Source organism: Amycolatopsis saalfeldensis (genome assembly GCF_900110575.1).
Taxonomy (GTDB): domain Bacteria; phylum Actinomycetota; class Actinomycetes; order Mycobacteriales; family Pseudonocardiaceae; genus Amycolatopsis; species Amycolatopsis saalfeldensis.
This window is the reverse complement of the sequence record NZ_FOEF01000009.1, coordinates 170,194-227,039: the sequence shown is the minus strand read 5'-3', so window position 1 is coordinate 227,039 and position 56,846 is coordinate 170,194. Positions and strand designations below refer to the sequence as shown.

51 protein-coding genes and 1 riboswitch (2 of these 52 only partly in view) are annotated in these 56,846 nt (G+C 71.3%); of the genes, 17 read left to right on the top strand and 34 right to left on the bottom strand.

Features of this window, described 5'->3' with window-relative positions; all coding sequences use genetic code 11:
- The 6 genes from BMY97_RS21930 to BMY97_RS21905 all read right to left on the bottom strand — a co-directional run.
- A protein-coding gene (locus BMY97_RS21930; protein ID WP_177231478.1) for an acyl-CoA carboxylase subunit beta crosses the window boundary here: on the bottom strand, nt 1-566 show its start. 1,036 nt of this gene lie to the left of the window's left edge; only the first 566 of its 1,602 coding nucleotides appear in the window; its start codon is at nt 564-566; the stop codon falls past the left edge of the window.
- Nucleotides 563-1,711, bottom strand: coding sequence for an acyl-CoA dehydrogenase family protein (locus BMY97_RS21925; protein ID WP_091619180.1), 1,149 nt, complete (start codon nt 1,709-1,711; stop codon nt 563-565). The genes BMY97_RS21930 and BMY97_RS21925 overlap by 4 nt, the downstream gene beginning before the upstream one ends.
- A complete protein-coding gene (locus tag BMY97_RS21920; protein ID WP_091618974.1) occupies nt 1,711-3,408 on the bottom strand; it encodes an acyclic terpene utilization AtuA family protein in 1,698 nt (565 codons plus the stop codon). Before BMY97_RS21920 ends, BMY97_RS21925 begins: the two co-directional genes overlap by 1 nt.
- Entirely contained in the window at nt 3,405-4,196 is a 792-nt protein-coding gene (locus tag BMY97_RS21915) for a TIGR03084 family metal-binding protein (RefSeq protein WP_091618972.1), read from the bottom strand. Before BMY97_RS21915 ends, BMY97_RS21920 begins: the two co-directional genes overlap by 4 nt.
- Nucleotides 4,197-4,280: 84 nt before the next feature.
- The gene (locus BMY97_RS21910) at nt 4,281-4,721 is read right to left on the bottom strand and encodes an SRPBCC family protein (protein ID WP_177231477.1); all 441 of its coding nucleotides are present in this window, start codon (nt 4,719-4,721) and stop codon (nt 4,281-4,283) included.
- 66 nt (nt 4,722-4,787) lie between these two features.
- Entirely contained in the window at nt 4,788-5,159 is a 372-nt protein-coding gene (locus tag BMY97_RS21905) for a VOC family protein (RefSeq protein WP_091618968.1), read from the bottom strand.
- Nucleotides 5,160-5,231: 72 nt separating this feature from the next.
- Between BMY97_RS21905 and BMY97_RS21900 the strand changes: the two genes are divergently transcribed.
- From BMY97_RS21900 to BMY97_RS21865, 8 genes are all read left to right on the top strand, one after another.
- Entirely contained in the window at nt 5,232-6,065 is an 834-nt protein-coding gene (locus BMY97_RS21900; protein ID WP_091618966.1) for an enoyl-CoA hydratase-related protein, read from the top strand.
- Nucleotides 6,062-6,664 (top strand): acetoacetate decarboxylase family protein, encoded by a 603-nt coding sequence (locus BMY97_RS21895; protein WP_091618964.1) that lies wholly within the window; start codon nt 6,062-6,064, stop codon nt 6,662-6,664. The genes BMY97_RS21900 and BMY97_RS21895 overlap by 4 nt, the downstream gene beginning before the upstream one ends.
- A gap of 242 nt (nt 6,665-6,906) precedes the next feature.
- Nucleotides 6,907-9,867 (top strand): ribonucleoside-diphosphate reductase subunit alpha, encoded by a 2,961-nt coding sequence (locus tag BMY97_RS21890; protein ID WP_091618962.1) that lies wholly within the window; start codon nt 6,907-6,909, stop codon nt 9,865-9,867.
- Between the two features lie 13 nt (nt 9,868-9,880).
- Nucleotides 9,881-10,954: a ribonucleotide-diphosphate reductase subunit beta gene (locus tag BMY97_RS21885; RefSeq protein ID WP_091618960.1), complete on the top strand. Its 1,074-nt coding sequence runs from the start codon at nt 9,881-9,883 to the stop codon at nt 10,952-10,954.
- 58 nt (nt 10,955-11,012) lie between these two features.
- A riboswitch (cobalamin riboswitch) is annotated at nt 11,013-11,224 on the top strand.
- Nucleotides 11,225-11,338: 114 nt separating this feature from the next.
- Nucleotides 11,339-13,603, top strand: a complete 2,265-nt coding sequence (gene metE / locus BMY97_RS21880; protein WP_091618958.1) for a 5-methyltetrahydropteroyltriglutamate--homocysteine S-methyltransferase — start codon at nt 11,339-11,341, stop codon at nt 13,601-13,603.
- Nucleotides 13,604-13,710: 107 nt separating this feature from the next.
- Entirely contained in the window at nt 13,711-15,162 is a 1,452-nt protein-coding gene (locus tag BMY97_RS21875) for a cytochrome P450 (RefSeq protein WP_091618956.1), read from the top strand.
- Nucleotides 15,163-15,473: 311 nt separating this feature from the next.
- On the top strand, nt 15,474-17,276 hold the full coding sequence (locus BMY97_RS21870) for a diguanylate cyclase domain-containing protein (protein ID WP_245787437.1): 1,803 nt from the start codon (nt 15,474-15,476) through the stop codon (nt 17,274-17,276).
- Between the two features lie 77 nt (nt 17,277-17,353).
- On the top strand, nt 17,354-17,815 hold the full coding sequence (locus BMY97_RS21865) for a peroxiredoxin (protein WP_091618953.1): 462 nt from the start codon (nt 17,354-17,356) through the stop codon (nt 17,813-17,815).
- Nucleotides 17,816-17,838: 23 nt separating this feature from the next.
- Here the strand turns inward: BMY97_RS21865 and BMY97_RS21860 are convergent, their stop codons facing one another.
- From BMY97_RS21860 to BMY97_RS21845, 4 genes are all read right to left on the bottom strand, one after another.
- Entirely contained in the window at nt 17,839-18,378 is a 540-nt protein-coding gene (locus BMY97_RS21860; RefSeq protein ID WP_091618950.1) for a GNAT family N-acetyltransferase, read from the bottom strand.
- Nucleotides 18,379-18,444: 66 nt separating this feature from the next.
- Nucleotides 18,445-19,641 (bottom strand): LCP family protein, encoded by a 1,197-nt coding sequence (locus tag BMY97_RS21855; RefSeq protein ID WP_091618948.1) that lies wholly within the window; start codon nt 19,639-19,641, stop codon nt 18,445-18,447.
- Between the two features lie 214 nt (nt 19,642-19,855).
- Nucleotides 19,856-21,139 carry an SAM-dependent methyltransferase gene (locus BMY97_RS21850; RefSeq protein WP_091618946.1) on the bottom strand — a complete coding sequence of 428 codons (1,284 nt, stop codon included), beginning with the start codon at nt 21,137-21,139 and terminating at the stop codon, nt 19,856-19,858.
- 90 nt (nt 21,140-21,229) lie between these two features.
- Nucleotides 21,230-21,925 (bottom strand): alpha/beta hydrolase, encoded by a 696-nt coding sequence (locus tag BMY97_RS21845; protein WP_091618944.1) that lies wholly within the window; start codon nt 21,923-21,925, stop codon nt 21,230-21,232.
- Between the two features lie 125 nt (nt 21,926-22,050).
- Here BMY97_RS21845 and BMY97_RS21840 point away from each other — a divergent pair, with 125 nt between their 5' ends.
- Complete coding sequence (locus BMY97_RS21840; RefSeq protein ID WP_091618942.1) at nt 22,051-22,779, top strand: SIS domain-containing protein; 729 nt, start codon at nt 22,051-22,053, stop codon at nt 22,777-22,779.
- Between the two features lie 42 nt (nt 22,780-22,821).
- Here the strand turns inward: BMY97_RS21840 and BMY97_RS21835 are convergent, their stop codons facing one another.
- Entirely contained in the window at nt 22,822-24,690 is a 1,869-nt protein-coding gene (locus BMY97_RS21835; RefSeq protein ID WP_091618940.1) for an ABC transporter ATP-binding protein, read from the bottom strand.
- 204 nt (nt 24,691-24,894) lie between these two features.
- Between BMY97_RS21835 and BMY97_RS21830 the strand changes: the two genes are divergently transcribed.
- Complete coding sequence (locus tag BMY97_RS21830) at nt 24,895-26,211, top strand: glycosyltransferase 87 family protein (protein ID WP_143086247.1); 1,317 nt, start codon at nt 24,895-24,897, stop codon at nt 26,209-26,211.
- Here BMY97_RS21830 and BMY97_RS21825 read toward each other — a convergent pair.
- The 5 genes from BMY97_RS21825 to BMY97_RS21805 all read right to left on the bottom strand — a co-directional run bounded on the left by BMY97_RS21825 (nt 26,198) and on the right by BMY97_RS21805 (nt 33,838).
- Nucleotides 26,198-26,407 (bottom strand): helix-turn-helix domain-containing protein, encoded by a 210-nt coding sequence (locus BMY97_RS21825; RefSeq protein WP_003071237.1) that lies wholly within the window; start codon nt 26,405-26,407, stop codon nt 26,198-26,200. The two genes, BMY97_RS21830 and BMY97_RS21825, sit on opposite strands and share 14 nt — an antisense overlap.
- Nucleotides 26,408-26,586: 179 nt before the next feature.
- On the bottom strand, nt 26,587-28,215 hold the full coding sequence (locus tag BMY97_RS21820) for an ABC-F family ATP-binding cassette domain-containing protein (protein WP_091618936.1): 1,629 nt from the start codon (nt 28,213-28,215) through the stop codon (nt 26,587-26,589).
- Nucleotides 28,216-28,395: 180 nt separating this feature from the next.
- Complete coding sequence (locus BMY97_RS21815) at nt 28,396-29,064, bottom strand: acVLRF1 family peptidyl-tRNA hydrolase (protein ID WP_091618934.1); 669 nt, start codon at nt 29,062-29,064, stop codon at nt 28,396-28,398.
- 52 nt (nt 29,065-29,116) lie between these two features.
- Nucleotides 29,117-31,978 carry a S8 family serine peptidase gene (locus BMY97_RS21810; RefSeq protein ID WP_091618931.1) on the bottom strand — a complete coding sequence of 954 codons (2,862 nt, stop codon included), beginning with the start codon at nt 31,976-31,978 and terminating at the stop codon, nt 29,117-29,119.
- A 297-nt stretch (nt 31,979-32,275) separates the two neighbouring features.
- Nucleotides 32,276-33,838, bottom strand: a complete 1,563-nt coding sequence (locus BMY97_RS21805; protein WP_091618930.1) for a deoxyguanosinetriphosphate triphosphohydrolase family protein — start codon at nt 33,836-33,838, stop codon at nt 32,276-32,278.
- Between the two features lie 50 nt (nt 33,839-33,888).
- Between BMY97_RS21805 and BMY97_RS21800 the strand changes: the two genes are divergently transcribed.
- Nucleotides 33,889-35,052 carry a lycopene cyclase family protein gene (locus tag BMY97_RS21800; protein WP_091618929.1) on the top strand — a complete coding sequence of 388 codons (1,164 nt, stop codon included), beginning with the start codon at nt 33,889-33,891 and terminating at the stop codon, nt 35,050-35,052.
- A gap of 110 nt (nt 35,053-35,162) precedes the next feature.
- Entirely contained in the window at nt 35,163-36,842 is a 1,680-nt protein-coding gene (locus BMY97_RS21795) for a GGDEF domain-containing protein (protein WP_091618924.1), read from the top strand.
- Nucleotides 36,843-36,938: 96 nt separating this feature from the next.
- Here the strand turns inward: BMY97_RS21795 and BMY97_RS21790 are convergent, their stop codons facing one another.
- The 5 genes from BMY97_RS21790 to BMY97_RS21770 form a co-directional block, all read right to left on the bottom strand.
- Complete coding sequence (locus BMY97_RS21790) at nt 36,939-37,484, bottom strand: snapalysin family zinc-dependent metalloprotease (RefSeq protein WP_091618922.1); 546 nt, start codon at nt 37,482-37,484, stop codon at nt 36,939-36,941.
- Between the two features lie 187 nt (nt 37,485-37,671).
- The gene (gene lepB, locus BMY97_RS21785) at nt 37,672-38,427 is read right to left on the bottom strand and encodes a signal peptidase I (RefSeq protein ID WP_091618920.1); all 756 of its coding nucleotides are present in this window, start codon (nt 38,425-38,427) and stop codon (nt 37,672-37,674) included.
- A gap of 29 nt (nt 38,428-38,456) precedes the next feature.
- The gene (locus tag BMY97_RS21780; protein WP_091618918.1) at nt 38,457-38,792 is read right to left on the bottom strand and encodes a YnfA family protein; all 336 of its coding nucleotides are present in this window, start codon (nt 38,790-38,792) and stop codon (nt 38,457-38,459) included.
- Nucleotides 38,789-39,226 carry a hypothetical protein gene (locus BMY97_RS21775; RefSeq protein ID WP_177231476.1) on the bottom strand — a complete coding sequence of 146 codons (438 nt, stop codon included), beginning with the start codon at nt 39,224-39,226 and terminating at the stop codon, nt 38,789-38,791. Before BMY97_RS21775 ends, BMY97_RS21780 begins: the two co-directional genes overlap by 4 nt.
- 4 nt (nt 39,227-39,230) lie before the next feature.
- Nucleotides 39,231-39,818, bottom strand: a complete 588-nt coding sequence (locus tag BMY97_RS21770; protein WP_245787427.1) for a TetR/AcrR family transcriptional regulator — start codon at nt 39,816-39,818, stop codon at nt 39,231-39,233.
- A 102-nt stretch (nt 39,819-39,920) separates the two neighbouring features.
- Between BMY97_RS21770 and BMY97_RS21765 the strand changes: the two genes are divergently transcribed.
- On the top strand, nt 39,921-40,865 hold the full coding sequence (locus BMY97_RS21765) for an NADP-dependent oxidoreductase (RefSeq protein WP_091618913.1): 945 nt from the start codon (nt 39,921-39,923) through the stop codon (nt 40,863-40,865).
- Nucleotides 40,866-41,189: 324 nt separating this feature from the next.
- Here BMY97_RS21765 and BMY97_RS21760 read toward each other — a convergent pair whose 3' ends face one another.
- The gene (locus BMY97_RS21760; RefSeq protein WP_218156827.1) at nt 41,190-41,801 is read right to left on the bottom strand and encodes a glycosyltransferase family 39 protein; all 612 of its coding nucleotides are present in this window, start codon (nt 41,799-41,801) and stop codon (nt 41,190-41,192) included.
- A 136-nt stretch (nt 41,802-41,937) separates the two neighbouring features.
- Between BMY97_RS21760 and BMY97_RS47795 the strand changes: the two genes are divergently transcribed.
- Nucleotides 41,938-42,282 carry a hypothetical protein gene (locus tag BMY97_RS47795; RefSeq protein WP_218156826.1) on the top strand — a complete coding sequence of 115 codons (345 nt, stop codon included), beginning with the start codon at nt 41,938-41,940 and terminating at the stop codon, nt 42,280-42,282.
- A 274-nt stretch (nt 42,283-42,556) separates the two neighbouring features.
- Here BMY97_RS47795 and BMY97_RS21750 read toward each other — a convergent pair whose 3' ends face one another.
- A complete protein-coding gene (locus BMY97_RS21750; RefSeq protein ID WP_425425309.1) occupies nt 42,557-43,012 on the bottom strand; it encodes a MarR family winged helix-turn-helix transcriptional regulator in 456 nt (151 codons plus the stop codon).
- Between the two features lie 96 nt (nt 43,013-43,108).
- Here BMY97_RS21750 and BMY97_RS21745 point away from each other — a divergent pair, with 96 nt between their 5' ends.
- Nucleotides 43,109-43,981 (top strand): alpha/beta fold hydrolase, encoded by an 873-nt coding sequence (locus BMY97_RS21745; protein WP_091618906.1) that lies wholly within the window; start codon nt 43,109-43,111, stop codon nt 43,979-43,981.
- 16 nt (nt 43,982-43,997) lie between these two features.
- Here the strand turns inward: BMY97_RS21745 and BMY97_RS21740 are convergent, their stop codons facing one another.
- The 3 genes from BMY97_RS21740 to BMY97_RS21725 all read right to left on the bottom strand — a co-directional run bounded on the left by BMY97_RS21740 (nt 43,998) and on the right by BMY97_RS21725 (nt 46,198).
- On the bottom strand, nt 43,998-44,588 hold the full coding sequence (locus tag BMY97_RS21740) for a hypothetical protein (protein WP_143086246.1): 591 nt from the start codon (nt 44,586-44,588) through the stop codon (nt 43,998-44,000).
- A gap of 169 nt (nt 44,589-44,757) precedes the next feature.
- Nucleotides 44,758-45,336 (bottom strand): dihydrofolate reductase family protein, encoded by a 579-nt coding sequence (locus tag BMY97_RS21735; RefSeq protein WP_091619178.1) that lies wholly within the window; start codon nt 45,334-45,336, stop codon nt 44,758-44,760.
- A 205-nt stretch (nt 45,337-45,541) separates the two neighbouring features.
- On the bottom strand, nt 45,542-46,198 hold the full coding sequence (locus tag BMY97_RS21725; RefSeq protein WP_091618902.1) for an MFS transporter: 657 nt from the start codon (nt 46,196-46,198) through the stop codon (nt 45,542-45,544).
- A 208-nt stretch (nt 46,199-46,406) separates the two neighbouring features.
- Between BMY97_RS21725 and BMY97_RS21720 the strand changes: the two genes are divergently transcribed.
- The gene (locus tag BMY97_RS21720) at nt 46,407-47,357 is read left to right on the top strand and encodes an NADP-dependent oxidoreductase (protein WP_245787426.1); all 951 of its coding nucleotides are present in this window, start codon (nt 46,407-46,409) and stop codon (nt 47,355-47,357) included.
- 11 nt (nt 47,358-47,368) lie between these two features.
- Here the strand turns inward: BMY97_RS21720 and BMY97_RS21715 are convergent, their stop codons facing one another.
- The 8 genes from BMY97_RS21715 to BMY97_RS21680 form a co-directional block, all read right to left on the bottom strand.
- Entirely contained in the window at nt 47,369-48,928 is a 1,560-nt protein-coding gene (locus BMY97_RS21715; protein ID WP_143086245.1) for an outer membrane protein assembly factor BamB family protein, read from the bottom strand.
- A gap of 125 nt (nt 48,929-49,053) precedes the next feature.
- The gene (locus BMY97_RS21710) at nt 49,054-49,476 is read right to left on the bottom strand and encodes a metal-sulfur cluster assembly factor (RefSeq protein ID WP_091618898.1); all 423 of its coding nucleotides are present in this window, start codon (nt 49,474-49,476) and stop codon (nt 49,054-49,056) included.
- On the bottom strand, nt 49,473-49,922 hold the full coding sequence (gene sufU, locus BMY97_RS21705; protein ID WP_091618896.1) for a Fe-S cluster assembly sulfur transfer protein SufU: 450 nt from the start codon (nt 49,920-49,922) through the stop codon (nt 49,473-49,475). Before sufU ends, BMY97_RS21710 begins: the two co-directional genes overlap by 4 nt.
- Nucleotides 49,922-51,238, bottom strand: a complete 1,317-nt coding sequence (locus BMY97_RS21700; RefSeq protein ID WP_091618894.1) for a cysteine desulfurase — start codon at nt 51,236-51,238, stop codon at nt 49,922-49,924. Before BMY97_RS21700 ends, sufU begins: the two co-directional genes overlap by 1 nt.
- A 58-nt stretch (nt 51,239-51,296) precedes the next feature.
- Complete coding sequence (gene sufC, locus BMY97_RS21695) at nt 51,297-52,067, bottom strand: Fe-S cluster assembly ATPase SufC (RefSeq protein WP_091618893.1); 771 nt, start codon at nt 52,065-52,067, stop codon at nt 51,297-51,299.
- A gap of 27 nt (nt 52,068-52,094) precedes the next feature.
- On the bottom strand, nt 52,095-53,267 hold the full coding sequence (gene sufD / locus BMY97_RS21690; protein WP_091618891.1) for a Fe-S cluster assembly protein SufD: 1,173 nt from the start codon (nt 53,265-53,267) through the stop codon (nt 52,095-52,097).
- Nucleotides 53,268-53,269: 2 nt separating this feature from the next.
- A complete protein-coding gene (sufB, locus tag BMY97_RS21685) occupies nt 53,270-54,718 on the bottom strand; it encodes a Fe-S cluster assembly protein SufB (protein WP_091618889.1) in 1,449 nt (482 codons plus the stop codon).
- Nucleotides 54,715-55,578 carry a helix-turn-helix transcriptional regulator gene (locus BMY97_RS21680; RefSeq protein WP_245787425.1) on the bottom strand — a complete coding sequence of 288 codons (864 nt, stop codon included), beginning with the start codon at nt 55,576-55,578 and terminating at the stop codon, nt 54,715-54,717. The genes sufB and BMY97_RS21680 overlap by 4 nt, the downstream gene beginning before the upstream one ends.
- A gap of 135 nt (nt 55,579-55,713) precedes the next feature.
- Here BMY97_RS21680 and mptB point away from each other — a divergent pair, with 135 nt between their 5' ends.
- Nucleotides 55,714-56,846, top strand: the 5' portion of a protein-coding gene (gene mptB, locus BMY97_RS21675; protein ID WP_091618887.1) for a polyprenol phosphomannose-dependent alpha 1,6 mannosyltransferase MptB. Its footprint extends 499 nt past the window's final position; only the first 1,133 of its 1,632 coding nucleotides appear in the window; it begins with the start codon at nt 55,714-55,716; its stop codon lies off the right edge, out of view.

The following is a 56,846-nucleotide window of genomic DNA, read 5'->3' as shown; positions in this document are numbered from 1 at the left end:
TACGCGCCGCCGGCCGTCGAGTTGCCGAAGACCAGCGCGACGGTGGGCACCTTCGCGGCCGAGGAACGCGTGAGGTCGCGGAAGACCCGGCCGCCGGGGATGAAGATCTCCTTCTGCGTCGGCAGGTCCGCGCCGCCGGACTCGACGAGGTTGATCACCGGCAGCCGGTTCTGCGCGGCGATGTCGGCCGCGCGGAAGCTCTTCTTCGTGGTCCACGGGTTGCTCGCGCCGCCCTTGACGGTCGGGTCGCTCGCCGAGATCAGGCACTCGACGCCCTCGACCACCCCGATGCCGGTGATCACGCTGGCGCCCACGCGGTAGTCCGAACCCCACGCGGCGAGCGGCGAGAGCTCCAGGAACGGCGAATCCTCGTCCAGCAGCAGTTCGATGCGCTCGCGGGCGAGCAGCTTGCCCCGTTTGCGGTGGCGCTCCACGTACTTTTCGCCGCCGCCGGCGACGGCCTTCGCGTGCTCGGCGTCGATCTCGGCTAGCTTTTCCAGCATGGACTCCCGGTTGGCGGCGAACTCGCCCGCCCTTGTGTCCACAGTAGACCTCAGTGCGGTCATGCGGTGTATCCCAATCGCTTCGCGGCCAGGCCGGTGAGGATCTCGGTGGTGCCGCCGCCGATGCCGAGGATCCGGACGTCGCGGTAGTGCCGCTCCACTTCGGACTCGCGCATGTAGCCGAGCCCGCCGTGCAGCTGCACCGCCTCGTTCACCACCCATTCGGCGGCCTCGACGGCGGTGTTCTTGGCGAAACAGGCCTCGGCGATCACCTCTTCGCCGGAGACGTGGCGGACGGCGGTCTGCCGCGCGTAAGTGCGCGCGACGTCGGTCTTGCGCGCCATCTCGGTCAGCTTGTGCTGCACCAGTTGCCGCGAGATCAGCGGGCGGCCGAACGTCTCGCGCAGCCGGCACCAGTCCAGGGTCAGGTCCAGCGCGCGCTGGGCGTGCGCGTACGCCTGCACCGCGAGCGAAAGCCGCTCGGTGACGAACTGGGTGGCCACCTGCGCGAAGCCGCTGTTCTCGGCGCCGATCAGGTTCTCGGCCGGCACCCGAACGTCCACGTAGGACAGTTCCGCGGTGTCCGAGGCGGCCCAGCCCATTTTCTCCAGCTTGCGGGAGACGGTGAACCCGGGCGTCCCGCGTTCGACCACGAGCAGCGAGATGCCGTGCGCGCCCTCGCCACCGGTGCGGACCACGGTGGTGACGAAGTCCGCGCGGCAGCCGGAGGTGATGAACGTCTTGGCCCCGTTGACCACGTACTCGTCGCCCTCGCGCACGGCGGTGGTGCGGATGCCCGCGACGTCCGAGCCGCCGTCCGGCTCGGTCACGGCGAGCGAGCCGATCTTGTCCCCGGCCAGCGTCGGGCGCACCCAGCGCTCGATCTGCACCGGGTCGCCTGCCTCGGCGATGTGCGGCACGGCGATGCCGCAGGTGAACAGCGACGCGAAGAGCCCACCCGAGCCGCCCGCGTAGTGCATCTCCTCGGCGACCACCAGAGCGTCCAGGTAATTGCCGTCGCCGCCGCCCACGGCTTCGGGGAACGCCACGCCGAGCAGGCCGAGCTCACCGGCCTTGTGGTGCAGCTCACGCGGCAGCTCGCCCGCGCGTTCCCAATCGTCGAGGTGTGGCAGCACTTCCTTCTCGACGAAGCGGCGGACGGTCGCGCGCAGCTCGGTGCGCTCCGGCGTGCGGAACGGGTCGACGATCACAGCAGCCCCTCCGGCACGTCGATTTCGCGCGACCGCAGCCATTCGCCGAGCGCCTTGGCCTGCGGGTCGAACCGGGCCTGCGAGGCGACGCCCTCGCCGAGGATGTCCTCGACGACGAAGTTCATCGCCCACAGGTTGGGCAGCAGGTGCCGCGTCACGGTGAGGTCGTGCGTTTCGGGCAGCAGCAACCGGAACTCGGCGACGGTGAGCCGGTGCACGAGCCAGCGCCACGCCTGCTCCGAGCGCACCCACACGCCCAGGTTCGCGTTGCCGCCCTTGTCCCCGCTGCGCGCGCCGATCACCCGGCCGAGCGGGACGCGGCGGACCGGCCCGTCCGGCAGCGGCTCGGGCAGCGCGGGTTCGTCCACTTCGGACAGTAGGCTGGTTTCAGCCGCTCGCGGGATGTCGATCCTTTGCCCGTCGGGAAGCACCGCGAGGTGCGGGACCTCCCCGGCGTCTACATAGGACGCGGTGTAGACGCCGTACGGCGAGGCGTCGGAAGGCGGTGCGGTGACGTGGAAACCGGGGTAGCTCGCCAGCGCCAGCTCGATCGCGGCCCCGCTGAACGCACGACCGGCGACCTTCGGGTCGCTGTCCTTCACCGCGACGTGCAGCAGCGCGCTGGCCCGCTCCTCGGTGTCGGCGTCGGCGTGGTCGGTGCGGGCGAGCGTCCACCGGATGTCGGCGGGCGGGTGCGGTTTGAGCGCCGTCTCGAGCTGATCCCTTACCAGCGCGGCTTTTTCCTCGATGTCGAGTCCGGTGAGGACAAACGTCGTCTCGTTGCGGAAGCCGCCGAGCCGGTTGAGGCACACCTTCAACGTCGGCGGCGGGGCCTCGCCGCGGACGCCGCTGATCCGGACGCGGTCCGGGCCCTCTTGTGTCAGGGTCAGGGTGTCGAACCGGCTGGTCACGTCCGGGTTGGCGTAACGGGCGCCGGTGATTTCGTAGAGCAGCTGCGCGGTGACGGTGCCGGTGTTCACCACTCCCCCGGTGCCCGGGTGCTTCGTGATCACGCTGGACCCGTCGGCGTGGATCTCCGCGATCGGGAAGCCGGGCACGCCGATCGGCTGCTCGCGGAAGAACGCGTAGTTGCCACCGGTCGCCTGGGTGCCGCACTCGATCACGTGCCCGGCCACGACGGCGCCCGCCAGCGCGTCGTAGTCGTCGCGCGCCCAGCCGAAGTGCGCGGCGGCCGGGCCGACGATGACCGAGGCGTCGGTGACGCGCCCGGTGACCACCACGTCGGCCCCGGCGTTCAGGCACTCCGCGATGCCCCAGGCGCCGAGGTAAGCGTTGGCCGTCAAGGGATTCTCGAAACCGAGTTCATCAGCCCGCGCGATCAGGTCGTCCCCCTCGACGTGCGCGATCTTCACGTCCAGGTTGAGCTCGCGCAGGGCGGCGGCGAGCCCGGCGGGGTTGAGCCCACCGGCGTTGGCGACGATCTTGACGCCCTTTTCCTTGGCCAGCGCCAGGTTCTCCGCCATCTGCCGGAGGAAGGTCTTGGCGTAACCGCGGTTCGGGTCCTTCATCCGGTCGCGGCCGAGGATGAGCATGGTCAGCTCGGCGAGGTAGTCGCCGGTGAGCACGTCCAGCGGGCCGCCGGTGAGCATCTCGCGGACGGCGGAGAACCGGTCGCCGTAGAACCCGGAGGCGTTGCCGATCCTGAGCGGCCCTGAGCTTTGGACCGCGGTCATGCGAACTGCCCCGGCTCGCGGCCCGCCCCGGGAGGCCCGGCGAACGCCTGCGCGATGCCCAGCCATTCCTCGACGTCGGCGCCGGTGGCCACCAGATCCGTGTCGGCCGGGTGCCGCCGCTGCGTGATCACCAGGCAGAAGCCGAGGGCGCTGCCGGTCAGCCGCTGTTCGGCGCCCTCGGGCCCGAACGCCCAGGTGCCGCCGTCGGGCGAGGTCAGCTCGAGGCGGAACTCCTCGGCCGGCGGGGCGAGCGAGTGGAGTTTGAAGGCGAAATCGCGGGTGCGGGTGCCGAAGCGGGCGATGTGCCACAGCCGCGCGGTCGGCTCGCGGGTGAGCCCGAGTGCGTCGAAGACGTCCTGGCCGTGGGCCCAGGTCTCCATCATCCGCGCGGTCGCCATGGACGCGGCGCTCATCGGCGGGCCGTACCAGGGCAGCTTCTGCCCGTCGGGCACCGCGGCGAGCGCCTCGGCCAGCGCGGCCCGCCCCTCGCGCCACTGCGCGAGCAGCTCCCGCGGCGGCGTTTGCGCCAGCTCCCGCGCCCCGGCGTCGACGTAGTCCTCACCGAAGCTGAGCAGCTGCTCGACCTCGGCCGCCCAGTCCCCCGGCCGGCTCGCCGAGATCAGCGACTTGGCATCGGTCCAGGCCAGATGCGCGATCTGATGCGCGACGCTCCAGCCCGGCGCGGGCGTCGGCCGCGCCCAGTCCGAGGCCGGCAAGCCCGCCACCACGTCGTCGATCGCCTGCGATTCGGCCGCCAGATCCCCGAGGATCACGCCGAGATCAGCCATGCCACGCCTCCTTGCGTCCCGCCGCCAGCCTGGCACCCCGGCCGGGAAAAAAGCAAGCACGCCTGATTGTTTTTCTCCCGGCGTTCACCCGAGGCGGTCCCCGAAGTGGCGCGCCAGCTTGTCCAGCGACGCCTGAAGCTGATCTTCGTTCACCACCGGCAGGTGAGCGAGCATGTCGGCGTGTGTGAACGCCGACCAGTCGTGGGTCTGGGTGACCGCGGTGCGGTGTTCACCGGCGGGCAGGAGAGTCCAGGTGTAGGTGTGCCCCGCGGGCGGGCGGCCGGGCTCGGCGGGCGCCCAGCCGAGGACGCGGCCGGGCTCGAACGCGATGACGTGGTTCTCGACCTGATGGTCGCCCTTGATCGGGTTGCGCATGTTCATCACGAACACCTGGCCGGCCGCCGTGATCGGCCGGGGTTCGGCGGCGCCCCGGATCATGCCGCTGGTGTCGAGATCCCGATGGTTGGCCGGGTCGGCGAGATAGGCGAACACCGCCACGGCCGGGGCATCCACGATGCGGGTCACGGTGATCATTCGAGACGCACTGCCCATGCCCGGATTGTGTCAGGTTCCGCCGTGGAGAGCGGCCCTTCAGCCATGGGCAGTGTCGATCACGCAGAACCGGTTCCCCTCGGTGTCGGCGAGCACCACGAAGTCCGGCGACTCCGGGTAGCGCGGCCAGTCCACCCGCCGGGCGCCGAGCGACACCAGGCGCTCCACCTCCGCGGCCTGGTCCTCCGCGCTGCCGGCGTACAGATCGACGTGCACGCGCGGCAGCTCCTGCACCGGAGAACCGCTCAGCTGCAACGACAGCCCAGGACCAGCACCTCCAGGCGGAACCAGCACAACGAACTCCTCCCCCGGCTCACCATCCCGCGGGACGTAACCCAGCGCCCGCCGCCAGAAAGCCAGCGCCCGACGCATGTCGTCGACGCCCAATACCACCGTGCCGAATCGGAGCATGGGCCCACCATGACAGCCCAGGGGTTATTGACGCATTGTCAGCAACCCTCCGCATGGCCTACCGTCGACCCCATGACGCCCTATGCCGAGATCACCTACGAGGTCACCGGCCGGATCGCGACGGTCACGGTGAACCGGCCGCAGGCGCGGGGCGGCTACACCGTGCGGATGGCCGACGAGCTGAACCACGCCATGGACACCGCCGACCGCGACGAGGACGTGCGCGTGGTCGTGCTCACCGGCAGTGGCAAGGACTTCTCCGTCGGCGCCGATCTGTCCGCCGGCGGCTTCGACTTCGGCGGAGAACCGCCCGAGGACTGGCAGGAGCCCGCGGGACGGTGCTCGAAGCGGATCTTCACGATGAACAAGCCGGTGATCGCCGCGTTGCGGGGCGCGTCGGTCGGCGGCGGGCTGACGATCACGCTGTCCTGCGACTACCGGCTGGCGTCCGAGGACTCGAAGTTCGGCTTCGTGTTCACGCGCCGCGGCATGTACCCCGAGGGCGCGTCGGCCTGGTTCCTGCCCCGGCTCGTCGGGATGGGCACGGCCATGGACTGGATGATCAGCGGCCGCGTGTTCGGGCCGGAAGAGGCGCTGCGCGCGGGGCTCGTGCACAGCGTCCACGCGCCGGAAGCCGTGCTGGACAAGGCTTACGAGCTGGCGCGCGACCTCGCCGCGAACACTGCGCCGGTCTCGGTCGCCGTCACCCGGCAGCTGCTCTACCGGATGGCGAGCGCGCCGTCGCCGTTCGAGGTGCACGAGCTGGACTCGAAGCTGACCGCCGGACTGCCCACCACACCCGACACCGCCGAGGGCGTGCTGTCGTTCCTCCAGAAGCGCCCGCCGGAGTTCACCATGCGCGTCGACACGGACCTGCCGCCCTACCTGCCGTGGCTCGGCCGATGACCGCGTACCCGCCGGAGCCGTGGCGGCTCGCGGGCGAGGCGTGCCTCTCGATGTGGCGGCTGCCCGTCGCGGAACTGCCCGCCCTGCCCGAGGGCGCCGAGCCCGTGGTCGTGGCCGGCCGCGCAGCGGTGTTCGCCGCCTGGGTCGGCTACCGGCCGCCCGGGCAGCTGAGCTATCACGAGCTGCTGACCGCGGTCGCCGTGCGCGGGCGCCGGCTCACCGCGTCGATCACCGGGATCTGGGTCGACAGCGAGGTCTCGCTCGCCGGCGGCCGGGCGTTGTGGGGCATCCCGAAGGACCTCGCCACGTTCGATTTCCACCGCGGCCGCACGTTCACCGCGGCCACGGCCGACGACTGGATCGCCACCGCCGCCTTCTCGCGCCGAGTCGGCCTGCCCGTCGCCACGCCCGCCGCGTTCGAGATCGCGCAGACGCTCGACGGGCGGCCGAAGCGCAGCCCCGTCAAGGCGCGGTTCAAGGCCGCCGCGGCGGCGGCCGACTGGTCCGTGAACCCCCGCGGGCCGCTCGGCTTCCTGGCCGGCCGTCGCCCGATCGTGAGCGCCGCGCTGAGCGGTTTCGACCTCCGTTTCGGTGGGTGAGACAGCCCTGAGCAGCCGCTCTCAGTGATCAGCTAACCCGCGAGGGTGAGCCGACGACACGCCACCCCTTGGGGCGCGTGCGAGCCGACACCCCTAGATGTAGTCTCTGGGAACCGGCAGCCCCCAGCGACGGGGAGACCGCTCAGGAAGGGCAGCCGGGCCGATTTGTGAAACCGCAGCGCACGGCCTCACGTGGCCGTGTGGCGGTGAAACGCGCCCATTTTCGACTGTTGGAGACACGCATGTCAGTGGATACCGGTCAGCGGCCGGCCTCGCCGGCGGACACCACCCCGAGCGCGGTCCGCGTCATCCGGCGGGACGGCACCGTCTCGCCGTTCGACGCCGGCAAGATCACGGTGGCGCTGACCAAGGCGTTCCTCGCGGTCGAGGGCGGCGACGCGGCCGCTTCCTCGCGCGTGCACCACGTGGTCGCCGAGCTGACCGAGCAGGTCGAGGCCTCCCTGCTGCGCCACGCCGGGCCGGAGACCGCCCTGCACATCGAGCAGATCCAGGACCTCGTCGAGCTGGCCCTGATGCGCGGCGGGCACCACAAGGTCGCCCGCGCGTACGTGCTCTACCGCGAGGAGCGCACGAAGGCCCGCGAAGCCGCCACCCCGGTGCCGGCCGAGGTCGCGCTCAGCGTCAAGGGCGTCGACGGGGTGCTGCGCCCGCTCGACTGGGCCCGCGTGTCCCACGTCGTGGGCGAGGCCGTGGCCGGGCTCGAGGACGTGTCCGCCGAGCCGGTGCTGACCGAGGCCAAGCGCAACCTCTACGACGGCATCAGCGCCGACGAGCTGGCGCTGGCCCAGATCATGGCCGCCCGGGTGCTGGTCGAGCAGGAGCCGAACTACTCCTACGTCAGCGCCCGGCTGCTGCTGGACAAGCTGCGCGGCGAGGCGCTGAGCTACCTGGCCGGCGCGCCGCGCCTGGCCAGCCAGGACGAGATGGCCGCCGAGTACCCCGCCTACTTCCGCGCCTACCTGCGCCGCGCGGTCGAGCTGGAACTAGTCGACGGCGAGCTGCTGCGCTTCGACCTCGACAAGATCACCGCCGCGATCCGGCCCGAGCGCGACCTCGACTTCGGCTTCCTCGGCCTGCAGACGCTGTACGACCGGTACTTCCAGCACCACAACGGCACCCGGTTCGAGCTGCCGCAGGCGTTTTTCCTGCGCGTCGCCATGGGCCTGGCGATCCGCGAGGACGACCGCGAAGCCCGCGCCATCGAATTCTACGAGCTGCTCTCGAGCTTCCACTTCATGGCGTCCACCCCGACGCTGTTCAACTCGGGCACCACGCGCGCGCAGCTTTCGTCCTGCTTCCTGACCACTGTGGACGACGACCTGGACTCGATCTTCCAGGCGTACAAGAACAACGCGCTGCTGGCCAAGTACTCCGGCGGCCTCGGCAACGACTGGACCCCGGTCCGCGGGCTCGGCGCGCACATCAAGGGCACCAACGGCCAGTCCCAGGGCGTGGTGCCGTTCCTGAAGATCGCCAACGACACCGCCGTCGCGGTGAACCAGGGCGGCAAGCGCAAGGGCGCGGCCTGCGCGTACCTCGAGACCTGGCACGTGGACATCGAGGAATTCCTCGACCTGCGCAAGAACACCGGTGACGACCGCCGCCGCACGCACGACATGAACACGGCCAACTGGGTGCCGGACGAGTTCCTGCGCCGCGTCGAGGCCGACGCGCAGTGGACCCTGTTCTCCCCCAACGAGACGCCGGACCTGCACGACCTCTACGGCAACGCGTTCGCCGAGCGCTACCGCGAGTACGAGGCCGCCGCCGAGCGCGGTGAGATCAAGGTGTTCCGCAAGCTCCGCGCGGTCGAGCTGTGGCGCCGCATGCTGACCATGCTGTTCGAGACCGGCCACCCGTGGATCACCTTCAAGGACCCGTGCAACCTGCGCTCGCCGCAGCAGCACGTCGGCGTGGTGCACTCGTCCAACCTGTGCACCGAGATCACACTGAACACCAACGTCGAAGAGGTCGCGGTCTGCAACCTCGGCTCGGTGAACCTGCTCAAGCACGTCACCCCCGAAGGCCTCGACACCGAGCGCCTCGAGAAGACCGTGCGCACGGCCGTCCGCATGCTGGACAACGTGATCGACATCAACTTCTACACGATCCCGGAGGCGCGCCGCTCCAACCTGCGCCACCGCCCGATCGGCCTGGGCATCATGGGCTTCCAGGACGCGCTGTTCGAGATCGGCGTGCCGTTCGCCTCGGCCGACGCGGTGAAGTTCGCCGACGTCAGCATGGAGCACGTTTCCCACTACGCGATCTCCGCCTCGACCGACCTGGCCGAGGAGCGGGGCCAGTACCAGTCGTTCGAGGGCTCGCTGTGGAGCCGCGGCATCCTGCCGATCGACTCGATGCAGCTGCTGATCGACGCGCGCCAGGGCGACGGCCTCGACGTCGACACCTCCACGACGCTGGACTGGGCGCCGCTGCGCGAGCGGGTCAAGACCGTCGGCATGCGCAACTCCAACGTGATGGCGATCGCGCCGACCGCGACGATCTCCAACATCTCCGGCGTCGGCCAGTCGATCGAGCCGCTGTTCCAGAACCTGTTCGTCAAGTCGAACATGTCCGGCGACTTCACCGTGGTCAACCCGCACCTGGTCAAGAGCCTCAAGGCCCGCGGCCTGTGGGACGAGGTGATGGTCAGCGACCTGAAGTACTTCGACGGCAGCCTCGGCCAGATCGACCGCGTGCCGGACGACCTGAAGGCGCTCTACGCCACCGCGTTCGAGATCGAGTCGAAGTGGATCGTGGACGCCGGCTCGGTCCGGCAGAAGTGGATCGACCAGGCGCAGTCGCTGAACCTCTACATCGCGGCGCCCAGCGGCCGCAAGCTCGACGAGCTGTACCGCTACGCCTGGCACAAGGGCCTCAAGACCACGTACTACCTGCGGGCGCAGTCCGCGACGCACGTGGAGAAGAGCACCCTGCGCGGCACCGACGGCAAGCTGAACGCGGTCTCCGCCGCCCCGGCCGCCCCGGCGCCTTCGCCGTCGGTCGCGGTCTCGCCGTCGCCGTCCGCGGTCACGGAAGCCGCGGTCCCGGCCGTGCCCGCCACGCCGCCCGCCGCCAAGCCGGAGCCGAAGGAGCTGCCGAAGGTCGACGACGTCGACTTCGTCGCCACCGAAGGCGCCGCCTGCCGCATCGACGACCCCGACTGCGAAGCCTGCCAGTAAGGAACCCGAGAACATGACCAACGTGGAGAGCACCGGCGTCACCGGCCTCGGTGAGATCGAGGTCGGCGCCGCCCGGATCAACGTCGACGACAAGCGGATGATCAACGCCCGCGCCGACGTCAACCAGCTGCTGCCGATGAAGTACCGCTGGGCGTGGGAGAAGTACCTCGCCGGCTGCAACAACCACTGGATGCCGACCGAGGTCGCCATGCAGGCCGACATCGCGCTGTGGAAGTCGCCCGACGGCCTCACCGAGGACGAGCGGCAGATGCTCAAGCGCAACCTCGGCTTCTTCGCCACGGCGGAGTCGCTGGTGGCCAACAACATCGTGCTCGCGGTCTACCGGCAGATCACCAACCCGGAGTGCCGCCAGTACCTGCTGCGCCAGGCGTTCGAGGAGGCCGTGCACACGCACACCTTCCAGTACATCTGCGAGAGCCTCGGCCTGGTCGAGGGCGAGCTGTTCAACATGTACCGCGAGGTCCCGTCCATTTCGGACAAGGACGCGTGGGCGCTGAAGTACACGCAGCACCTGGAGGACCCGGACTTCGAGACCGGCACGCCGGAGGCCGACACGGCGTTCCTGCGCGACCTGGTGGCGTTCTACGTGATCTTCGAGGGCATGTGGTTCTACACCGGCTTCGCGCAGATCCTCTCGCTCGGCCGGCGGAACAAGATGGTCGGCATCGCCGAGCAGTACCAGTACATCCTGCGCGACGAGTCGATCCACCTGAACTTCGGCATCGACTGCATCAACCAGATCAAGATCGAGAACCCGCACCTGTGGACCGAAGAGTTCCAGGCCGAGGTGCGCGGGATGCTGAAGGAGGCGTGTGAGCTGGAGGTCTCCTACGCCCGCGACACCATGCCGCGCGGCATGCTCGGCCTTTCGGCGCAGTTGTGCGAGCAGTACATGCACTTCATCACCGACCGGCGCGCGCAGCAGATCGGCCTCCAGCCCATCTTCGGCGAGACGGAGAACCCGTTCCCGTGGATGTCCGAGGCGATGGACCTGAAGAAGGAGAAGAACTTCTTCGAGACCCGCGTGATCGAGTACCAGTCGGGCGGGGCCCTGGACTGGGACTGATCCCGCCATCCGGGAACCGGGCGGGAGTTGTGCCACGCCCGCTAGGCTCGGCCACGCCACTGGTTCGCCCAGGGCGTGGCCGGGCTTTTTTCACGGCCGCACCCCGGGCGAGGCAACAGGGAACCCGGTGTGAATCCGGGACTGCCCCCGCAGCGGTGAGTGGGAACGAAAGCCGTCACCACGAGAAGTGGTAGAGCACTGGACGCGAGTCCGGGAAGCGACGGCGAGTAGGCGCGAGCACGGCGCCCACCAGTCCGAAGACCTGCCGGTGGCACGCGCGCCGACGGCGTGCGTGAGTCCGGGCCTCGTGGGAGCAGGCACGACCGAAGAACGCGGCCCCTTCGCGCGTCCGGACTCGTTCGGCGAGCTCGCGAGGAGAGAGCTGTGAACACCATCGGCACCACCATTCTGGGCAGCCCGCGCATCGGGCCCGACCGGGAGCTCAAGCGCGCCATGGAGCGGTACTGGGCGGGCCGGATCGACGCGGCGGAGCTGCTGGCCGCCGGCCGCTCGCTGCGCACCCGCGCTTGGACCGGGCAGCGTGACGCCGGGCTGGACTCCATCCCGTCCGGCACCTTCTCCCATTACGACCACGTGCTCGACACCGCAGAGCTGTTCGGCGCGCTGCCCGAGCGCTTCACGAGTCTGGGGCTGTCACCGCTGGACACCTACTTCGCGGCGGCGCGCGGCGTGCAGGACGCGCCCGCGCTCGAGATGACGAAGTGGTTCGACACCAACTATCACTACCTGGTCCCGGAACTGGGCCCGGACACGAAGTTCACGCTCACCGGCAGCAAGCCGCTCGACGAGTACCGCGAGGCCCGCGCACTCGGCATCGAAACGCGGCCGGTGCTCGTCGGCCCGGTCACGTTCCTGTTGCTGGCCAAGTCGACCGCGCCGGGCTTCGCGCCGCTGGAGCTGCTCGACGAACTGCTGCCCGCGTACGCCGAGCTGTTGCGCCGGCTGCGGGACGAAGGCGTGGAGTGGGTCCAGCTCGACGAGCCGGCCTTCGCCGGCGACCGCACCAACGCCGAGCTGAACGCGCTGACCCGCGCGTACCACGTGCTGGCCAAGGCACAGGACCGGCCGAAGATCCTCGTCGCCGGGTACTTCGGCGGGCTCGGGCGCGGGCTCGGTGTGCTGGCCCGCTCCCCCATCGAGGCGGTGGCCGTCGACCTGGTCACCGACCAGTCCTTTGTGGACGCCGTCGCGGCCGAAGGCGCGTTGCGGGACAAGGAGGTGCTCGCCGGTGTGGTCGACGGCCGCAACGTCTGGCGCACCGACCCGGACCGCGCGCTGGAGAAGGCCCGCAAGCTGCTCGGCACCGCCGCGGCCGTGAGCGTCTCGACGTCCTGTTCGCTGCTGCACGTGCCCTACGACGTCGAACGCGAGACGAGCCTCGACGCCCGGGTGAAGGGCTGGCTGGCGTTCGCACGCCAGAAGGTCGACGAGGTGGTGCTGCTCGGCCGCGCGCTGCGTGAAGAGGACGCGGACCTCGCCGCGGCCCGAGGCGCCGTCGCGGACCGCGCCACGGCCACCGAGGTGACCGATCCGCGCGTACGGGAACGCCTCGCCGCCCTGCGTCCCGAAGACGCCGCCCGCCCGCCGTACGAGCAGCGCGCGGCGGCACAGCAGGCCGAGCTGGGCCTGCCGCCGTTGCCGACCACCACGATCGGCTCCTTCCCGCAGACCACCGACGTCCGCAAGGCCCGCGCGGCGCTGCGCTCGGGCGAGCTGGACGAGGCCGGTTACGTCGCGACGATGCACACCGAGATCGAGCGCGTGGTGCGGCTGCAGGAAGAGCTGGGCCTCGACGTGCTGGTGCACGGCGAGCCCGAGCGCAACGACATGGTGCAGTACTTCGCCGAGCAGCTCGACGGTTTCGCCGCCACCGAGTCCGGCTGGGTGCAGTCCTACGGCTCCCGCTGCGTCCGCCCGCCGATCCTGTTCGGCGACGTCTCGCGGCCGGCGCCGATGACCGTCCCGTGGGCGCGGTATGCCCAGCAGCTCAGCGAAAAGCCGGTCAAGGGCATGCTGACCGGCCCGGTGACGATCCTGGCGTGGTCGTTCGTCCGCGACGACCAGCCGCCGGCCGAAACCGCGTTGCAGGTCGCGCTGGCGATCCGCGACGAGGTGGCCGATCTGGAGGCCGCGGGCGTGCGGGTGGTCCAGGTCGACGAGCCCGCGCTGCGGGAGCTGCTGCCGCTGCGCGCGGCCGGGCACGAGGCGTACTTCGCGTGGGCCGTCCGCGCGTTCCGCGTCGCGACTTCCGGGGCGGCCGACACCACTCAGGTCCACACGCACATGTGCTACTCGGAATTCGGCGAGGTGCTGCCGGCCATCGACGCGCTCGACGCCGACGTCACCAGCATCGAGGCGGCGCGGTCGAAGATGGAGGTGCTGGACGACCTCTCCGGCGCCGGCTTCGCCCGCGGGGTCGGCCCTGGCGTCTACGACATCCACTCGCCGCGCGTGCCCGGCGTCGAGGAGATGGCGGACCTGCTGCGCACGGCCGTCGCCGCCGTGCCGGCCGGCCGCCTGTGGGTGAACCCGGACTGCGGCCTCAAGACCCGTGGCTACGCCGAGGTGAGCCCCGCGCTCGAGAACCTCGTGGCCGCCGCCCGCCAGGTCCGCGCCGAGCAGGCCTGACCAAGCAGGCGAGACCACCCGAAAAGAGGCGCGCGGAGGTATTGCCACTGCGTCAATAAGGGTGCACGCTGGAACTCGTCCCAGAGTCAGGCGGGAGATGATCCTCCATGACGAGCGCAGTCGGCAGAGTCGCCGAGGCCCTGCGTGAACGGGTGCCGCCGCTGACGGCGATCCCGTTGCCCCGCAAGGTCGACGAGCGCTGGCTCGGCGCTTCGTGGCCGGTGCGCGAGCTGGCGGCGCCGCCCGCGGGCAGCGGCCTGAAACCGGTGCTGGGCGACGACGGCCCGCCGGTGGTCGGGCACGCGCTGGAGATGATGCGCTTCGGCCTCGACTTCAGCCTGCGCCGTTACGAGCAGTACGGCCCGGTGTCGTGGCTGGGCGGCTTCGGCCGCCGGATCGTGTCGCTGTCCGGGCCCGAGGCGACGCAGATCGCCTTGGTGAACAAGGACAAGGCCTTCTCGCAGGAGGGCTGGAAGTTCTTCATCGAGAACTTCTTCGAGCGCGGCCTGATGCTGCTCGACTTCGGCGAGCACCACCTGCACCGGCGCATCATGCAGCAGGCGTTCACCCGCGAGCGCCTCACCGGCTACGTCGGGCAGATGGGCCCGGCGCTGCGCGAGGGCGTCCGGTCGTGGCCGGCCGGCACCAGCCCGCGGCTGTACCCGGCGCTCAAGCAGCTGACCCTCGACGTCGCCACCCGCGTGTTCATGGACATGGACGCCGACGCGGACGCGGCGAAGATCAACCGCGCGTTCGTCAGCTCGGTGCGGGCCGGCACCGCGATCGTCCGCGCGCCGGTGCCGGGCGGGCGCTGGGCCGCCGGGCTGCGCGGCCGGCGGGTGCTGGAGCGCTACTTCGGCGAGAACCTGCCCGCGAAACGGCGCGCCGACGGCGACGACCTGTTCGCCGCGCTCTGCCACGCCACCACCGAGGACGGCGACCGGTTCAGCGACGTCGACATCGTGAACCACATGATCTTCCTGATGATGGCCGCGCACGACACCACGACCATCACCAGCAGCGCCATGGCCTACTACCTGGCCAAGCACCCGGAGTGGCAGGAGCGCGCCCGGGCGGAGTCGCTGGCGCTCGGCGACGACGTGCCCGACATCGCGGCGCTGGACGGGCTCGAGACGCTCGACCTCGTCATGAAGGAGGCGCTGCGGCTGGTGGCGCCGGTGCCCTCGATGGCCCGCAAGACCACAAAGGACACCGAGGTGCTCGGCCACTACCTCCCGGCGGGCACGCTGGTCGGGGTTTCCCCGACGTTGAACCACTTCAGCCCCGAGCACTGGACCGACCCGCACGCCTTCGACCCCGAGCGGTTCGCGGAGCCGCGCCGCGAGGACAAGTCGCACCGCTTCGCCTGGATGCCCTTCGGCGGCGGCGCGCACAAGTGCATCGGCCTCCAGTTCGGCGGGCTGGAGGTGAAGGCGCTGATGCACGAGATGCTGCGGGTCTACCGGTGGTCGGTGCCCGAGGCTTATACCGCGCGCTGGGACTACGTCTCGCTGCCGGTGCCCGCCGACGGGCTGCCGATGCGCCTCGAATATCGTTGACGGCTTCCGCTCGACGCCAAGGGGCGCTGAGGGGCGCGGGCCGGGGGTCCGTCGGCATCGGGAGACACGTTCGCGCACTCAAGGTGACATGCCGTCACCTTTTGTGCAGTCTCCATCACTCGTTCAGCCGGTAGACACCCCGGATCGCGCGTGATGCCGTGGCATCACTCACGAGCAACTCATACCTAGTGTGGGTCCATGATTCCTCGCACCACGTCTGAGCTGGCTTTAGTCCGCGCATGAAGGGGTTGAGTGTGCCTGAGCCTGGTGACCAACCAGGGGTGTCCGATGTCGCGCGCCGGTACGCGGCGATGCTGGGTGACACCAAAGGAGTAACGCTCGCCCCGGAGGACCGGGAGCGCCTCCTGCTCGAGTTCGCCCGTGACGTCATCCGGACCGCGAACCCGGTGCAGGAAGGCGCCCTGCTGCGCTTCACCACCCTGTTCACCGTCGCGCCGATCGCGATTGCGCTCGCCGACGCCGCCGGTGACATCGTCGAGGCCAACCCCGCGCTGGGGAAGCTGGTGGGGTCGCCGCCGGAGCGGCTGCGCGGGCGGCACCTGTCCGACCTGGCGGCCACCACCCACGACGCCGACCGGATCCGGGGCGGGCTGGAACGGCTGAGCGCGCACGGCACCGACCGGATCACCGAGCGCGGCGTGCACCTGGCGCACAGCCAGGACGGCCGGCTCACCACGAACGTCACCCTCGCCTGGCTGCCCGGCGACGGGCCCGAGGCGCGCTTCCCGGTGCTGATGGCCGCCGACACCGACGACCTGCACCTGCTGGGCGAGCGGCTGCTGCACCAGAACCTGCACGACCCGCTCACCGGGCTGCCGAACGGGCAGGCGTTCACCACGCGGCTGGAGGCGGCGCTCGGCACGCCCAACCGCGGTCAGCTCGGGCTGATCTACCTCGACATCGACGGCTTCAAGGTGATCAACGACGGCCTCGGCGCCGGAGTCGGCGACGAGGTGCTGAAGGAGGTCGCGAGCAAGCTGTCGCGGACCTTCACCGGCCGGCACGACGGATACGTCGCGCGGCTCTCCGGTGACGGCTTCGGGGTGCTGCTGCGCGGCGAAGACCTGACCCAGGCGCAGGCGGTCACCCTGGTCGACCAGGCGCTGGAAGACCTCAACGAGCCGATTTACCTTGGCGGGCACGGGATCGGGGTCAGCGCGAGCGCCGGGGTCGTCGTGCGTTCGGTCACCGAGGGCAGCAGCCACGTCGAGCTGCTGCGCGCGGCCGAGCTGGCGCTGCACCGGGCCAAAGAGGCGGGCAAGGCGCAGTGGATGCTGTACGACCCGCAGCTCGACGCCCGGGATCGCGGCCGCTACCAGCTGGGCGCGGTGATCGCCGGCGCGCTGGAGAACGGCGAGTTCTCGCTGGTCTACCAGCCGACCGTGATGCTCCGGAACCCGGACAGGATCGCCGCGGTGAACGCCGGGCTGCGCTGGAACCACCCGGACCGGGGTGAGCTGGACTCCGACGAGTTCTACCCGCTGGCGCAGATCACCGGCATGACGATCCCGCTGGGCAAGTGGCTGCTCGCCGAGTCGCTGGCCGCGACCGCGCGCTGGCGGCAGCGGTTCGGCGACGCGGCGCCGGACGTCTGCATCCGGCTGCCGAAGCGGCTCGCCGCCGACCCGGACCTGGTGCTGCTGGTCAAGGAGCAGCTCGACCGGCACGAGCTGCCCGCGCGGGCGCTGCGGCTGTGCGCCGACCGCCAGTCGATGTTCGACGACGGCGGCGAGGTGCTCGACTCGTTCACCGTCCTCGCCGACCTCGGCGCCCAGCTGGTGCTGACCATCTCGGGCTCCGACGACCTGGAGCTGATCGCGCGCCACGAGCTGCCGGTGCGGCACGTGATCCTCGCCGGCGCGGTGGTCGACGTGCTCGCCGACGACCCGTCCGAGACCGACACGCGGCACCTGGCCCAGCTCGTCGCGCGGGCGAAGGAGCTGAACCTGCGGATCGGCGCCGAGGGCGTGCGCACGGAAGAACACGCGCGGCGGCTGCGTGAACTGGGTGTGCTGGGCGCACGCGGTTCGTTCGTGGCCGATTCCGCCACCGGTGACGAAGTGGACGAGATGATCGGCCGGCACGCGGGCTGAACCATCCGGGCGGGCCGCGGCTCCGAACCTCCTGAGAGGATCTTCTTCCGCGGCACCGACCGAAAGGACCACACCCGATGGAGACCGGCGACCTCGCCCCCGACTTCACGCTGGCCGATGACCAGGGGGTGGCGCGCACCCTGTCGGACTTCCTGGTCTCCGGCCCGGTGGTGCTGTTCTTCTACCCGGCCGCGATGACCGGCGGCTGCACCGCGGAGAGCTGCCACTTCCGCGACCTGGCGGCCGAGTTCGCCGCGGTGGGCGCCCAGCGCGTGGGCATCAGCCCGGACGCCGTCGAAAAGCAGCGCGCCTTCTCCGCGGCGAACAGCTTCGACTACCCCTTGCTGTCCGATGTGGACGGCGGCGTGGCCAAGCAGTTCGGCGTGTGGCGCAAGCTGATCCCGTTGCACACCAAGCGCCAGACGTTTGTCATCGACACCGACCGTCGGGTGCTGGACGTGATCAAGAGCGAGCTGAACTTCACCGCCCACGCGGACCGCGCGCTGAAGCTCCTGCGCGACCGCGAGGCGGCTGCCTGACCACGCTGCCTTGACCGCGCCGTTCAGGGGCGGTCCAGGCGCCACACCCGATCGGTCCCGCCGCAGGACGGGGCCGGCGGCTGGGTAGCGGCCTCCTCGCGGTCGAGCGTGAAGCCCAGCCGGGCGGGAATGGCGCCGCTGCGGGTGTTCAGCTCGTCGTGCTTGATCTCGACGTACTCGGCGCCCGAGCGGAACGCCTCGGCGATCACCAGCGAGGTGGCCGCCGTCATCAGGCCGCGGCCGGTGTACGGGAGCCCGAGCCAGTAGCCGATCTCGACGCCCCCGTCGCCCGCGCAGCGCATCAGCCCGCAGCTGCCCATGACGGCGCCGTCCTCGGCCAGCATGGCGTACTCGTAGGACTCCCCCGATTCCCAGTGCGCCACCGTGCCGCTCAGGAACTCGGCGCCCTCCGCCGGTCCGTAGCCGTTCGTTGCCCAGGGCAGCCAGGCGCCGATGTGCGCCAAGGATCCCTGAACGGCCCCCACGAGGTCGTCGAGCTGGTCCGCGCGCCAGCGGGCCAGGGTGATCCCGGTTTCGGTCAGGGTTTCCCGTGGGGTGTCCATCGCCCCATCGTGACAGCAGACGGCGCGCGGGCGCCTGCCGTTTTCCGGCGGGCGCCCGCGCGGGCGTCAGCTGATCAGGATGCCGTCCGGCACCGCGGTGTCGTTCTTCAGCGCGTCGAACAGCTGCGTCGACTTGGCCTTGTCCCAGTGCGTGGCCGAGCCGTCGGTGACCGGCACCGTGCCGGTGAGCACGCCGCCCGAGGAGATGCCGCGCATCGCGATCGCCAGCCCGGCCAGGTTGTGCACGTGGTCGCCCGAGTCCATGGTCAGCGCGGCCGGCGCCGAGGACAGCAGCGGGAAGAAGTGGAACGGGTTGAGCAGCGTCCCCGGGCTCGCGATCTGGCTGACCAGCGCGCCGATGAACTTGCGCTGGTTGGCCACCCGGTCGAGGTCCGAGCGCGGGGTCGCGACGCTGTGCCGCATCCGGACGAAGCCGAGCGAGTCGCGCCCGTCGAGTGTCTGGCAGCCGGCCTTGATGTTGATGCCGGTCATCGTGTCGTTCATGTCCTTGTCGACACACATGTCGACGCCGCCGATCGCGTCGACGATGGTCGCGAAGCCGCCGAAGCCGATCTCCGCGTAGTGGTCGATGCGCAGGCCGGTGACGCCTTCGACGGTCTTCACCAGCAGCGCCGGGCCGCCGAGCGCGTACGCCGCGTTGATCTTGCTGGTGCCGTGGCCGGGGATCTTCACCTCGGAGTCCCGCGGCAGGGACAGCAGCGTCGGCTTCGTGGAGTTGTCCGGGATGTGCGCGACCATGATCGTGTCGGTGCGCTGCCCGCTCGCGTCGGAGGTGTCGCCGGTGGCCAGGTTCTCCTCTTCCGCGGCCGAGAGCCCGGCGCGGCTGTCGGAGCCGACCACCAGCCAGTTGGTGCCGGACGCGGCCGCGGGCCTGCCGTCGTAGTCGGCCAGCGCGTCCACGCGCGTGATCGAGAACTCCAGGTACGCCCAGATGCCGCCGATGAACAGCACGAAGATCAGCACCAGCGTCATCAGGATCTTGCCGATGCTCCACCGGCGGCGACGGCGCGGCCGCGGGGCGGGGCCGCCCTCGTGCGGGCCCGGCGGATCCTGGCGGGGCGGCGGACCGGGCGGCGGCGCCTCGCCCCGGTTGCCCATCGGCCGCGTCCGCTGGTCGTACGCGCTGGGGGCGGAACCCGGCAACGGCATCATCTGCGCCCGCTGGTGCTGCCGCGGGCTCCCCGGTGGCTGGGGCCTCCGGGGCGGCTCCTGCCGCCTGCCGCCGTCGCCGCCGTACGTCATCGGTACATCACCCGTTCCCCGATCCGGCAAAACTGTTCAGTTACTGATCCGACTACAGCCACGGCGGATAGGGTTTCCGCAAGCCGATCGGCTGCAGCCCGTGTCCGCCTACTTCCGGTCGGATCAGTAACTGGCGCGGCCCAGTGAACCGCATGCCCTCAGTATGAGGACGTGCGGCACCCTGGGCCGGTTGTGCCGGAGGGAACCCCCCTGCTCAGCGAGGGTCGGCGAAGCCGAACTGGTGGACCTTGAGGTGCCCGGAGCGGAACCCGGCCTCGGAGTAGGCCAGGTAGAACTCCCACATCCGGCCGAACACCTCGTCGAAGCCGAAGTCCTTGATGTCGGTCCAGCGGGCCAGGAACCGCTCCCGCCACAGCTTCAGCGTGCGGGCGTAGTCCTGGCCGAACTCCCGCATGCCGGCCAGCTTGAGCCGGGTGTTCTCGGCCATGCCCTGCTCGATCGCCTCGACCGAGGGGATGATGCCGCCCGGGAAGACGTACTTGTGGATCCAGGTGTACGAGCGCGCCGCGGCCATCATGCGGTCGTGGTCCATGGTGATCGCCTGCAGGCCGAACCGGCCGCCGGGGCGCAGCCGCTTGCCGATCGTGGAGAAGAAGGTCGGCCAGTAGGACGCGCCGACAGCCTCGATCATCTCGACGCTGACCACGGAGTCGTACTCGCCTTCGGCCTGGCGGTAGTCGCACAGCCGCACGTCGACGCGGTCGCTGTAGCCGGCCTCGGCGATGCGCGCGTCGGCGAGCGTCTTCTGCTCCTGCGAGATGGTCAGCGAGGTGACCTTCGCGCCCCGGGACGCGGCCCGGATGGACAGCTCGCCCCAGCCGGTGCCGATCTCCAGCACGGTGCTGCCCGCGCGCACGCCCGCGTAGTCGAGCACGCTGTCGAGCTTGCGGTGCTGGGCCTGCGTGAAGCTGTCACCGGGGCCGAACAGCGCCGAGGAGTACATCATCGACTCGTCGAGGAACGTGCTGAACAGGTCGTTGGACAGGTCGTAGTGCCGGTGGATGTTCTCCCGCGAACCCTCGATCGTGTTCTCCTCGGCCGCGGGCTGGGCGCGCTCGACGAACCGGCGGAACCGCTGCAGGAACGGCGGGATGACCGTGGCCAGCTTCTCCGCGAACGGGGTCAGCACGCCGGGCAGGTCGTCGGCGGTCCAGTCCCCCACCATGTACGCCTCGCCGAAGCCGATCTTCGCGTCCGCGCCGAGGCGGTGGAAGAACGCGGCGGGGCGGCGGATGCGCATCTCCGGCGCCTCCGGGCCGCCCGCGCCGAGCGTGGTCCCGTCGGGGAAGGTCACCCGCAGCTCGAGCGACTTCACGGCGCGGCGGAAGAGCGCCTCCGCGGCCCGCGCGCGCAAGGGCGAATGCGGCGGGGTGGCCAGGCCCGGCCACCGGGATTCGTCGGCTATCTGCTGCGGGATCGGCTGCTGGATCGGCTGCGGGGACGGTCCCGCCGCGCGGTCGACACTCGAGGTGGACAAGACACTCCCTCCGGACGGGCTGTGCGGCCCATGCTGAATGATATTCCCGGGTCACGAAGCGTGCGCTTTGTGCCGGTCGCCCGACTCGTCTCACACGGGGATTCGCAACCGCTCGTCCGCGGGACGGGTCCAGGCCCTGATCAGAGTTTCGTCCCTCTCCCCGGCCCCGATCACGTCCAGTGTGAAAGCACACACCAGCCTGGTCCAGACCGCCGAACGGCGGAGCATCGCGTGGCCTTCGCCGCCGATCTCGAACCGGGCGACGCGGGCCGCGACCGCGCGGGCACGCTCGGCGAAGGAGTGGGACAGGCGCGCCGAAGTCATCCGGTCACGGGTGCCGTGCACGATGAGCACCGAACGCCCGGCGACGGCGTCCACCGGCTCGCCGGCCGGGGTCCACGGCGCGAGCGCGCAGATGCCCGTCACGGCCGGGTCGTCGGCCACGCGGAGCGCGACGCGCCCGCCCATCGAGTGCCCGACCAGCACCACCGGCAGACCGGGGTGCTCGGCGCGGATCCGCTCCAGGGCCCAGCGCGCGTCCGGCACCGGGTCCTCGGTGGCCCCGTTCCAGCCGTACCGCCGGTTTCGCAGCAGCCGCACCTCGAGGCCGTGCGGTTCGCCCGCGCGGTGCAGGGCGCGGGCCAGCGGCACCATGCGCAGGTACGCCAGCTTCCACGGGGGCACCGAGCCGGTGCCGACCTCGGCCCCGCCGTGCAGCACCAACGCGACCGCGCGCGTGCGGCCACGCGCGCGCCGCACCGAAACGACGGGTTCCGCCTCGTCCACCTGCCGCCTCCCAGTCACCGGGGTCCGCCTACCGCCCGGGTATCACGCTAATCCACCACGCAGATCCACCACAAAGAGTGGCCACGCGCTAGATTCGGCGCCCGGACCCGCGACGAAGGGCAGGTGTGGTGAGCGCCACGGAGAACTGGAAGAGCACGGCGGACAAGCTCGCGGCCGCCGAGGAGGCCAACGCCGGCCAGGTGGCCGCGGCGGCCGGCCTGGTGCTGGAGGTGATCCGCAGCGACGCGCTGGTGTTCACCGCGGGCGCCGGGCACTCGCTGGCCGCCGTCGCCGAGACGTTCTACCGCGCGGGCGGCCTCGCCTGCGTGTACCCGCTGTACCACCCGGAGCTGCTGCCGCTGCACGGCGCGCAGCACAGCACCAAGACCGAGCGCCGCACCGGGCTGGCCGAAGAGGTGCTCGCCGAGCGCGCGCCCGGCCCGGACGACGTGCTGGTGGTGTTCTCGACCTCGGGCGTGAACCCGTACCCGGTGGAGCTGGCCGCCGGCGCCCGCCGCCGCGGCGCCTCGGTCATCGCGGTGACCTCGCGGGAATGCGTGGCCGCGGCCCCGCGCCGGTCGCCGACCACCCTGGTCGAGGAGGGCACCGTGGTCCTCGACTCCCTGGTCATCCCCGGCGACGCCAGCCACCCGGCCGCGGCGCCGCGCACCGCACCACTGTCCACTGTGGTCAACGCGTTCCTGTGGAACCTCGTGCTGGCCCAGGTCTTCGACCGCGGCACGGCCGAGGGCCTGGACGTTCCACTGTGGCGCAGTTCCAATGTGGAGGGTGGCGACGAGGCCAACAAGGCGCTGCTGGCCAAGTACGGCCCGCGCGTCCCGGCCCTGCGCTGACCCCGCCCGCAGCCCTGGCCCGGACGCCAGGGCGGCGGCGGCCTAAGCGACCGCGGGCTCCTCGTCGAACTGCGTGTGGTGCAGTTCGGCGTAACGGCCCTCCCGCGCCAGCAGCTCCTCGTGCGTGCCCTGCTCGACGACCGTGCCGTGCTCGATCACCAGGATCAGGTCGGCGGCGCGCACGGTGGACAGCCGGTGCGCGATCACCAGTGAGGTCCGGCCTTTCAGCGCGCCGGTGAGCGCCTCGCCGACCGCGGCCTCGGACTCGGAGTCGAGGTGGGCGGTCGCCTCGTCCAGGACCACGACCTTGGGCTGGGCCAGCAGCAGCCGCGCGATGGTGAGCCGCTGCCGTTCGCCGCCGGAGAGACGGTAGCCGCGCTCGCCGACGGTGGTGTCCAGGCCGTCCGGCAGCGAGTGCACCAGCTCGCCGAGCCGCGCCTGCTCCAGCGCCGCCCAGATCTCCTCGTCGGTCACGCCCGGCCGCGCGTACGCCAGGTTGGCGCGGATCGTGTCGTGGAACAGGTGCCCGTCCTGGGTCACCACGCCGACCGTCTCGCGCAGGGTGGCGAAACCGAGGTCGCGCACGTCGGTCCCGGACAGCCGCACCGCGCCCCCGTCCACGTCGTAGAGCCGCGGCAGCAGGGACGCGATCGTCGACTTCCCGGCGCCGGACGAGCCGACCAGCGCGACCATCTGACCCGGCTCGGCGCGGAAGCTGATGCCGTGCAGCACTTCCTCGCCACCACGATTGTCCAAAGTGGCCACGTCCTCCAGTGACGCGAGGGAGAACCGGTCCGCCGCCGGGTAGCCGAACCGCACGTCGTCGAATTCCACGGAAACACCGGTGCCGGCGGGCAGCTCCTTCGGCTCGGCCGGCTCCTTGATCATCGGGTCCAGGTCGAGCACCTCGAAGACGCGCTCGAACGAGACCATCGCGGTCATCACGTCCACGCGCACGTTCGCGAGCGCGGTCAGCGGGGCGTAGAGCCGGGTCAGCAGCAGCGCCAGCGCGACCACGGTGCCGGGCGCGAGCTGCCCGGTCAGCGCGAGGTAGCCGCCGAGGCCGTAGACGAGGGCCTGGGCCAGCGCGGAGACGAGCGTCAGGCTGGTCATGAACCAGCGGGTCAGCATCGCGGTGCGCACGCCGATGTCGCGCACGCGCCCGGCCCGGCCGGCGAAGTCCGCGACCTCCTGGCGCGGGTGGCCGAACAGCTTCACCAGCGTCGCGCCGGGCGCGGAGAACCGCTCGGTCATCTGGGTGGTCATGCCGGCGTTGAGCTGGGCGGACTCGCGCTGCAGCCCGGCCATCCGGCGGCCGAGCCGGCGCGCCGGCAGCACGAACACCGGCAGCAGCACCAGCGCGACCACCGTGACCTGCCACGACAGCGTCACCATCACGGCCAGCGAGAGCACCAGCTGGATCACGTTGGTGACCAGCCCGGACAGCGTGGCGGTGAAGGTCCGCTGCGCGCCGATCACGTCGTTGTTGAGCCGGCTGACCAGCGCGCCGGTGCGGGTCCGGGTGAAGAACGCGATCGGCAGCTTCTGCACGTGCTCGAAGACGGCCACGCGCAGGTCGAGGATGATGCCCTCGCCGATGCGCGCGGACTGCCACCGCTCAGCCAGGCCCAGCCCCGCGTCGGCGATGGCCAGCAGGGCGATCACCGCGGCCAGCCAGAGCACCACCGGCAGGTCGTGGCCGCCGACGATCGAGTCGACCACCTTGCCCGCCAGCACCGGCGTGGTCACCGCGAGCACCGCCGAGACGACTGTCAGCACCAGGAAGACCAGCAGCCGGACCCAGTGCGGCCGGGCGAAGCGGGCGACGCGCTTGACCGTGCCCTTGGCCAGCGCCCTCGGCGTGTCCGCGGAGCGCATCGCCGAACTCATCAGCGCCCAGGTGTTGTCCATGAAGGTCCCCCGTCTAAAACTTCTACATTACTTGAGCTTTTTCGCGGATATGAAGCGCACAACACCGGCACACCCGAAGTTCTTCCCGATCCGGGGCGGACCGCGGCAAACGGGCGGCCGCTCACCCACCTGGACCCCCTCGGTAACCTGACGCGACGGGGGCACGATACGCCGAGGCGAGGGGGACGCAGGGTGCAGCTGCTCATGGCACCGGGTCGCGCGCCCGAAGCCCGCGCGACCCGCCTGCTCGGCTGGGACCTGCTGTTCTACTTCGGCTGCTTCGTGTTCGCGTTCGCCAGCGCGTTCGCCTCGGAGTTCTACGGCTACCGGATCTGGGGCGCGTTCGCGAGCGTGGGCTACGGGCTCGCCGCCGCGCACAGCGCCTGGCTACTGCTTTCCGCCCGCGCCGGCCGCGAGCCGCGCGGACGGCTCGGCTCGCGCTGGTTCGGCCTGGCGTCGGTCGGGCTGTTGGCCATGATCATCCCGCTGGCGGTACTGGTGATTCGCCGGCTGACCGGAGTGGACTGGCTGGTCACCCCCGGCTCCTGGGCCGCCCAGCCCGAGGTGTGGGTGATCGAGCGCAGCGCGCGCCTGCTGTTGCAGCACGGCACCCCGTACGTCGACGTGACCGCCCTCGGCCGTCCGCCGGAGGTCAACGACTACACGCCCTACGGCCCGGTGATGACGGTCTTCGGCCTGCCGCGGGCGCTGTTCGGCGGCAACCCGGTGACGAACGCGCTGACCGACGCCCGCTGGTACTTCGCGCTCACCGCGTGCCTGTGCGTGATCGCCTCGCTACGAATGCTGAAATGGCCCCGGATTCCGGTTTTCGCCGCGCAGCTGGCGATCGCCTGCCCGCTGACCGCGCTGACGTGGTCGGTCGCCGGGCCGGATCTGGCCATCGTGGGACTGCTGGTGCTCGCGTGCGCACTCGCCGCGACCGGCCGGGCCGGCTGGTCGGGCCTGGTGCTGGCCCTGGTGATCAGCGCGAAACTCATCGTGGCGCCGGCCGCGGCCGTGCTCGCCGTCTACTGCTACTGCCGCGGGCGCGGCGAAAACGGCCTGGGGCGCGCGAAACTCCTGCGCTTCGTGACCACTTTGGTCACTACGACGGTGGTGCTGCACCTGCCGGTCTACCTGGCCGGCCCGAAGGCGTTCATGGAACACGTGATCCGGTTCCCGCTCGGGATGGGCGTGGTGCGCTCCCCCGCGGCGAGCCCGCTGCCGGGCCACCTGATCGCGGAAACCGGCCCCGTGGGCAACGTGGTTTCGCTGGTGCTGGTCGGTGCGGCAGCGGTGGCCGTGCTGGTGTGGCTGGGGCGCCGGCCCCCCGCGACCGGATCCGCCGTGCTGGTGCGGATCGCCGTCGGTCTCGGCGCCTTGATCCTGCTCACTCCGGCAACCCGCTACGGCTACCTGGTCTATCCCTTGGTGCTGCTCGGAGCCGCGCTCGCGTTCCGAGCCGCCGAACCGGGACTGCGCCCCCCGCGCAGCAGCCCTGGTACCACTACTTCTTCTTGACCCGAGTCGCCCCGCCGCGCCCCCGCAGCTGGACTCCGGACTCCGAGAGGACCCGGTGGACGAACCCGTAGGACCGTCCCGTGGACTCCGCCAGCGCCCGGATGCTCGAGCCCTTCTCGTATTTCTTCTTCAGGTCAGCGGCCAGCTTGTCGCGCGTGTTGCCGGTGATCCGCGCGCCTTTCTTGAGATCAGCCACGTCGATCGCCTTCCCGCCGAGTGGTGTTCTGGGCCACATAAGGCCCCTGCCGGGGCAATGATCGAACACTGAGCGCCGGAATGCCAGACGACAGCCGTAAAACAGTCGAAACTGCGATCACATTGGGCCATTTCAGTGCTTCGCCCCGGTTGGCAAGCACCCGAATGGCCGCATCTGGGTCACGCTAGCTGGACAAGTTCCAGATAATCCGGGGACCAATGGTCCTCGGTGCCGTCCGGCAGCAGGATCACGCGCTCGGGCTCCAGCGCCTCGACCGCGCCCGGGTCGTGGGTGACCAGCACGACGGCGCCGGCGAAGCTGCGCAGCGCGTCCAGCACCTGCGCCCGGCTGGCCGGGTCCAGGTTGTTCGTGGGCTCGTCGAGCAGCAGCACGTTGGCGGCGCTGGATACCAGCCCGGCCAGCGCGAGGCGGGTCTTCTCACCACCGGAAAGGGTGCCGGCCGGCTGGTCGAGTTGTTCGCCGGTGAACAGGAACGAGCCGAGCAGGTTACGCAACTCCTGGGCGCCGGTGTCCGGGGCCAGGTGTCGGATGTTTTCCCACACGCTCGCTTCATGGTCGAGCGTTTCGTGTTCCTGTGCGTAATAGCCCAAACGCATTCCGTGACCCGGCACCAACGATCCGGTGTCCGGGGTTTCCATTCCGCCGAGCAACCGCAGCAATGTCGTCTTTCCGGCACCGTTCAATCCGAGTACGACGACCTTCGAACCCCGGTCGACGGCGAGGTCGACCCCGGTGAAGATCTCGAGCGAGCCGTAGGACTTCGACAGCCCCTCGGCCATCAGCGGCGTGCGGCCGCAGGGCGCCGGCTCCGGGAACTTGATCCGCGCGACCTTGTCGGCGTGCCGGGTCTCGTCCAGCGCGGACAGCATCTGCTCCGCGCGGCGCGCCATGTTCTTGGCCGCCACCGCCTTCGTCGCCTTCGCGCCGAGCTTCGCGGCCTGCTGCTGCAACGCGGACGCCTTCTTCTCGGCGTTCGCGCGCTCGCGGCGACGGCGCTTCTCGTCCGTGGCGCGCGCGTCGAGGTAGCGCTGCCAGCTCATGTTGTACAGGTCGAGCTCACCGCGCGTGGCGTCGAGGAACCAGACCTTGTTGACGACGTCGCCGAGCAGCTCCACGTCGTGGCTGATCACCACGAGCCCGCCGTCGTGCTGCTTGAGGAAGCCGCGCAGCCAGGTGATCGAGTCGGCGTCGAGGTGGTTGGTGGGCTCGTCGAGCAGCAGGATCGTCTCGGACTTGCCGCCCGCGCCCGCCTCGGCGGCGGCGAACAGGATGCGCGCCAGCTCGACGCGGCGGCGCTGGCCGCCGGACAAAGTGCTCAGCGTCTGCGCCAGCACGCGGTCGGCCAGGCCGAGGTTCGAGCAGATGCGCGCGGCCTCGCTCTCCGCGGCGTACCCGCCCAGCGACGCGAAGCGCTCCTCGAGCCGGCTGTAGCGGTTGATGGCCTTGTCGCGCTGGCGCTCGTCGACCAGCTCGGACATCGCCGTCTGCGCCTTCTCCATGTCGCGCAGCAGCGTGTCGAGCCCGCGCGCGGACAGCACGCGGTCCTTCGCCGTGACGGACAGGTCGCCCTCGCGCGGGTCCTGCGGCAGATAGCCCAGCTCGCCGCTGCGGCGGACGTCGCCGGCGTGCGGCTCGCCCTCGCCGGCGAGCACCTTCAGCGAGGTGGTCTTGCCGGCGCCGTTGCGGCCGACCAGGCCGATGCGGTCGCCGGGCTGGATGCGGACGGTGGCGCCGTTGAGCAGGATGCGCGAGCCGGCGCGCAGCTCTAGGCCGGTGGCCGTGATCAAGGGAAACTCCCGGATTCGGGGGTGGGCGTGGGCAGCTTCGGGCACCGGCACCACCCGGTTTCGGCACGGGTGTCCGGTGCGGCCGCTACTCCAGCAGGATTTCCACGAGATCGAGTGTACGGGTCGTGGTCCACGGGTTTTCCGCCCCGTGGCCGGTCTCACTCCGGCTTCACCGGGAGTTCACGTCTCGCGCAGCACGAGTTCCACGGAGATCGCCTGCTCCGCCGCGTCTTCGAGCACGGTCCGCCGCGGCTCGGCGATTTCCAGCACCCTGGGCTCCGCGCGGGCGAACAACGGCGCGAGGCGGCGGTCATCACGCAATCGGTCCAGCGCGTGCCGGTCGCCGCCGAGCACCACAGCGTCCACTTCGGACAATCGGGCCACGAGGACCTCGAAGGCGTCCTGGGCGGCCGTGGCCAGCGCCGTCCTCGCCTGTCCCTCGCGGCGGCGCGCGAACCGCTGCTGCGACCAGCCGCCGGCCGCGGACCGGCCGTGCACCAGGTGCCGGTCGGTGCGCGAGAGCACCACCACCCCGCCGCGGGCGAGGCCGAGGCTGTGCCCGCCGAGGCGCACCAGCAGCAGCGCGATCAGCCGCGGCACGAGCACGTGGGCCACGAACGGCTCAACGGCCAGGCCTTCACGCTCCCCCGTGACCGCCAGCGGTCCGAACGGGACAGTGGCGGTCGCCGTGACGCCGTTGCCCGCCGTCACGCACACCTCACGGGCCCCGAGCACGGTCGTCCGGACGCCGTCGTTGCGCTCCGCGAAGCGCGTGAACCAGCCGGCCAGCCGGTCCGGCGCCACCTCGACCGCCCGCCCGCCGCCGGAGACCTGACGTGCCTTCGCCATGGGAACGACGGTACGGGGCCGCCGTGGAAACGACGGCCCCGTACTCGCTCGATCAGGCGAGGGCGTTGACCGGGTGGACCGGTCCCGTGGTCACCGATGGGTGCACCGCGGCGGCCTGGCCCGGCGCCGGGCCCGCCCCGACGAACCCGTTGACGTGCAGGGAAACGCTGCGGATCGAGCCGGTGTCACCGGCCGCGCTGTCGGTCGCCTTGAACGTCCACGTGCCGTCGGCCGGGCCGAGGCCGTTCAGCCCGGTCTGCGCGTTCACCGGCTTGTAGGTGCCGGTGAACGGCGCGTCCAGCGAGGTGACGGAGCTGAACGGCTTCGCCGCCGAATCGTCGAACACGACCTGGCACAGGTTGTTGGCGCTGCTGCCGGAGCGCTGGAGCAGCGTCGCCGTCGCGCCCGAGGGCGAGACCAGCGTGCTGGTCAGGTCGGCCACGTACGTGTGGTCGAGGCCGACCGTCGTCGCGCCCTCGGTGGTGGTGCAGGTGGTGCCGTCGATCGACACCGACACCTTCGACGCGGGCCCGACCCCGCTCACCACGAGCGGCACCGAGGCGCCGAGCGGCGAGTTGTCCGGGATCGCCACCGCCGGGCCGGTGTAGGCGAAGGTCTGCGCCACCGGCGACGGGGTGCCGACCCCGAGCGGGAACGTGCTGGTGATCGGCGACAGCGAGCCCACGAAACTGACCTTGGCCGAAAGCACCACCGGGACGCCGAGCTGCTGGCTCGCCGGCACCGTGACGGTGAAGTCGTTCACGCCGGTCTGGCCCGGGCTGATCGTGCCGTACGCCTTGACGCGCGGCGTGATCGTGACGCCCGGGGTCGGGCTGGTCAGCACGACGCTGGTGGACGAGGCGGTGCCGTCCCCGATATTGGTCACCGGCAGCGTCACCTTGGCCGTGTCACCCGGGTTCAGCGAGGAGCCGCCGCCGGCCGCCTTGACCGTCGGCGGCTGGGCCTGGGCGTAGGGCTGCGGGGTGGCGCCGGTGTAGGCGAGCACCTTGTCGGCGAGGATGACGCCCGCGCCGGTCAGGTTGTCCGTGCCGGGCGCCTCGATGTCGACGGCGGTGTTCAGGAACGCGTCGCGAACGTCCGAAGAGGACAGTCCGGGGTTGCCGGACAGCACCAGCGCCGCGATCCCGGCGGCGTGCGGGGCGGCCGCGGAGGTGCCGAAGAACGGGTCGAACCCGCTCACGGACGTGCGGACGCCGTCGGCCGCGGTGATCTCGGGCTTGCCCCGCACCTCACCACCGGTCGAGGAGACGTTGCCCGGGGTGATGGGCGTGCCGTCGGCCTCGTAGAACATCCGCCGCGGGCCGTCGGAGCTGAACCGCTCGGCCTTGCTGGCACCGGAGAACGCGGCCGGGAACGGCCCGGCCGGGTTGGCCGGGTCACCCGGCTCCAGCGGGCGGCCGAACGCGGCCCCGGCGGGTGCCGCGGCGACGGCGAACGCGGTGCGCGCGGACGAGTGACCGACCACGGCGCCCGGGGTGCTGTAGGCCTTCAGGCCGTCGGCCGAGTCGCGGAACCGGCCGTTGAACGCCGTGATCGAGAGGTAGCGCCCCGCACCGGAGAACTTGACCACGGCGAGCCGCAGCCCGGTGCCGCCGAACAGCGGCGTGGACAGGATCTCGAACGGGTCCTGGGTGCCGTTCTGCACGTTCTGGCTGAAGCTGACCACGTTGCCGGCGGCGTCGAGCAGGTAGAGGTCGTAGTCGTCGGACGCCGCGCCGAGCGGGTCCGACCAGTGCAGCGTCACCGGGACACCGGCGGACGAGGCGTCGGAGAGCGGCTCGAAGACCTGGTCTCCCCCGGCGCCCGCGAAGTTGTGCGCGGTGCCGGCGAACTTGCCGACCGTCTTGCCGGAGTCGGCGAAGTCGCCTTCCCAGTGCGCGGAGGTGCCGTCCGCGACGTTGCCCTCGTTGCCCGCGGAGGAGAAGTAGAGCGCGCCGTCGGCCGTCACGTCGTTCACGGCCTGGGCGATCATCCCGTCCTGGAACGGGGATTCCGCGAAGTAGATGACGTCGTCGACGATCACGTCGCAGTGCGACTGGAAGCGGAGCGTGCGGATGTTGTCGGCGAAGCCGGCGTCCGACTGGAAGGCCGAGGCGAAGCCGAGCGCGGCGTTGGGCGCGAGGTCGTGGAGGATTTCGAGCATCGCGGTGCCCTCGTCCCCCGAGCCGGCCTGGCCCGCGGGGACGTCGACGTTCGGGGGCAGCTCGCCCTTCGCCTGCGAGACGGCGAGGGAGTCGACGCCGTCGGAAAGGGCACAGGCCTTCACGCCGGTGCCGGTGACGCCGAACTGCTGACGGGCGATGTCCGCGTTGTGCGCACGGTCGCCCTCGCTGGTGATGGTGGTCGCGGCGGCCGAGCGCTGGCCCTTCGCCGCGAGCGCCTGCTTCAGCGCGCCCTCGATGCGGGCGCTCTTCTGCTGTTTGGTCTCGGCCGGGGCGGCCTTGCCCGGCGCGGCCGGGTGCTCCACCTCGCGGGCGGTGATCGCCTGGTCGGCGGTCTCGACCCGCTTCACGTCGGTGCGCGCGGCGATGGCGGGCAACGCCGAGAGCGGCACCTCGGCGCGGATGCTCGCCTCCCGGTCCGACCGCGACCGGATGCCCGCGCCCGCCTTGCGCAGGTCGCTGACCAGCCCGTCGGTGACCTTGGTGGCGCGGATGTCCACGAGGGCGGTGCCGGCGGCGGAGACGTCACCGGCTTTCAGCGCGGGCACGGCCGACGCGCTGAGCCGCTTTGACTGCAGCTTCTGCTCGACCAGCAGTCGGCTGTCCATTTTGGACTCGACGGCGGTCTGCCCGGTCTTGACCGCTTGCAGCGCGGCAATCTGGCTGGAGGCGTTGGCGGAGAATGTGTCCGAAGTGGATGGCGTGGCCGCGCCCGCGGGTGGGGCGGCCACGCCCAGCGCGGCGAGCAGGGCAGCGGCGCCGGCGGCCAGTACGGCGGCCCGGCTCCGCGTGTCTCTTCTGGGTCTTTCGGTGCTGGCGGCTTGGGTAGAACGGCTTCGACGCACGTGCGCCTCCGAATCTCGCACCGCGTGCCCCGACTCACGCTGGCCAAATGCCGGTGATCACCGGCTGGCCTTAGCTAAGTACTGTGCGTCGAGGTAAAAATCAGCCGTTAGGGTGACATAGGGCAGGTAATCACCCGCCACCCGACGGTCGTCGTAGGCCGTTCGGCAGCGCCGCCGGACAGATCAGAGGACAAACGAGTCCGACCAGGGCTGGTCGGCCCGCCCGGACAGCGCGTCGAGCACCGAAACGGCCTGCTTGTCGGTCAGCGAAGCCACGAAGTCGACCACCGCCCGCCCGCGCGCGAGGCCGCGGATGGCGTCGGCGCCCTGCACGCGCTCGCCGGTCGCGCCGACCAGCAGCCCGGGCGCCGTGCGCGCGACGAGGCTGTACTCCCCGTGCGCCAGCTCGACCAGGTCGTGCAGGCGCCGCGGCAGGCGGGACTCCTCGTCGCGGTCCTGCAGCCACGCGTCGAGCGCGTCGACCAGGCTGGTCACCAGCGCGGCCTGGCCCCGCTGGTGCAGCGCGAGGTCCGCGCGCAGCAGCACGAACCGGCGGTGCACGAACTTCAGCACCTGCACCTCGTGCCACTGCGCGGGCCGCAGCGAGACGTGCCCGGAGCGGATCGACGGCGAGGACGCCACGATCACCCCGTCGACCAGCCGCGAGGTCCAGCTGGCCGAGAACGCCGCGGTCGCCTGCTCGGCCTCGATCGAACCGTCGAAGCTGTCCGCCAGCAGGCCGTCGACCAGCTCGCGGCGCACCCGCCCGACGGCCTGGGCGAACGCGTCGTCGTCCACGATCCACGCGTCCTTGTGGTGCATCCGCCGCCGCATCCGCTCCAGCGAGCGCCCGGGGCGGCGGATCTCGGCGGAGAGCTGGCCGTCGTCCAGCGCCGCCAGCTCGAGCGCGTGGTCGAGCCACTCCCCCAGCTCCGCGGCGACGGGCGCGTGCTGGAGCACCCCGATGCGGTGGAAGTCCTGGAGGTCGTGGATGGCGTAGGCGATGTCGTCGGCGGTGTCCATCACGGACGCTTCCACGGTCTGCTGCCACGGCTCGATGCGGCCGGTGAACGGCAGGCGCGCCTGGGCGAAGTCGTCCAGCTCGGTCACGTAGGCGGAGAACTTGCTCGCGCCGGTGCCGGGCGCGTCTTCGGGCTCGGCCGCGCCGCGCGGCGGGTTCGGCAGCGACGTCGGGTGCGGGTCCGGCCGGTGCAGCCGCGCCCACGGGTACTTGAGCACCGCGGCGCGCACGGCCGTGGTCAGGTCGAGGCCGCTGGCCGACGGGCCGCGCACATCGGTGGTGGTGATGATGCGGAACGACTGGGCGTTGCCCTCGAAGCCGTCGGCGAGGCCGAACCGGTGCCGGGCGATGCGGTCGAGCGTCTGCTCGCCGAGGTGCCCGAACGGCGGGTGGCCGAGGTCGTGCGCCAGCGCCGCGGCCTCGGCCACGTCCGGGTCGCAGCCGCCGAGCTTCGCGGCCAGCTCGGCCGATTCGCCGGCGCCGCTGATCCGCTCGGCGATGGCGCGGGCGACCTGCGCGACCTTGAGGCTGTGCGTGAGCCGGTTGTGCAGCAGCCCGGCGCCCGCGGCGCTGACCACCTGCGTCACCCCGCCCAGCCGGGCGAAGAACGGCGACGCGATGATCCGGTCCCGGTCGATGCGGAACGGGCTGGTGGCCAGGTCGGTGAACCCGCCGGCCGAGCTCGCCGGGTCGCGCCGCGCGGCCCTCGGGTCGGTCTCGTCCATGCGGCCCACCGTACTGATCCGGATCCGAGCGATGCGGCAGGATCTCCGACGTGGCGGACGTGCTGATCGCGGGCGGCGGGCCCGCCGGGTGGGCGCTGGCCCGTGCCTGCGCCCGGCGCGGCCTGGCGACGACCGTCGTCGACCCGGCGCCGCACCGCCCGTGGCGCAATACCTACGGGGTGTGGTCGGACGAGCTGCCCGGGCTGCCCGCCGGGGTGATCGCGGCGGCGCCTTCGGCGACCGTCGCGTTCGGCACGCGGGAGCACCGGCTCGATCGCGGTTACCTCGTGCTGGACAACGAGGGCCTGCGTTCCTGGCTGACCGGCGAACGCGTCCACGTCGTCACCGGGCAGGCGGCTGCCGTCGAGTCCGGCCGGCACGGGGCGACGGTGGTGCTCACCGACGACCGCAGGCTCGCCGCCGCCGTGGTCGTCGACGCTTCCGGTGCGAGCCGCGTCCTCTTCGGCGGCAAGGCTCGCGGCGCTCGCGCGGAGCAGACGGCGTACGGGCTCGTGCTGCCCGCCGCCGAGGCCGAGCGGCTGGGGCCCGGCGCGGCGGGCACCGCGGTGTTCATGGACTGGCGCGGCGGCGGGCCGAGCTTCCGTTACCAGCTGCCCCTCGGCGACGGCTCGGTGCTGGTCGAGGAGACCTCGCTCGCGCGCCGGCCCGGGCTTCCGGTCGACGAGCTGGCCCGGCGCCTGCGGGCCCGGCTGGCCGCCGCGGGCGTGCGCGGACGTTACGCGGTCGCCGAAGAGCGGGTCCGGATCGTGCTGGACGTGCCGCTGCCGGGCCGGGGCGCGGTCGTCCCGTTCGGCGTCGCGGCGGGCCTGGTCCACCCGGCCACCGGCTACAGCCTGGCGACGTCGCTGCGGCTGGCCCCACCCGTCGCCGCCGCGATCGCCGCCGCCTTCGACGCCGGCCCGCCGGCCGCGGCCCGCGCGGCGAAAAGGACGTTGTGGACCCCCGAAGCCCGGACCGTGCACTCCTTGCGACGCCACGGCTTGCACGCGCTGTGCGGGATGCCACCGGGCGAGCCGGCCGAGTTCTTCGACCTGTTCTTCACCCTCCCGCCCACGGCCCAGCGCGCCTTCACCTCCGGCCGCGACGACCTGCCCGGCACGGCCGCGGCGATGACGAGGCTGTTCCGCGCCGCACCACCGGGGCTGCGGGCCCGGCTCGCCGGTCTACCCCCGGTACGAGAAGCACCCGGATGACCACGCCGTGCGACAGCCGATTACTCCGTTCCAGGTAACCCTGGTTCCCGTGCGGTGAACATCTGTCGACAACGGTTTCCTGGTCCGCGGGCCGCTGCGACGATCGGACGGTGACTACGCCCCGTGCGGTCAGCTTCGCCTTCCAGCCGATGTACAGCCTCCACACCGGCGGCGTCGTGGCGTACGAAGCGCTGGCCAGGCCGGGTAAGGGCACCGCCCACGAGCTGCTCGCCGAGGCGCGCCGCGCCGGCCGGCTCGCCGAGGTGGACCTGGGCCTCGCGGCCACCGCCGTGCGCCAGGAGGCCCAGCGGCCCAGCGCGCTGCCGCTGCACCTGAACCTCTCCGCCCGCACGCTGGCCGCCGGCCCGGGCGCGTTCGACGAGCTGATCGCCGAGCTGGGCGCGGCCGGGCGCCGGACCCGCGACGTGGTCCTCGAGGTCGGGCCGCCGTTCTCGCACCTGCCCGCCGACCAGCTGGTGGGCGCCATGCGCGCGCTGACCGAGCTGGGCTTCCGGCTGGCCCTCGACGGCCTCGGCCGGGGCGACCTGCCGCTCGCGCTGCTCGTGCGGGCGCCGGTGGACCTGGTCAAGCTCGACCGCAGCGTGCTGCGCGGCCTGCCGGAAGAGCCGGCGTCGGTCGCCGTCGTCGAATCGCTGCTGCACTACACCACTCGCACGGGCATCCGGCTCGTCGCCACCGGCATCGAGACCGGGCCTCAACTGGACGCCGTGCAGAGCCTCGGCGTGCGGATCGCGCAGGGCAACCTGCTGGCGCCGCCCGCCGCGCACCGGTCCGCGCCGGCCGCGGGCGCCGTCCTGCCGGACGACCGCCGCGCCCCGGCGTCGCCGCAGGCACCGCGGGTCGGCGACTTCCTCCGCCCGGCCACCACGCTGCCCGAAGACGCGACCTGCGACGCCGTCCGCGAGGTCCTCGCGGCGGCCGACGCGCCGAGCGGGGTGGTCGGCGTCGACGCCCATGAACGTCCACAGTGGTCAGTGGACCGGACGCGTTTCCTCGTGGCGGTAACGGGTCCGTACGGCCACGCGCTGCACGCGAAGCGGCCGGCCCACCGGCTGGCCGACAAGCCGCACACCATCGACGCCGGCGCGAGCGCGCTGGAATTCCTGGAGCTGGTCACCGACGCGGACTGGGGCCGCACCGGCGACGACGTCGTGGTGGTCGACAGCTCCGGCCGCTGCCTCGGCGTGGTGCTGGTGACCGAGGTGGTGCGCGGGGTCGCCGAGGCGAAGGTCGAGGAGGCCGTGACCCTCAGCCCGCTCACCCGCCTGCCCGGCAGCGAGACGGTGGCCCGCGACGTCGAGCGCCGCATCGCCGTCGGCGAGCCGTTCGTGGCCGCGTGGCTGGACGTCGACTCCTTCAAATCCGTCAACGACAACGTCGGTTTCGCCGCGGGCGACGACCTGATCCGCGAACTCGGGTCGACACTGTCCACATTGGCCGGGCAGCTGCGGCGGATGCGGGTGAGCCACGTCGGGGGCGACGACTTCCTGATCGTCTGCGACGTCGACGAGATCGGCACCGTCGCGGCGGCCCTGCTGGACACGAAGTGGTCGGCGGAGGGCATGCCGGTCACGGTTTCCCTGGCGACGCTGGTGTGCGGCAGCGGTTCCCTGGCCTCGTACCGCGAAGCCTCGCGTCTGCTCGCGCCGCTGAAGAAGCGGGCGAAGGCCGTCTCCGGCTCGAGCTGGGTGCTGAGCCGCCCCGGCACGGACCGGGTGGAGGTGCTGCGCGGGGTCGGCCGCGAGGTGGCCGTCAGCCGCTCGGCGTGACGAATCCCTTTCACCGGGCCGAATCGCCCGCTTGAGCGCGGTCGCGGGCGGCGAACCGGGCCACGCACCCGGCCGCCGCCCGCGGATCCCACGGGATCAGTAGACCGAGGCGACCCGGGTCCTGGTGCCCAGGGTGGCGAACCCGTTGGCCCACAAGGACTCCACCTTCGAAGCCTCCTCGGCGCTCGGCTTCGCGTTCTTGCAGGAGGTGCCCGGCCCGTGCCCGGACATCAGCTCCGTGCAGGGCCCGGTGTAGTCGTCCGGCAGCCCGAGGTTGTGCCCCAGCTCGTGCGCGGCGATCCGCGTCGGGTCGAATCCCTGGGCGACCTGGCTGGTGTCGAGGTAGATGTCGCCGTTGCCGTGCCCGTCGGTGTTGGTGTACGAGCCGCCGCTGTTGGTCTCGTGGAACACCACGGTCCCGCTGCCGTCGCCCTTGACCAGCTTCACGTCGTTCACGGCGGCGTTCCAGTTCGCCGCGCCCTGGTCGATCTGCGCCAGGTAGTCGGGCGCGCCAGTGGAGTCGTAGTACACCGTGGTCGTCTGAGCGGCCGACGCTCCGGGCGCCGTGACCAGGCCGATGCCCAGCGGCGCCGCGACGGCGAGAGCCAGCGCCGCGATCCGCCCGAACCCGCGTACCTTCATCGTGTCTCCTTCGCCGGGGAAATCCCATTCGGCTGCCGGAAAGCGGCAACCGCGGTTCGCAGGAACACGTTAGGAGTTCACCGAATGCGCGGCCACGTCCGAAAGTAGGAGACCGGGCACGGTACGTGGCCGGCGAAGGTTGTCCGGATCGGGGCCGTCCGGGCGTTGTGTGCCGTGATGTTCGGGCTCAGGTGCGCCGTCGCCGAGCGGCGGTCACGATCGCGCCCGCGAACCCGATCAGGAACAGCAGCACTCCCCCGGCGAAGGCGAGCCGCCCGGTCACCGGCCCACTGTCCTCAGTGGCCGCGCCGCTCAGCCCGGCATCGGTGAACGCCGTGGTGGGCTTCAAGGTCTTGGCCCAGAACAGGCTGCCCTCGGCCACGATCACACCGTCCACCTTGGACAGCGGGACCGCGCCGCCGCCGGGCTGATCCGTGTACATCCGGGAATCGTTGGAGTTGTCCCGGGTGTCCCCCGCGACGAAAACCGCCCCGGCCGGGACGGTCGCCTTGAACCGCAGGGCACCGCGCTCCGGCGCCACGGCCGGGTCGAGGTACGGCTCGGTGACCGGCTTGCCGTTGACTTCGATCCGCTGCTGCGCGTCACAGCACTCCACGGTGTCGCCGCCGACCGCGATGACCCGCTTGGCGAGCCGGACGCCCGGTTGCTCGGTGAGCTGATCGGCTTCGAAGACGACCAGGTCGCCGCGGTGGACTTCTTCGCCGTCGCGCAGCCGGTAGATCGCCGAGGACCCGGGCGGAATCGTCGGCCGCATCGAACCGCCCGGCACGGCGATCGTCCGGTAGCCGAGCACCGTCACCAGACCGAACCCGGCGAGCCCCACCCCGGCGACGAGCACCACCAGGAAAACGGCCAGCAGCGGCGAAAACCGCCGTCGAACGGGCGTCACAGGCGGCGGAGCGGGAAAGTCCGGTTCGATCACGCCCGTCTATCGTGCCCGTTCCGCGAACGTTACCCGGTCCGCGGTGCGTACATGATCACCGCGACGCCCGCCAGGCACAGCAGCGCGCCGATCACGTCGAAGCGGTCGGGCCGGTAGCCGTCGGCCACCATGCCCCAGGCGAGGGAGCCGGCCACGAAGATCCCGCCGTAGGCCGCGAGGATGCGGCCGAAATGGGCGTCCGGCTGAAGGGTGGCGACGAATCCGTAGAGCCCGAGCGCCACGATGCCCCCGCCGATCCAGGCCCAGCCGCGCTGCTCGCGCACGCCTTGCCAGATCAGCCAGGCACCGCCGATCTCCAGCACCGCGGCGGCGAGGAAGAGCGGGATCGAGCGCAGGACGGTCATTTACTCCCGCCGCCGAAGTAGTTGCCGTAAACACCGGGGGTGTTCTGGAACGTCACCACCGGCGGTGTCCACGTAGGACTGAGCGCGAAGGTGACCGCGCCGGCGATCGCGACGAGACAGGTCAGTGCCCCGGTCAGGGCTCCGGCCCGGGCCAGATCGCCGTCGTGCTCACGCGCGCCGCCGGTAATCCCGAAGACGATCGCCAGCGCGCCCGCGAGCAGCGCGACGAACCACAGGGCGCCGAGCACCAGCAGGAAGACCTGCCCGAGAAAGGCGTTTCCGGGAAACCCGAGCACCCGCGGCCGTACGAGCAGCCACGCCGCCCAGGTCGAAATCGCCAGCACCAGGCTGACGACGGCCACCGACACCGCCGCCACGGCCAGCCCGCGTCGGGGTCTGTCGGCCGGGTCTTCGCTCTTCTCGGGCTCCGTCATGGATTCAGTTATAGCGTGCCGGACCGGGCGTTCGGGGCATTCCGCCGACGCCGGGTGAACGCAGCCCCGCCAGCAGCAGGTCCAGCACCCGGTGGATGGCTTCGGGCCGGGCGGGGCGCAGTGACGAGATGGCCATGAGCGCGGCGCGGACGTCGGCGACCGAGACGCCCGGCCGCAGCGCGTTGTCCCGCTGCGCACGGGTGACGAGCCGCTCCAGCGCTGCCGACTGGGCCTGCCGGTCCTCACGGAAAACAGTCGCGTGTGGACCGAACAGGGCCGCGTTGAGGCCGGGGGCGCGGATCTGGTGCTCGGCGAACCAGGAGATGGCACCGCTCAGCGCGAGCCACGCGTCCGGCTCCGATTCCGCGGTCCGCATGCCCGCCCGGCAGGCCGCCACGTGCTCGGCCAGCGCCGCGCCGATCAGGTCGGTGCGCGCCGGGAAGTGCCGGTACAGCGTCGCGACGGCCAGCCCGGCGCGCCGGGCGACCTCGCGCATGGGCAGGTCCACGCCGTCGGCCGCGAAGGCCGCACGAGCCGTGGCCACGAGGTGCTCCCGGTTGCCGACCGCGTCGGCCCGGGCTTTCCGAGTCACTTCCCCGCGCTCCCTTCTCACTTCCCCGGCCGGCGGAACGTCTGCCCCGGAATCAGGTTTACCCCATCGAACGCCCGGACGGCCCGGGCGGGAGAGGTGAGCATGTTCGCTGTGCAGTTCGAGCGGTTCGGCCCGCCCGGGGTACTGGCCGTGGGCACCGCGCCCGAGCCGCGTCCGGGCCCCGGTCAGGTCCGCATCGCGGCCAGGACGGCCGCGGTCTCCCCCGTCGACCTGGGATTGCGCTCGGGTGGGACCGCGATGAGCCGGAATCTCGCCCTGCCGCACATTCCCGGCGTCGACGCCGCCGGGGTGATCGACGAGGTCGGCGCCGGCGTGACCGGCTGCACCGTCGGCGACGAGGTCTTCGGCGCGGTTGATGTGGCCCGCCTCGGCGGGGCGAGCGCGCGGTTCGTGGTCCTGGATTTCTGGGCGGCCAAGCCGAAAAGCCTGAGCTGGGCCGAGGCCGGCGCGGCAGGCACCAGCGTCGAGACCGCGACCCGTGCCCTGGACCTGCTCGACGCCGGCCACCGCGCGACCCTGCTGGTCGACGGCGCGGCCGGCGGCGTCGGCAGCATCGTGGTCCAGCTCGCCGTGGCCCGCGGCGCCCGCGTGATCGGCACCGCCCGCCCCGAAAGCCACCGGTTCCTCGAGGACCTGGGCGCGGAACCCGTGGACTACGGCCCCGGCCTGCCCGCCCGCGTCCGCGCGCTGGCCACCGGCCCGGTCGATCGGGCGCTCGACGTCGCGGGAGCCGGTTCCCTGGCCGAGCTGATCGACCTGACCGGTGCCACGGACCGGGTCGTGACCCTGGCCGATTTCGGCGCAGCCGGCCACGGCGTCCGCCTGTCCACCGGCCGGCTGGGCGGCCAGCCCGACGGCGTCCACGGACTCGCCACCGCCGCCGCACTCGCCGATCAGGGCCGGTTCCGCGTTCCCGTCCGGGAGATTTATCCGGCGTCGCAAGCGGCCGAGGCCCACGAGACCGCCGCGAAACCGCCCCGCCGGGGAAAGGTGGTCCTCGATCTGCGCGATCTCGGCCGGCCCTGACCCGCTCAACGCAGCAGTTTCAGACCGGGCCACAGCTGCGTCCAGGTGCCGTGCGGCTGCCGGCACAGATAAATGGCCGCGTGCTGCTGAATCTCCTCGTCCGACAGGCCCCCAGAACCCGTAAGCGTTGTGGCCCGCTGCCCACCGGGTTACGCAGGCCTTCGGCGGGGCCGAGGTCTCCGGCACCGGGCCGGCCGCGACGCTGTTCGCCCAGCAGCCGGCGTTGCGGCCGCCCGGCGTTGAGGCACAACCCGCGCACGCCGAGCATCAGCAGCAGGAGCATCGACGGGCCGGTCAGCAGGAGCAGCAGTTCGGGCACCTGGGTCAGCGCGCTGCCCTGCCGTCCGGCCAGCCGTCGGCGGCGTTCCACCGGATGTTGGGCGACGCGATCAGCAGGGCCAACGCCGCGGCCAGCCACGGTCCGGGGGTGCGCAGCGCCGCGCGCCGGGTGATCACCAGGCCGAGCGCGATACCGATGACCAGCGCGGCGATGGTGTCCTTGTTTTCCAGGCCCAGCCCGGCGAACAGGCCCGCGAGCAGCCAGGCCGGGATCGTGCCGAGCCGCAGCGCCCGCGCGGTCGCGACCATCACCGCGAGCCAGCGCAGCTGATCGGTGCCGGTGGTGCCGAACAGCGCCGAGGCGGCCACGTACGCCGGGCAGGCCGTCACCGCGGCGGCCGAGATCAGCTGGGCCCGCCGCCGCGCGCCGAGTTCGGCGGCGAGCTTCGCGGCCAGCAGCACGCACCCGGCCGCCGCCGCGATGGCCAGGACACGCAGCGGCACCACGCCGCCGGGCAGCGCGGCGGCCAGCCGGGCCAGCACCGGGGTCAGCGGCGGCTGGTCGACATAGCCCCACGCGGGGTGGCGGCCGGTGATCACGTAGTAGAACTCGTCGCGGTGCCAGCCGTAGCGGGCGGCCACGGCCAGGTGGACCACCGCCACCACCCCGGCGATCAGCAGGACCGGCCGCCACGCGTGGGCCGGCTTCAGCCTCCTCGGTCAGCGCTACCGTCTCTGCCACGGTTTCCCTTCCCCCAGCGGAACCGGCCGGCAGGAACGCGGCCAGCAGCAGATGGCGCACGGTGCGCCGGCAGTCGTCGTCGACGAGCATCAGCGAGTCGGGGTCGCCGTGCCGGTGCCAGGCGAACCAGGCGATGGTCTCCACGAGGAACCGGGCCGAGGCCGGGACGGGCCGCGGGTGGCCGGACTTGATGCGCCGCCGCAGGTACTCGCCCAGCTGTTCCAGCAGTCCGCGCCGGCCCCGCACGAAGTGCAGCTCGGCCAGTTCCGGAAGGTCGCGCGCGCAGCTCTCGACCAGCGCGAGCAGCCGCTGGTTGCCCTCGATGTACCCGTACAGCTGATCGATGATCCCGCCGAGCTCATCGGCCACCGGCCTGGTCCGCCGACCGCGCGTTGACCGCGGCGATCCCGGCCCGGCCCTCAGGTGCAGGAATGCCAGGTACAGCAAGGTTTTCTTGCCGTCGGCAGAGGTGTGGAGGGCGCCGTGGCTCAGCCCGAGCGCGGCGGCCACGTCGGAGATCCCCGCCGCCTTGTAACCCTTGTCCGTGAACACCCCCGCCGGTCGCGATCTCGCCCAACGGCCGCGGCGGCACCCGTCCTCGCATACGGCGGGTATTGACTGAACGAGTCAGTCAGTCAAACGCCGGTCCACCTTCGGCTGGTCCACCGGATCAGTCCCGCAAGTCCTCGGCCGAGAACGAGCGGCGCTCGGCGAGCTGGGCCAGGTGTGCTTCCAGGGTTTCGAGCTGCTCGGGTCCGATCCGGGCGGCCCAGCGGCTGCGCACGTCGTCGAACAGCGCGCTGCCGACGGTCATCAGCTCGCGGCCTCGAGGCGTGACCCGCACGCGCTTGCGGCGCGCGTCGGCGGGGTCGGGCTCGCGGTCGACGTAGCCGAACTCCTCCAGTGCGGCGATGGTCTGCGCGGCGGCCTGCTTGGTGACCGACATGCGGCGGCCGAGCTCGGAGGCGGTGTCCGCGCCCGCGTCCACGGCGCGCAGGGCGAACTCGTGCGCGGGGCGGACGCCTTCGTGGCCGCGCTTGGCCAGCTCCACGTGCACCTCGTCGACCATGGTGTGGAAGCCGCCGAGCAGCAGAAGCGCGAGCTCGGCGCCGCTGGACTGTGCCATGGGCCCGATCATACGAGGCCCGCCGGTATGGACAAGTCGATTGTCTATCTTCTAGAGTTGGACAAGCAACTTGTCTATCGGCTCGATAGGAACCCCATGAATCGCCTCGCCGCCACCATCCCCGGTGTCGATCACCACCGCGTCCGCCTCAACGGCACCGAGCTGCACTACGTGGCCGCCGGCGCCGCCGGGTCTCCCGTGCTGCTGGTGCACGGCTTCCCGGAGACCTGGTGGGTCTTCCACAAGCTCATTCCCCTGCTGAGCCGCCACCATCGGGTGTTCGCCGTCGACTTGCGCGGATTCGGCGACTCCGCCACCGCCGCCCCGGACCACGACAGCGCGACCGCCGCGAAGGACCTCAGCGACCTGATCGCCGGCCTGGACGTGGGCCCCGTCCACCTCACCGGCCAGGACATCAGCGGCCCCACCACGTTCCGCGTCGCCGCGAACCACCCCGAACTCCTCCGCAGCTTCACCGGAATCGAGACCGCGCTCCCGGCATTCGGCGCCGAGCGGCTCGCCGACGTCGCCCACGGCGGCGCCTGGCACATCGGCGTCCTCGCCGCCCCCGGCATCCCGGAGATGCTCCTCGCCGGGCGCGAGCGCACGTTCCTCGCCGACTACGCGATCCCTTCCCTCGCCGGGAATCCCGACGCTTTCACCGACGGCGACATCGACGAACTCGTCCGTTCCTACGCCCGGCCCGACGCGTTCGCCGGCGCCGCCGGCCTCTACCGCTCCCTGCTTTCGGACGGCGAAGAAATCCGCGGACTCGCGGCCCGGAAACTGGATCTGCCCGTTCTCGCGGTGGCGGGTTCCCCGGGCCGCACCCCTGCGATGCTGCGGCAGGTCGCCACCTCCGTGACCGCGGTCCACATCGAAGAGATCGGCCACTACGTCGCGATGGAAGCCCCCGACCGGCTCGCGGCCGCCCTCCAGTCCTTTTACGCGGGCATCGATCGGAACTGACGGCGCTGAAGCCGGCTCAGCCCGCTTGCCCGGCGGAATCCGGCAGAAGCGACGGGCCGAGGTCGGCAGAGCCGGTCGCGGCGAGCATGGCGGTGTCACCGGCGAGCGGGGCGGCGCCGAGGTCGGTCTTCATCGCGCCGGCCAATTGGCCGGTCAGCATGCACTGCGCGGCGAGTTTGACGCCAAGGGGCAGCACCTGCGGCTGAATGCCGGCCTGCAGCACGTTGACGTAGAACACGTCGACCGGGCTGGGCCGGTTGTCGACCTTCGCCGTGGCGACCAGGGTCAGACCGCGGGTGCGCACGTCGAGGCCCGTCAGAGTCAGGTGCCGGCCGGCGGCGTTGCCGAAGTCGAACCCGCCGGGCAGCGTGGCGTGCGCCTCGGTGATGTCCAGATTGGACTCGCCCACGACGGCGAACTTCACGCAGGACCGGCCGTCAGCGGTCGTCGACTGGGTGGCCGGCGCGATCGCGGCCATTCGCAGGCCGTCGGCGGTGAAGGCGCGCTGCGCCGCGGCGTTCAGGCAGACGGTCAGCACACCGTTTCGGATCTTCAGCGGCGGCAGCGGCGAAGCCGCGGCGATTCCGGTGGCGGCCGACAGAGACACGACAGCAAGGGCGGCGACAGCCGCCAGACGGGCCTTCACAACCAGGAGTCCTCTCGTAACCATCCTTTGTGGACGGCAGGAGCGTAGCGGTGATCATCCGCGAAAGAGACCCGCTTACACCTATCGAGTGCCCGCCGGCTCGGGGCGGTTCAGCGCCGGCGAGGCCAGGTCACTGGATCGTGGTTACGCGGTAACGCAAATGCGTGGCGTCGCGACCTTCGAGCCGGCGGACGAGCTCCAGTTCGATGTGGCCGTGTCCGGCCGGCTCGAACAGCCGCCGTCCGTCGCCCAGCAGCACGGGGACGAGGTGCAGCTCGAGTTCGTCGAGCTGGCCGGCCGCCAGCAACGCCTGCGCCGCACCGGCGCCGTGGACCAGCACGGCTCGATCCCCCGCTGCTGCCCTGGCCTCGTCGGCACACGCGTTGACGTCGGTGTAGAACTTCGCGCTGCCCGGTGGCTCGTCGGCCGGGTCGATGTGGTGGGTGAGCACGTGGATCGGCACGCCATCGTGGTGGTCGCCCTGCCATCGGCCGGCCAGCTCGAACGTGCGGCGCCCGGAAATCACCGCGCCGGTCGCCGCGGCCTCGGCGTACACCTGCCCGTTGATCCCCTCGGACAGCCGGTCGTCGAGCCAGTTGAACAGCCGTCCCCCGTCGCGGCCGAGTTCCTGGCCCGGCCGGTCGTCCGGCCCGGTGATGTACCCGTCGACCGACATGGACATGTACAGCCGCAACGGTGTCCGGCTCATCCTCATTCCCCTTCCTCCGGCCAATCGGCGGCGCTCATGCCGGCGGCCGGCCAGCAAGTCCAGGGTCTCGGCCATCGGCTCGACCTGCACGACGAGGTGACTCACGCCGGGAAGGGCACACGACCGACGACCTCGTAACCGACAGCCTCGTAGAACGCCAGCGACCGCCTGGGATCGGTCACCCGCAATCCGACGTGCAGCGTTCTCATCGCGGCGGGTACGGCATGGCGTACGGCATCGGCTGGGTGGGTCGCTTCGCCGCCGTCAGCGCGACGATGCCGATGACCGCGGCGACGATGAGCGCGACGAACACGAACAGTGCGGCTATCAGGTACACCAGGCGGAAGCTGAAGGTGTCCGAGACCAGCCCGCCGAGGAGCGGCGCGATCGCCAACGCGACGACACCGAGGCCCGCCGTCAGCGCGGCCGCGACACCGCGACCGGTGCGGAGCCAGCGGATCAGTGCGGCGGTCACGCCGATGGCCGCGCCCGCGCCGAGTCCGTTGAGCACTCGCCCGACCAGGAGCAGGCCGCCGTTGGGGGTGAAGGCGATCAGCAGCACGCCGAGGAGCATGAAGCAGATCGCGGGCACGGTCACCGACGTCGGGAAGCGCGCGCCCAGCAGCAGACCGGCCGGGAGGGCGATCGCGGCCGCGACGAGGTAGGCGACGAGCCCGCTCAGCAGCAGCGCCTGGTTGGACAGGTGCAGGTCGACCTGCAGGACCGACCGGCCGTCGAAGCGGTAGATCACGGTGAGCAGGAACAGGCCGATCAGGGCGGCCAGCCCGGGCCCGATGACCAGCCACCACGGCGGTCCGGCAGCCGGGCGCGGGTGATTCTGCATCGGCGGCGTCACGTACATGCGCACACCTTAGGGCGTCGGGCGGGGTGAGCGGACCCCTCGAAGCCGCCCCTTGCGGGTTGGCTCAAACCGGGCTACTTTCGATACGAGACGGTAGCGTATCGAAAGCAAGGTACAGCGTGAGCACTTCGGAGTCCGAGCAGCTGTCGATGGAGGCGGTGGCCGGGCGCCGGTCGCGGCAGCGCTCTTCGCCAAGGCCGCTTCCGCGGTGATCTTGCATCGCATCGCGCGATCCGGCCGATTCACTCGCACACGAGGAGACTTGATGAAAGCAGTACGTTATGACCGTTTTTCCGGCATCGACGGGATTTACCTCGCGGACGTCCCCGAGCCCGTTGCCGGCCCGGGCGAGGTGGTGGTCCGGGTCCAGGCCGCGGCGCTCAACCCCGGGGCGCTACCGGCGCTGCACGGCAGTTCCTACACGCCGGGTCGTGATCTCGCCGGCGAAGTCGTCGCAGCCGATGTGCCCGGCTTCACCGTCGGCGAACCGGTGCTGGGCCGGCTCCAGAGCTGGGACGCCCACGCCCAGTTCGTCGCCATCCCCGCGGACCAGCTGGTGAGCAAGCCACCAGCCCTCTCCTGGGACGTGGCAGGCTCGCTCCACACCACACCGATGGCGGGCCTCGGCGCCCTCCGCGCGGTGGAGCCCCGGCCAGGCGAAACCATCGTGATCTCGGGCGCATCCGGCGGCGTCGGATTCACCGCCGCCCAGCTCGCCCTCCGCGCCGGAGCAACAGTGATCGGCCTGACCAGCGCCGCGCACTTCGACCTGCTCCGACACCACGGCATCAAACCGGTCCAATACGGCGACGGCGAACAGGAACGGATCCTCGCCACCACCGACCGAACCGATGCCTTCATCGACACCGTCGGCGGCGGTTACCTCGACCTCGCCCTCAACCTCGACGTTCCGGCCGACCGCATCAACACCGTCGTCGATTACCGCGGAGCAAAAGAAAAGGGCGTCAAATCCCTCGGCACGACCGATGCCGGCGGCCTCCCGGCCCTCGCCGAGCTGGCCGCCCTCGCCGCTGCCGGCGACCTGCACATCCCCATCGCCGCAACGTACCCACTCACCGCCGTCCGCAACGCCTATCAAGCCCTGGCCGACCGCAAGACCCACGGACGCATCGTGCTGCACCCCCAAGACCTCGGCTGAACGGCCCCGCACTACGGCTGACGAGGATAGGCGTAGACGGTGGTTTTCGACGCCGCGTAGACCGCGTTCTGCGAGGCGCAGGCGAGCCACTCCGCGGTGGCGCCGCTGGATGCGGCACCCGATTCGGCCCAGGCGATGGCGCCCGTTTTGCCGTCCAGGGCAAGGAAACCGTCGGGGCTCAGGCTGACCGCGCTCGAGGTGGGCACGAGGACCAAGTCCGCCGAGGTGATCACGCCCGTGATCATCGGGCGCGGGACCGGCGTCGCCCATGTCTTGGCGCCCGTGCGCGGGTCGATTCCCCATACCGTGTAAGCGGTTTCTCCCGATTCCGTTTCGTGGTGCTCGCCGACGACGAGCAGATCGGCCGCTACGCCGGCCCTGCTGATGCCGGTCGACGCCTGGAGCGCCGTCGGGCGCTGGGCACCGGTCGCGGCGTCCAGGACCACCAGCCGCTCGCCGGCGACCGCCAGGACGTCCGCGACCGACACGAGGCTCGTCGGGCCATTGCCCGTGGCCGTACCGGGGATGGCCCACAACTGGTTTCCGGTTGTTACTAATCCGACCGGAAGTAGGCGGACACGGGCCGCAGCCGATTTGCTTTTAGGGACCCTTTTCCGCCGTGGCTGTAGTCGGATTAGTAACGGCTGGCACAGTATGTGCAGGCAGAGGGTGGCGGTGTAGTCCTGGAGGTAGCACCGCTGGCCGCCGATGACGGCGAGGCCGCGGTCGTAGGCCGTGAGCGCGCGCCGCCACAGCTGATTGCCGCTGGACACCTCGATCGCGACGATTTCGTTCGTGGTGCCGAGCAGGGCGGTGGTGCCGTCGAAGTCGAAGACCCGAGTGAAGCCGGCGCCGCGGGCGTTGCGGCCGACGTCGTGGCTGAACTGCTGTTTGCCATCCGAACCGAGGGCGAACAGCAGCGTCGAGTTGGTCTCGTCGTTCTTCGCGTTCCCGAACAGCGACGAGCCGTGCAGGCCGAGCCAGGAGACGCCCGAGTAGCCGGCGGGCAGGTCCGGCCGTCCCGTCCACCGTGGCGCGCCGGTCGCCACGTCGAACGCCTGCGCCACCGCGCTGTCCCACCGGACGACAACACTGCCCAGCACGCCGAGGTCGCCGCTGCGGTCGCCGTTGTCGAACTCGTGGTCCAGGGCCTGGGTCCAGGTCGGCGCGGGGCCGCTGGGCACAGGCGCCCCGGCGGGTGGCGCCGGCTCTTCGCCGCCATGTCCGGCGTCGCGGGTCAGCGTGACCGCGGCGACGCCACCCGCGGCAGCAAGGCCGACGGCGCCGGCAATCCACAGGAACCGGCGTCGATTCGACCTCGGCGCGGCCGGCGGGACGGCGACTTCCCGCGGACGGCCAGGAAATCCGGCTTGCCCCTGCGGACTCCACGCGGCGGGCTCGACCGCTCCCCGCCCGTTGAGCACGTCGGCCCCTGGAGCCGGGGCCTGGGCGACCGCCCCGAGAGCACCCAGCCCAGGCGCGACGCACTGGTGCGCGGTCCACTGGCCGCCGTCCCACCAGCGCAGGCCCGGGCCGCCGGCCGGATCCTGGTACCACCCCGGTCGCGTCACCACTCGTCCGCTCCCCCGGTGATCGCAAGCCAACCCGACGGCGATGAAATCCCGATGACACGATCAGCGCTCGAAAAAGGGCCACCCCGCACCGAAATGCGGGGTGGCCCTGGGAAAAGCGTGGATCAGACGGTGAAGCCGAGGGCGCGCAGCTGCTCACGGCCGTCGTCGGTGATCTTCTCCGGGCCCCATGGCGGCATCCAGACCCAGTTGATCCGGAAGTCGCTGACCAGGCCGCCGGAGGTCAGGGCCGCCGAGGTCTGATCTTCGATCACGTCGGTCAGCGGGCAGGCCGCGGACGTCAGCGTCATGTCGAGCGTGACGGAGTTGTCGCCCTCCACGTGGATGTCGTAGACCAGGCCGAGGTCGACGACGTTGATGCCCAGCTCGGGGTCGACCACGTCGCGCATGGCCTCCTCGATGTCCTCGATCTTCGCCACGTCGGCCGGGACCGCGCCGGTCTGCTCCGGCAGGTCGGCGGCCGTGCGGCCCTCGCGGTGCTCCGCGGTCTCGGCGGCCGCGGTGGCGGTTTGGGTCTCTTCGCTCATGCCTTCTCAGCTCCTGTGGTGGTGCGGGCCACGGCGTCCTTGAACGCCATCCAGCCGAGCAGGGCGCACTTGACGCGGGCCGGGTACTTGGCGACGCCCGCGAAGGCGATCCCGTCCTCCAGCACGTCCTCGTCCGGCTCGACCTTGCCCTTGCCCTGCATCAGTTCCACGAAGGCGTCCATGGTGGTGAACGCCTCCTCCACGGTGTGCCCCACGACGAGGTCCGTCATGACGGACGTCGAAGCCTGGCTGATCGAGCAGCCCTGGCCCTCGTAGGAGATGTCGGCGACCTTGCCGCCGTCCACCTTCACCCGCAGCGTGACCTCGTCCCCGCAGGTCGGGTTGACCTGGAACGACTCCGCGTCGAACGGGTCGCGCAGGCCGCGCCCGTGCGGGTTCTTGTAGTGGTCCAGGATGATCTCCTGGTACATGCTCTCGAGGTTCATCAGGCAACCCCGAAGAACTTCTGCGCCTCGCGGATCCCGTCGACGAGCGCGTCCACTTCGGACAGTGTGTTGTACAGGTAGAACGTCGCCCGCACGGTGGCGGGCACCCCGCACGCCCGGTGCAGCGGCCACGCGCAGTGGTGGCCGACCCGCACCGCGATGCCCAGGCTGTCGAGCACCTGGCCGGCGTCGTGCGGGTGCACGCCGTCGATCACGAACGACACCGTGCCGCCGCGGTCCGCCAGATCGGTGGGCCCGACGATCCGGACGCCGTCGATCGCGCCGATCCCGGCCAGCGCCCGCTCGGTGAGCAGGTGCTCGTGCGCCGCGACGCGGTCCATGCCGATCGCCGACAGGTAGTCCACGGCCGCGCCGAGCCCGATGGCCTGCGAGGTCATCGGCACGCCCGCCTCGAACTTCTGCGGCGGCGGCGCGAACGTCGTCTTCTCCATCCGGACCAGCTCGATCATCGAACCGCCGGTGAGGAACGGCGGCATCGCCTCGAGCAGCTCGGTGCGGCCGTACAGCACGCCGATGCCGGACGGCGCCAGCATCTTGTGCCCGGAGAACACGGCGAAGTCGACGCCCAGCGCGCCGAGGTCGACCGCGCCCTGGCCGTAGAGCCCGTGCGGGACCGACTGGCAGGCGTCGAGCAGGGTCAGCGCGCCGACCTGCTTCGCCTTGGCCACCAGCAGCTCGACCGGGTTGATCGTGCCCAGCACGTTGGACTGGTGCGCGAACGCGACCAGCTTCGTGCGCGGGGTGATCAGCTCGTCGAGGTCCGACAGGTCGAGCCGGCCCTCCGGGGTCACCTTGAACCACTTCAGCGTCGCCCCGGTGCGCTGGCACAACTGCTGCCAGGGCACGAGGTTCGCGTGGTGCTCCATCTCGGTGATGACGATCTCGTCACCCGGGCCGACGGCGAACCGGCCGGCCGCGCTCTCGGGGTCGGTGGCCGCGTTGCTCATCGCGTACGCCACCAGGTTGATGCCCTCGGTGGCGTTCTTGGTGAACACCAGCTCCTCCGGGGAGGTCCCGGTGAACTCCGCGATCCGGGCCCGGGCGGACTCGTACGCGTCGGTCGCCTCCTCGGCGAGCTGGTGGGCCCCGCGGTGCACGGCGGCGTTCGAGGTCTCGAGGAACCGCCGCTCGGCGTCGAGCACCTGCGTCGGCCGCTGTGAGGTCGCGCCGGAGTCCAGGTACACCAAGGGTTTCCCGTCGCGCACGGTGCGGGACAGGATGGGGAAGTCGGCGCGCAGCGCCGCCACGTCAAGGGGAACAGAGTTGGTCGGGCTGTTCGAAGCCGTGGTGGTCATCGAGCCAACTCCTCTCTCGGTGTAGTCGGGAACTTCGGTGGTGCGCTTGGTGAAACCGTCAGATCGCGGCCGGCTCGGCCTTGCCGACGTACTTCACGTAGCCGTTCTCCTCCAGCTCGTCGGCCAGCTCCTTGCCGCCCGACTCGACGATCTTGCCGCCGGCGAAGACGTGCACGAAGTCCGGCGTGATGTGCCGCAGGATCCGGGTGTAGTGCGTGATCAGCATGACGCCGACCTCACTCGAGGCCTTGTACTCGTTGACGCCCTCGGAGACGACGCGCAGCGCGTCCACGTCGAGGCCGGAGTCGGTCTCGTCGAGGATGGCGAACTTCGGCTTGAGCAGCGAGAGCTGGAGGATCTCGTGGCGCTTCTTCTCGCCGCCGGAGAAGCCCTCGTTGACCGAGCGCTCGGCGAACTCCTGCGAGATCTCGAGCTTGTTCATCTCCTCCTTGACCTCCTTGACCCAGTGGCGCAGCTTGGGGGCCTCGCCACGGACCGCGGTGACTGCGGTGCGGAGGAAGTTGGACATCGACACGCCGGGCACCTCGACCGGGTACTGCATGGCGAGGAACAGGCCCGCGCGGGCGCGCTCGTCGACGCTCATCTCGAGCACGTTCTCGCCGTCCAGCAGCACCTCGCCGGAGGTCACCCGGTACTTCGGGTGGCCGGCGATCGCGTACGACAAGGTGGACTTGCCGGAGCCGTTCGGGCCCATGATCGCGTGGGTCTCGCCCGACTTGATCGTCAGGTTCACGCCCTTGAGGATCTCCTTGGCGCCCTCGTCGGTCTCGACCGAGGCGTGCAGGTCCTTGATTTCCAGGGTAGCCATTTCTTCGTTTCCTAAGTCAGAGAGCGGTCAGGCGCCAACGGCTTCGAGCTCGGCCTCGATCGCGGCTTCGAGGCGCTCGCGCACCTCGGGGACGTCGATCTTCACCAGGATCTCGTGGAAGAACCCGCGCACGACCAAGCGCCGGGCGGCTTCTTCGGCGATCCCGCGCGACTGGAGGTAGAACAACTGCTCGTCGTCGAACCTTCCCGTCGCGCTCGCGTGGCCGGCGCCTTCGATCTCGCCGGTCTCGATCTCCAGGTTCGGCACGGAGTCCGCGCGCGCGCCCGGGGTGAGCACCAGGTTGCGGTTGAACTCGTAGGTGTCGGTGGCTTCGGCGGCGGCGCGGATCAGCACGTCGCCGATCCAGACCGAGTGCGCGCCGTCACCCTGCAGCGCGCCCTTGTAGCCCACCCGCGACTTGCAGTTCGGCACCGCGTGGTCGACGAAGAGGCGGTGCTCCTGGTGCTGGCCGCCGTCGGCGAAGTAGACGCCCAGCATGTCGACGTCGCCGCCCTTGTCGGCGAAGGTCGCCGTCGGCGAGATGCGGACCAGGTCGCCGCCGAGGGTGATCACGGTGTGCCGCAGCGCCGCGTCGCGGCCCAGCTTCAGGTGCTGCTCGGAGACGTGCACCGCGTCGTCGGCCCAGTCCTGGACGCTGACCACGGTGACCTTGGCGCCGTCGCCGATGACGAACTCGACGTTGTCGGCGTAGGTGCCGGAGCCGACGTGGTCGAGCACGACCACGGCTTCGGCGAACGCCTCGGCGCGGACCTGCAGGTGCCCGTACGCGACCTGGTCGACGCCGGGGCCGTGGATGCGCAGCACCGACGGCTTCGACGCCTTGGTCTCCTTGGGCACCGTCACCACGGTGGCCTTGGTGAACGACGAGTAGGCCTGCGCCGCGATCCGGTCGCTCGGCACGCCGGCCTCGCCGAGGCGCGCGTCTTCGCGGCCGACGGTCTCGATCTTCAGCTCGGGGGCGGTGTCGGTCTCCAGCGTGATCTCGCCGGTGGCGGGCGCGCTGCCGTCGTGCAGGCCGCGCAGCCGCTTCATCGGCGTGAAGCGCCAGTTCTCCTCACGGCCGCCCGGGACCTCGAAGGCCTCGACGTCGTAGGAGGTGAAGCGCTCCGCGCGGGAAGCCGCCGGGACGACGGCTCCCTCACGCAGCGCTTCGGAAACGTTGTTCTCGGTAACCGACATGACTAGCCGACGGACCCTTCCATCTGGAGCTCGATCAGGCGGTTCAGCTCGAGCGCGTACTCCATCGGCAGCTCACGCGCGATGGGCTCGACGAACCCGCGCACGATCATCGCCATCGCCTCGGCCTCGTCGAGGCCGCGCGACATCAGGTAGAACAGCTGCTCTTCGCTGACCTTGGACACCGTGGCCTCGTGGCCCATGGACACCTCGTCGTTGCGGATGTCCACGTACGGGTAGGTGTCCGAGCGCGAGATCGTGTCCACCAGCAGGGCGTCGCAGACCACGCTGGAGCGCGAGTGGTGCGCGCGCTTGGCGACGCGGACCAGGCCGCGGTAGGACGTCCGGCCGCCGCCGCGCGCCACCGACTTCGACACGATGGTCGAGGAGGTGTGCGGCGCGAGGTGCTCCATCTTGGCGCCCGCGTCCTGGTGCTGGCCCTCGCCCGCGAAAGCGACCGAGAGGACTTCGCCCTTGGCGTGCTCGCCCATCAGGAAGACCGACGGGTACTTCATGGTCACCTTGGAGCCGATGTTGCCGTCGATCCACTCCATGGTCGCGCCCTCTTCGCACTTGGCGCGCTTGGTGACCAGGTTGTAGACGTTGTTCGACCAGTTCTGGATCGTCGTGTAGCGGCAGCGGCCGCCCTTCTTCACGATGATCTCGACGACCGCGGAGTGCAGCGAGTCGGACTGGTAGATCGGCGCGGTGCAGCCCTCGACGTAGTGCACGTAGGCGTCTTCGTCGACGATGATCAGGGTGCGCTCGAACTGGCCCATGTTCTCGGTGTTGATCCGGAAGTAGGCCTGCAGCGGGATGTCCACCTTGACGCCCTTGGGCACGTAGATGAACGAGCCGCCGGACCACACCGCCGTGTTCAGCGCGGAGAACTTGTTGTCCCCGGCCGGGATCACCGAGCCGAAGTACTCCTCGAACAGCTCCGGGTGCGTCTTGAGCGCGGTGTCGGTGTCCAGGAACAGGACGCCCTGGGACTCCAGGTCCTCGCGGATGGAGTGGTAGACGACCTCGGACTCGTACTGCGCCGCGACGCCGGCCACGAGGCGCTGCTTCTCCGCCTCGGGGATGCCGAGCTTGTCGTAGGTGTTCTTGATGTCCTCGGGCAGCTCTTCCCAGCTGGTGGCCTGCTTCTCGCTGGAGCGCACGAAGTACTTGATGTTGTCGAAGTCGATCCCGGTGAGGTCGGCGCCCCAGTTGGGCATCGGCTTCAGCTCGAAGAGCTTGAGCGCCTTCAAGCGGGCGTCGCGCATCCACTCCGGCTCGGACTTCTTCGAGGAGATGTCGGTGACGACGTCCTCGTTCAGCCCGCGACGGGCGCTGGCGCCCGCCTCGTCGGAGTCGGCCCAGCCGAACGCGTACTTGCCAAGGGACTCGATGGTCTCTTCCTGGCTCAGTGGCGCGGTGGTGGGAGTGCGCTGCTCGGCAGCGGCAGTCATGCGGGTTTCCCTCCATTCGGGATCCGTGCTGTGCGCCCCTGAGGCGGCGGCGTCGCCGCTTCCGCCTCGGTGGGCCTGGTGCTGTCCGGCTCGGGATGGGCCGGGATACCCGTCGCGGTGACGGGTACGTGTGTGGTGCACGCGTTGTCGCCGCGTGCGATCGTCGCCAGCCGCTGCACGTGGGTGCCGAGCAGCCGGGCGAACGCCTCGGTCTCGGCCTCGCACAGCTGCGGGAACTCCGCGGCCACGTGCGCGACCGGGCAGTGGTGCTGGCAGAGCTGCGCTCCGACGTTGTGGCCGGGGCCGCCCGGGGCACCGACCTGACGGGTCGACGCAGCGTAGCCCTCCCTGGTCAGGGCGGTCGCCAGGGCCTCGGCGCGGATCACCGGGTCACCGGATCCGGTGATCGCCGGCTTGTGCGGGCCGACAAGGGCCTCGACCCGGCTCTCGGCGAAGGCGCGCACGGCGTCCGGCCCCGCGTGCTCGGCGAGGAAGCGGATGGCCGACACGGCGAGGTCGTCGTAGGCGTGGCCGAACCGGGCCCGGCCCGGCTCGGTGAGCAGGAAGAGCTTGGCGGGCCGGCCGCGGCCGCGCGGCTCCCGGCGGGACGCGTCCCGGGTCTCCGCCTCGCCGTCGGCCACCAGCGCGTCCAGGTGCCGGCGTACCGCCGTCGGGCTGATCCCGAGTTGCTCCGCGACGACCGCCGCGGTCATCGGGCCCTGCTCCAGCAGCAGCCGCGCCACCTCGTGGCGGGTCCGGCCCTCGGCCGCGTTCACGGCGCTGACCTGCACGGGAACGCCGACGGACGCGGCACGCGGCTCGTCGCCGCCCACCTCGTCCGGGGTCCCGTTCTTTTTCACAACACAAGTGTGTCTTATTTCCCCGCCACGGGCAAAGGCGGGGCGTCCGCCAGTGACCCGCATCACCCGTGAGGGCGACTCGATACCCTTCCAAGCGTGGCAGTCGGCGAACAACCCGTGCAGCGGGACCCGGAAGTGGGCGTAGCGGGCGACACGGCGACGACCGTGGCGCCTCCTTCGCCCGTCCGCCCGCACGAGCCGCAGCCCCTCGACCAGGCCGAACACCGCGGTCTGGACGTGGTCCGCCGGTTCGGCACGGTCGGCTCGCTGTTCCTCGCGCTGGGCTCGCTCGGCGCCGGCGCCGCCCCGGTGATCAACCCGGTGCAGAACATCCCGGTGCTGCGGCTGTTCACCCGGATCCCGTCGGTCTCGCTCGCCATCGCCTTCTCCGGCATGGGCATCCTGGTGCTCAGCTGGCTGATGCTCGGCCGCTTCGCCCGGCCGGCCAGCGCGCGGCTGGCGACGCAGGGCCAGCTCGCCCGCACCATCGCCATGTGGGTCGCGCCGCTGCTGCTTATCCCGCCGCTGTTCTCCCGCGACGTCTACAGCTACCTGGCGCAGAGCGAAATCGTGCACCGCGGCATGGACCCGTACCAGCTGGGCCCGGCGCCGGCGCTGGGCATCGCCGACCCGCTCACCGCGGGCGTGTCGAACATGTGGCGCGACACCCCCGCGCCGTACGGCCCGCTGTTGCTGCGGCTCGGCGGCTGGCTCGCCCCGGTCGGCGGCAACGACATCGTGGTCGGGGTGCTGCTGCAGCGCGCGCTGGCACTGGTGGGCGTGGTGCTGATCGTGTGGGCGGTGCCGCGGCTGGCCCGCCGGTTCGGCGTGCAGCCGGTCACCGCGCTGTGGCTCGGCGCGGCGAACCCGTTGCTGATCTTCCATTTCGTGGCGGGCGCCCACAACGACTCGCTGGCGATCGGCCTGATGGTGGCCGGGCTGGAGGTCGGCATCCGCCGGCTGCCGGTGCGGGTCAAGGGCGACAGCCCGCCGCCGCTGGCGCGCGGGGAGCTGCTGTTCATCGCGCTCGGCGTCACGATCATCACCCTCGGCGCCTCGATCAAGGTGCCCGCGCTGCTGGCGTTGCCGTTCTTCGCGGTGATGGTGGCGCGCCGCTGGCACGGCCGGCTGAAGGACCTGGTGTGGGCGGGCGTCCCGATGGCGCTGCTGTTCGGCGTGGTGCTCGTCGCGGTCTGCTACGGCACGGGGCTCGGCTTCGGCTGGGTCGGCACGACGCTGGCCACGCCGGGGCTCGTGCGGTCCTGGAT

What these genes read in the sequence shown, in the direction of transcription:
- BMY97_RS21920 (WP_091618974.1), bottom strand. Translation starts at nt 3,408, where the DNA reads ATGACCGCGGTCCAAAGCTCAGGGCCGCTCAGGATCGGCAACGCCTCC.
- BMY97_RS21915 (WP_091618972.1), bottom strand. Translation starts at nt 4,196, where the DNA reads ATGGCTGATCTCGGCGTGATCCTCGGGGATCTGGCGGCCGAATCGCAG.
- BMY97_RS21905 (WP_091618968.1), bottom strand. Translation starts at nt 5,159, where the DNA reads ATGCTCCGATTCGGCACGGTGGTATTGGGCGTCGACGACATGCGTCGG.
- BMY97_RS21900 (WP_091618966.1), top strand. Translation starts at nt 5,232, where the DNA reads ATGACGCCCTATGCCGAGATCACCTACGAGGTCACCGGCCGGATCGCG.
- BMY97_RS21895 (WP_091618964.1), top strand. Translation starts at nt 6,062, where the DNA reads ATGACCGCGTACCCGCCGGAGCCGTGGCGGCTCGCGGGCGAGGCGTGC.
- BMY97_RS21890 (WP_091618962.1), top strand. Translation starts at nt 6,907, where the DNA reads ATGTCAGTGGATACCGGTCAGCGGCCGGCCTCGCCGGCGGACACCACC.
- BMY97_RS21885 (WP_091618960.1), top strand. Translation starts at nt 9,881, where the DNA reads ATGACCAACGTGGAGAGCACCGGCGTCACCGGCCTCGGTGAGATCGAG.
- BMY97_RS21875 (WP_091618956.1), top strand. Translation starts at nt 13,711, where the DNA reads ATGACGAGCGCAGTCGGCAGAGTCGCCGAGGCCCTGCGTGAACGGGTG.
- BMY97_RS21870 (WP_245787437.1), top strand. Translation starts at nt 15,474, where the DNA reads ATGCTGGGTGACACCAAAGGAGTAACGCTCGCCCCGGAGGACCGGGAG.
- BMY97_RS21865 (WP_091618953.1), top strand. Translation starts at nt 17,354, where the DNA reads ATGGAGACCGGCGACCTCGCCCCCGACTTCACGCTGGCCGATGACCAG.
- BMY97_RS21860 (WP_091618950.1), bottom strand. Translation starts at nt 18,378, where the DNA reads ATGGACACCCCACGGGAAACCCTGACCGAAACCGGGATCACCCTGGCC.
- BMY97_RS21855 (WP_091618948.1), bottom strand. Translation starts at nt 19,641, where the DNA reads ATGACGTACGGCGGCGACGGCGGCAGGCGGCAGGAGCCGCCCCGGAGG.
- BMY97_RS21835 (WP_091618940.1), bottom strand. Translation starts at nt 24,690, where the DNA reads ATGGACAACACCTGGGCGCTGATGAGTTCGGCGATGCGCTCCGCGGAC.
- BMY97_RS21830 (WP_143086247.1), top strand. Translation starts at nt 24,895, where the DNA reads ATGGCACCGGGTCGCGCGCCCGAAGCCCGCGCGACCCGCCTGCTCGGC.
- BMY97_RS21815 (WP_091618934.1), bottom strand. Translation starts at nt 29,064, where the DNA reads ATGGCGAAGGCACGTCAGGTCTCCGGCGGCGGGCGGGCGGTCGAGGTG.
- BMY97_RS21805 (WP_091618930.1), bottom strand. Translation starts at nt 33,838, where the DNA reads ATGGACGAGACCGACCCGAGGGCCGCGCGGCGCGACCCGGCGAGCTCG.
- BMY97_RS21790 (WP_091618922.1), bottom strand. Translation starts at nt 37,484, where the DNA reads ATGAAGGTACGCGGGTTCGGGCGGATCGCGGCGCTGGCTCTCGCCGTC.
- BMY97_RS21780 (WP_091618918.1), bottom strand. Translation starts at nt 38,792, where the DNA reads ATGACCGTCCTGCGCTCGATCCCGCTCTTCCTCGCCGCCGCGGTGCTG.
- BMY97_RS21775 (WP_177231476.1), bottom strand. Translation starts at nt 39,226, where the DNA reads ATGACGGAGCCCGAGAAGAGCGAAGACCCGGCCGACAGACCCCGACGC.
- BMY97_RS21765 (WP_091618913.1), top strand. Translation starts at nt 39,921, where the DNA reads ATGTTCGCTGTGCAGTTCGAGCGGTTCGGCCCGCCCGGGGTACTGGCC.
- BMY97_RS47795 (WP_218156826.1), top strand. Translation starts at nt 41,938, where the DNA reads ATGGCGCACGGTGCGCCGGCAGTCGTCGTCGACGAGCATCAGCGAGTC.
- BMY97_RS21750 (WP_425425309.1), bottom strand. Translation starts at nt 43,012, where the DNA reads ATGGCACAGTCCAGCGGCGCCGAGCTCGCGCTTCTGCTGCTCGGCGGC.
- BMY97_RS21745 (WP_091618906.1), top strand. Translation starts at nt 43,109, where the DNA reads ATGAATCGCCTCGCCGCCACCATCCCCGGTGTCGATCACCACCGCGTC.
- BMY97_RS21735 (WP_091619178.1), bottom strand. Translation starts at nt 45,336, where the DNA reads ATGAGCCGGACACCGTTGCGGCTGTACATGTCCATGTCGGTCGACGGG.
- BMY97_RS21725 (WP_091618902.1), bottom strand. Translation starts at nt 46,198, where the DNA reads ATGTACGTGACGCCGCCGATGCAGAATCACCCGCGCCCGGCTGCCGGA.
- BMY97_RS21710 (WP_091618898.1), bottom strand. Translation starts at nt 49,476, where the DNA reads ATGAGCGAAGAGACCCAAACCGCCACCGCGGCCGCCGAGACCGCGGAG.
- sufU (WP_091618896.1), bottom strand. Translation starts at nt 49,922, where the DNA reads ATGAACCTCGAGAGCATGTACCAGGAGATCATCCTGGACCACTACAAG.
- BMY97_RS21700 (WP_091618894.1), bottom strand. Translation starts at nt 51,238, where the DNA reads ATGACCACCACGGCTTCGAACAGCCCGACCAACTCTGTTCCCCTTGAC.
- sufC (WP_091618893.1), bottom strand. Translation starts at nt 52,067, where the DNA reads ATGGCTACCCTGGAAATCAAGGACCTGCACGCCTCGGTCGAGACCGAC.
- sufD (WP_091618891.1), bottom strand. Translation starts at nt 53,267, where the DNA reads ATGTCGGTTACCGAGAACAACGTTTCCGAAGCGCTGCGTGAGGGAGCC.
- sufB (WP_091618889.1), bottom strand. Translation starts at nt 54,718, where the DNA reads ATGACTGCCGCTGCCGAGCAGCGCACTCCCACCACCGCGCCACTGAGC.